Raw genomic sequence first — 56,357 nt, 5'->3', positions numbered from 1 at the left:
TCCGCCACCTCAACCCGCTGCACGGCGGACCCGACGGCACGGGCTGGCCGTTCGGCCGGCCCGTGCAGTACGGCGAGGTGTTCGGCGTCCTGCAACGCGCCGTCGGGGACGTCCTGGTGGAGGAGATCCGGCTGTTCGCCGCCGACCCGATCACCGGTCGGCGCGGCGCCCCGGTCGACCGCATCGACATCGGCGCGGGCACGCTCGTCTTCTCCTACCAGCACCAGGTCGTCGTGACGGAACCCGAGGTGCACGGATGAGCCGCGCCGCCGTGCCCGGCCTGCCCAGCCGGCACCCGATCGGCGAGCAGTTGCCCGCGCTCTACGCCGACGACGACTTCGCCCAGCGGTTCACCGCGGGCCTGGACACGGTCCTGGCCCCGGTGTTCACGACTCTCGACAGCCTGCCCGCATACTTCGACCCCCGGCTCGCCCCGGCCGACTTCCTGTCCTGGCTGGCCTCCTGGGTCGGCGGCGCGGACGACCCCGACTGGCCGACCGCGCTGCGGCGCGAGGCGGTGGCCCGCGCGGTGGAACTGCACCGGTGGCGCGGCACCCGGCGCGGTCTGGTCGAGGCCCTGCGCCTGGTGCTGGGCCTGTCCGCCGAGGTCAGCGGGGACGGCGCGGCCGTCTGGTCCCGCACGGCCGGCACCGAACCGAACCCCGCGGTGGCCGGCGAGGTCCTCGTACGGGTCTGGCCGCGCGGCACGGAGGGCGCGGAAGGCACGGAGGGCGCGGAGAGCACGGAGGGGACGCACGGCGTGGACGCCGACCGGGTCCGCGCCCTCGTCCGCAGCCTGTGCCCCGTGCACACGGTCTGCCGGGTGGAGATCCTGTCCGGCCCGCCCGCGCCCGAAGGGAGCTGACGGCAATGCGCCCGTGTCCCGCGTGCGGGGCGTCCAACGCCCCGACGGAAGACTTCTGCACCAACTGCGGCTCGTACCTGAACTGGTCCTCCCCGGCCCGCACCCCGGCCCGGGAGAACACCCCCGACGACGTCACCCCCAACGACGTCCCCCCAGGCCCCGGCACGCCTCCCGCACCCCGCCGGGAAGGCCCTCCTCCGGGTACGCCGCCCCTGGGCGGAACGCCTCACGAGACCCCGCCCGGGACGGGCCGGGAAGGCGCGGGGCGGCCGGTCACCGACACTCCTCGGGCCGGCGCGCCCCGGCAGGGCGAGCCACAGGAGGACACGGTCCAGGAGGCCCCGGTCCAGGAGGACACGGTCCGGGGCGCCGCGCCCCGAGAAGGCACCCCGCAGGACGGCGGCGCACTCCCGGCCGGCCCCCCGGGCATGGCAGGGGAGGCCGCGGCCCCGGGACGCCCGCCCCAGACCGGCGAGGTCGAGGAGCGCACGGCCCGAAGCGACACCCCCGACGGGAGCGCGCCCCGGGAGGGCTCCCCGCAGGACGAAGCGCCGTCCCGGCAGGACACGACCGAGGTCGGCGGCGCCCGGGATGCCGCCTGCGAAGACCGGACGTCCCAGCGGGGAACGGTCCCGGAACGGGACTCCGCCCGGACGGCCACCGGGGCGGAATCCGGTCTGGAATCCGGCTCTCGCGCGGTGCCCGCGCGCGGTGTCGCGGATCGGTGGTTGTCCTGGCTGCGCAGGAAGCCCGACCGGTCCGCACCCGCCGGGACCGGGTCCCACCGGGCCGGTTCCACCGGTTCCGACCAGGCCGGTTCCGCCGGGGCGGCGGGACCGGCCCGCGACCAGGACGGGGCGGCCGGGCCCGCCCGGGTTGCTCCGGCGCGGCCGACTCCGCCCGCGCCGCGGCCCCCCGCGCCCCCCGCGGCAGCGTCACCGGCTCCGGTGCTGCCCGCCGTGCCGGTCGCGCCGCGCCCCGTCGTACGGCCCCTCGCAGCCGGCGACGACGTCGCCGGCGTGCCATGCCCGGCCTGCGGCACCGCCAACCCGCCCGACCGTCGTTTCTGCCGCCGCTGTGCGTCGCCGCTGGCGCCCTCCCCCACCGCCGCGCCCCTCCCGTGGTGGCGCACGGTCTGGCCGCTGCGCCGCCGGGCCCGCGCCGGCTCCGGACGGTTGACCCGCTTCCTGGTGGTCCTGGCCGTCGTACTGGCCCTGTGCGCGGCCGGTTTCCTGCTGTTGCCCGCCGGACGGCACCTGGTGGAGGACACCCTGGACAAGCTCGGCAAGGCCAAGGCGGTGACGCCCACCCGCGCCGAGGCCAGCGCCGAGCTGCCCGGCCACCCGGTGACCCAGAGCACGGACGGGCTCAGCAACCGCTACTGGGGCGTGCCCGGCCCCGGCGCCTCGGTGACGTACACCTTCGGCACGCCGTTCCGGCTCGTCGACGTCATCGTCACCAACGGTGCCTCGACGGCACCCGAGGAGTACGCCAAGCAGGGACGCGCCCTGCGCATCGACCTGGAGGTGACGGACCGGGACGGTGCCACGGTCCACGAGGAGCTGGCCCTCAGCGACAAACCGGGCCCCCAGACGTTCCCCCTCGGCATCAGCCACGCCACGACGGTCCGGCTGACCCTCCGGGAACCCGCCGGCCCGGACCCACAGGGCCCCCTCGCCCTCGCGGAGGTGGAGTTCTTCCAGCGCGACTGACGCCCGGCCTAAACGCCCGCCCGGAGCGTCTCGGCGGGCAGGATGCGGGCGGCCGCCAGGGCCGGGTACAGCCCTGCGGCCAGCCCCACCAAGAGGCCCACCAGCGGGCCTGCCGTCGTGAGGGCGGGGTCGAGGACCACCAGCCAGTCCTTGGCCAGGCAGGTCAGAGCGGTGATCTGGATGCCCAGTACCGTGCCGACGACCCCGCCGGCGAGCCCGACCAGACCGCTCTCGATGCAGAACTGCCCGGCGACGGCCCGCCGGGAGGCGCCCAGGGCCCGGCGCAGGCCGATCTCGGAGCGCCGCTCCAGTACGGACACGTAGGCGGTGTTGCTGACACCGAGCGCCCCCACGCCGAGGGAGACGGCGGCCAGCCCGAGGAACAGGGCCCGGGTCTGCGACTCGACGCCCTGGCGGAGGGACCGGGGGTCCGGTGGCACCAGAGCGACGAGCTTGTCCGGGGCACCCGGGGCCAGGGCGAAGGGGGCCTCGGCGCCGATCTGGTCGGCGGCGCCGAGATCCGTACGGATGATCATTTCCGCCGGGGCGAAGCCCAGCCCGGCCGGGTCCTGGAGGGCGGCCCAGTAGGGGACGATCACGGAGCCGGTGAGGTCGGTGTCGCCGGGGGGAGCCCGGAAGACGCCGAGCACGCTGAACGCGACGCCGTTGACGTGGATCACGGAGTTACCGGCCCCGTCGCCGACGGTCAGCCGGGACGCGGCGGCCGTGTCGATCAGGGCCACGCGCTCCCGCCGGGCATCGTGCCCGGTGTCGAACAACCGGCCTTGCGTGAGTTCGGCCGACATGGCCGACAGCGCGTCGGGCTGCGCCGCCAGGACCGTGCCCTCGGGCAGGTCGTTCGACGTGTCCGACGGCAGCCGGGAGACCACCGGCCGTTCACCGGCCTTGCTGACGAGGCCCGCGGCGCGGACCCCGTTGAGTCCCCGTACCCGCTGGGTGTCGCCGCCGTCGGGCCGCGGCCGGATACCGGCGACTTCTTCCGACGGGTACTTGACGGTCACCCGGGTCGCCTTGAGGGCGTCGAACTGGTCGGAGACGGCGCCGGCCGCGCTGGCGGTGATGCCCAGGGTGGCGAGTGCCGCGGCCAGCCCCACGGAGATGCCCACCATCGTCAGCAGGGTGCGGAACCGGCGGCCGAAGAGCGCGAGGAACGCCTGGACGAGCAGGTCCGCGGCGGACGTGCGGGGAGCCGCCGTCCCCACCGCGCCCGTCCCACGCCTCTCACGCCTCCCCCTGCTACGCGACATGGCCGTCCACCACCTTGAAGACGCGGTCGGCGCGGGCCGCCACGTCGGGTTCGTGGGTGACGACGACGACGGCCCGGTCCTGCGCCACCAGTCCGGTCAGCAGGTCCATGACGCGGGCCGAGTTGGCGGTGTCCAGGTTGCCGGTGGGCTCGTCGCACAGCACGACGGCGGGCCGGTGGACGATCGCCCGAGCGACCGCGACCCGCTGCCGCTCCCCGCCGGACAGGGTGGTGGGCCTGACGTCCAGTCGGTGCCCGAGGCCGACGGATTCCAGGGCGGCCACGGCCTGGGGCCGCCGTCGGGCACGGGGCACGCCGAGGTGCACGAGGGGGAGGGCGACGTTCTGTACGCAGGTCAGGTGCGGGACCAGGTGGAAGGCCTGGAAGACGAAGCCGAGCGTCGAGGCCCGCAGCGCGGTGCGGGCCCGTTCGGACAGGTCGGTGGTGTCCTGGCCCTCCAGCCGGTAGCTGCCGCGGGTGGGGACGTCGAGCAGGCCGAGCACGCTCAGCAGCGTGGACTTCCCCGAACCGGAGGGGCCGACGATGGCGGCCAGCCGGCCCGGCAGGATGTCGAGCGTGACGTCGGTCAGCGCGTGCACGGGCGGCGGCCCCGGGTACGTCTTCGCGATGCCGGCCATCTCGATGACGGGGGCCGGGTCAGCCATCGGAGCCCCCTTCGGAGCCGTCCGCCGCCCCTCCGCGGCGCACCAGGACGACCGTCTCGCCCGCGCCGAGATTCGCGTCGAGCGCGTTGACCGCGGAGAGGCCCTCGTGGGTGAACAGCACCTCGACGGGGACGTTGCGCTCCTTGCCGTTCTCGGTAACGGTGACCGTGGACGAGCCGCCGAGGTCGGTCCAGACCGCCGATACGGGAACGGTCAGCGCGCCCTGGGGGCTGCGCCGCAGTTCGACGGCGATCCGCTGGGACGCCCCCTCCTCGGCCTCCGCACCGCTGGGGACGAACAGCGCCTCGTGCCGGCCCGTGTCACCGCCGCCGGAGCCCCCGCCCGCGGTACCGGCGCCGGCGCCGGACGTGCTCCCGCCGTCCGGTCCGCCGGTCTTCGTGTTCCCCTGATGATCGCCGTTTCCGGCGTCGGGGGGTCCGGCGAGGGAGCCCAGGCTGCCCTCCCGGCCTTCGTAGGGGCCGGTGCCGAAGCGGATGACCGCGTCGCTCGGCAGATCGCGCAGCCGGGCGCGCTGGTCCGCGGTGAGGGACGCCCGCACCTGGCGGCCGCCGCTGCCGAGGACGACGAGCGGCTTGTCGGCCGCGTCGCCCACCGCCGCGGTGACCTGGACCACCGTGGCGGGCAGGGTGCTGACGTACGCGACCTCCGCGGCCGGCAGCACTTCTCCGGGTGTGCCGGGTCCGGAAGCAGACGGTGCGGCGGCGCGGCGGGTGGGCGCCGAACTCGCGGCTCCGCCCGTGGCGGGGGCCGCGCCCGTGCCGCCGTCGGTCTCCGCGCCGCCGCGGGGGGCGGCGGCGCCGGCGGCCGTGCCCGAAGGGGCACTCCCGCCACCGCTCCCGCCACCACTCGCGCCGGCGACCTGACGCGGCCCCTCCCCGGAAGGCGCCTCGTACCCGGCTGCCGCGTACAGCTTGCGCACCGCCTCGACGGTGGCCTGCCCGTACGTACCGTTCACCGCGGTCCCGTACAACGGTTTCAGGGCGCGCTGCAGTTGCTGCACGTCCGGACCCTTGTCGCCCGCCTTCAGGTCTCGGTACGCGGGGAAGCGCCCCGGGAGGAGCAGGACCGGGCGGCCCGACACCTCGGCGACGACCGCGCCGGCCTTGAGGCTCTTGCCCGAGGCCGCGGGCAGGGCCGTCACGACCGCCCGGCTGGTGCCCTGCGGCTGGACGCCGGTGATGGTGGTCCGGGAGGCCGTCTCGACCTTCCCGGTCAGTTCCATCGTCTCGACGAGCTGCCGGTCGGAGACCTTCCCCGTGATCCGGGAGGGCGGCGGCGCCGCGGCGTTCGAGGCACGCTGCTCGGGCGTTCTGGCCTGGGACGCGATCCACCAGACGGATCCGGAACTTCCGAACAGCACGATGACGACGGCGGCGATGACCAGGCCCCGCCTGGACCTGTGCCGGGCCCGCCCGCCGGACGGCTCGGCCGCCGCCCGGGCCCCTGCGGGGCGTTCGAGGCTCGTCACGGTACTACGGCGTCTCTCGCAGTAGTTCCTGCGCCCTGGCCTTGGCTTTCGTGATGAGTTCCAGCCAGGCGGTGATCTCCGCCTCGTGCTTCACCAGGGAATCTGCGGACGCCTTGCTCTTGGCCTCCCGGGCCTTCGTGTTGAGCCCGACCTTCGTACCGCATTCGGCATCAGTGGTGGCCTGTTTGATCTCGGCACGCTGCGCGATATCGAGTGCGGCGGTATCGCCGTCCGGAACATTCTCGTAATGCGAAAGCGCCGCCTCCCTCGCCTTCTCGGGGGTCGGAATCTCCGCATAGCCGCCGACTTTCATGCAGGAGGCCCATTCCGTCAAAGCCTTCTGATACGCGTCGTCGTCGGCGAGAATATGCGCGCTGTCCTGTTTCACGGTGTTGTACACCGTCCAGTTGAGGCGCAGATATTCCTTCACATCCCCGTACACGGCCTTGAGGGTCTCGCCGCGGCAGCCCTTCGACGGCACCATGACCTTGCCGCCGCCGAAGTCGAACTCGACCCCGCCCTCGGGCTTGTCCACATAGCCGTCCATGGCCATGCTGTGCGCCCGCTTGACGTCCTCGGGCAACGCGTCGAAGTCGTCGCCGACCTCCTGGGACTTCTGGTTGTCCGACCGGCGCGGGTCCGCGCCGTAGCCCACGGTGCGGGCCGTCTCCAGCGTCGGAGTGAGGTCCTCGCCGCGCTTCTTGCCCTTGCTGCTGTTGGCGCCGTCGGACGGGAAGACCTTGAAACCCTGATCGTTCATGCACTTGCGGATCAGCTTGCCCTCGGCCTCACGCTCCTGCTCCAGTGCCTCGTTGGCGCTGTCGAGTGCGGCCTGTGCCCTGCGGGCCGTCTCCATGTCCTGGGGGGACTTCTCCGAGCAGGCCGAGGCGGAGCCCGTCACCACCGCCATCACCGCGATCGCCGTCACAACCCGGGTGCGCTTGTTCAATGTCCGTGTCCTCCGGAAGGTACGGCCGGGCCGCCCCCGCGAGGCGGGAACGGCCCGGCCTTCGAGCGATGGTCAGCAGCGGGAGCCGTCGTTCAGCGTGTTGCTCGCACCATCGTCGTTGGCGTCCCAGTAGTAGTTCACGGAACCGCCGGGAATGAGACAGATCTCGACGCCCAACGACATCCAGCGACCGCCGTAGGTCTTGGAAGACTGGCTGCGCCGGTTCCACCAGGAGCTGTCGGCCTCGTAAACGGCCGGCATGTCGATGTCCCAGCGGGCGGACTCGTACTTCGTCCGGTACATCGAGTTCCTGGTGGAGAAGTCCCGGTCCTTGTAGATGCAGAAGTTGCCGTCGTAGCAGGTACGGTCCACGGCCGATGCGGATGGCGCCGCGGCGATGACGCCGACGACGGCTGCCATCGCGATGAATCCGGCCGAAATCCTCTTACTGAGCACTCGCTAGTCCCCCTCTTCGGGTGATGACTGATGCAGTGAGAGGGCAGGGCAGCCGAAGCCCTTCCCCCCGGTCGGCTGAGAACCAGGCTAGGCCACCCCGATCGCATGTCAAACGCCAATTCCCTTTGCAACAGGGATTACGGTCGGCTGGAATTGATCATTCAGTGTCCGATATCCGGCTTCGCCGCCCTCCATTTCGACCTTCCGCGCACGCCCGGGCCGAGCACCCGGCGCAGGTCAGCGACGCCCGGAGTGAGGCACGACCGCCGGGGCGCACACTGTCCGGATCTCCGGCACCCGGGCAGGGCGCGAACACGCAACAAAAAATCTCGTCGCCCCGCGGGGCTCGTCACACCGCGGAGCCAAATCCTGACGCACAGTCAACTGCACTGTGGGACCGGTCTGCCGCCCGGATGCAGGCGTCGCCGTCTCATCCGATCCGGTCCGTTCGGACCGTTTCGCGCACCCGCCGGGGCTTCGTCGGGGCAGGGCGGTTCGCCATCACCAGGGGACGACGCCGTTGTCCTCGAAGAACGAACCGCTCGGGCCGCCGTCGGCCAGTGTGGCGAGCCGGATCGCGGTGGCCGCGCCCTGTACGGGGGTGCGGGGTCCGTGGAAATCCGTGAAGTCGGTGGCGACCAGGCCCGGGCAGGCGGCGTTGATCAGGATGTTCGTACCGGTGAACTGCCGGGCGTACTGGACGGTGAGGGCGTTCAGGAACGACTTCGACGGCGCGTAGGCCGCCATGATCGGGCCGATCTCGATGTCGGGGTCCGCCTGCCGGGTCAGCGAGCCGACGCTGCTGGAGACGTTGACGATGCGCGGCGAGGCCGAGCGCCGCAGCAGTGGCAGCATCGCGTTGGTCACCCGGACGACCCCCATGACGTTGGTGTCCACGACCGTGCGGAGCACGTCCAGGTCGAGCGCGGTCGGGTCCTGCTCCCACCCCGGGCCCATCTCGCCGGAGATGCCGGCGTTGTTGACCAGGGCGTCCAGACGCCCGGCCCGCCGTTCGACCAGCTCCGCGGCATCGGTGACGCTCCGGTCGTCGGTCACCTCCAGCGGCACCCCGAACGCGTCCACGCCGAGGGCCCGTAGCTTCCCGACGGCGGTTTCGCGTCGGCTCTCGTCACGGGCCCCCACGCCCACGCGGTACCCGAGGCTGCCCAACCCGGCCGCAATCTCGTACCCGATGCCCTTGTTCGCGCCGGTCACCAGCGCGATCTTCGTTTCGCTCATGCCGATGATGGTGGCCCTCGAACGAACAGCGCGGCCAACACCGATGCGGTGCCCTGTGATACCTGCCGGGTATCACCACGTATGCTGCGGCCGTGGACACGCTGGAGACCCGCGAGTTGAGGTACTTCGTCGCCGTCGCCGAGGAACTGCACTTCGGGCGCGCGGCCGAGCGCCTCGGCATGGCCCAGCCGCCGCTGTCGCGGGCGATCCAGCAACTCGAACGACGTCTCGGGGTCCGCCTGCTGGAGCGCAACCGCCGCGGCGTCTGCCTGACCGGCGCCGGAGAGGTGCTGCTGCACGAGGGCCGGGCGGCCCTCGACGCGAGCGCCGCCGCCGCTCGCCGCACCCGGCGCGCCGGTGGTGCCGACAGCCCCGGCGGCTCCCGCAGTCGGCTGGTCCTCGCGGTGAAGGCCGCCGCGTCCCACGAACTGCTGCGGAAACTCCTCGACGCCTACGCGGCCGAGCCCGACGGTGCCGAGATCGAGGTGCTGCCGTGCGGCCTCTGCGAGCAGGAAGAGCTGCTGCGCGACGGACGCGCCGATGTCGCGCTCATGCACACGCCGTGGAACTCCCTCGCCGGATTCGACAGCGAGGCACTGACGACCGAGGGGCAGGTCGCCGTTCTGCCGGCCGGGCACCCCCTCGCCGCCCGCGAGACCCTGTCCCTGGCCGATGTCGAGGACGTTCCCGGTCTACCGCTCGCCCGCTGGCCCAGCCGCGGCATCTACGCGCCAGGCCCGGGCCCCGAGATCCACAACCAGACGCAACTGGCCCAGCTGATCGCCCTCGGACGCACCGTCGCGGTCGTCCCCGACTCCGCCCGTTCCTGGCTCTGGGCCGAGCACGCGGCCGTCCCCTTGGCCGACGCACCTTCCGTGGTGACCCACATCGCCTGGCCCGCACACTCCCGCTCCCTCACCCTGGCCGGCCTGGTCCGCACGGCCGCACGGCTGTGACCAGGTCCTACCCCCACCGGTCAGCCCCCGGGACGGCTCAGGCGCCACCGGAGCCTGCGGGGGCCGGAGAAGCGGACCGATGGGACCGGACCGCCTGAGCCGGGACACCGCTGGCGCCGGGTGGGGCCGGATGGGCCCGACGCCCCCCGTCACGGCGTCACGGCGTCACGGCGTCACGGCGTCACGGCGTCACGGCGTCACGGCGTCACGGCGTCACGGCGTCACGGCGTCACGGCGTCACGGCGTCACGGCGTCAGGACGATCCTGCCGCGCACGCCGGGCGTCGCGAGCAGGTCGTGCGCCTTCGCCGCCTCGGCGAGCGGGAAGACCTCCGCGACCCGCAGGGTGAGCGCGCCCTCCTCGACCAGGGACACCAGGCGGGCCAGCAGTTCCCCGTCCGCCGCGACCTCCTGCTCCTCCACCCGGATGCCGCGCTCCGCAGCCGGGGCGTGGTGCGGGATCAGGCCCACGTAGACCCCGCCGTCGCGGACGAGGGCCAGTGCGGCCCCGCCCAGGACGGCCGCGTCCAGGACCCCGTCCACCGGTCCGGCCGGAGCGCTGCCGCGCGGCACGAAGGCGGCCGCGCCGAGCGACCGTACGAGCTCCTCGTCCCCCGGGCCCGCCAGGGCCGTCACCACCAGTCCGGCCCGCGCGGCGAGCTGCACCGCCAGGCCTCCGACCATCCCCGCGGCGCCGGTGACCAGCACCGAGGAGCCGGGGGCGAGCCCCAGCTGGTCCACCGCGCGGGCGGCGGTCAGGCCGGCCAGCGGCAGCGCGGCCGCGACCGGGTCGTCCGCCGCGGCCGGCGCGGCGGCCACGGCGGAGGCATCGAGCACCGCGTACTCCGCGTGCGTGCCCAGCGGCTTCACCGGGCCGTGGTGCAGGCCCACCACTCGGTCGCCGCGGCTCCAGCCGGCCACCCCCGGGCCGGTCTCGTCGATCTTCCCGACGACGTCCCAGCCGAGGCCGATCCGCTGCCCGGCCCCGCCGAAGATCCCGGTGCGGACCCCTGCGTCCACCGGGTTGAGCCCGGCGGCCGCGACCTTGATCCTGACCTGGCCCGCCTCCGGACGCGGCACCGGCACCTCGGCCAGCTCGACCCGCTCCGGGCCGCCGAACCCGGTCACCACGGCCGCCAGCATCGTCCGCTCGTCCATGGTCGATGCGCTCATCGTCCGCTCGTTCATCGTTCTCCCCGCTTCCGTCGCCTTCGCTTGTTCCGATGGCCACTAACCTAGGGAGAGGTACTCTCTTTCCGTAAGTACGCACTCGAAGGTGCGTACCCGACCCGGAAGTGGGTGCCCATGGCCACCAGTACCGCCGCGGCCCGCCGCGAGGAAGCCCGATTCGCCTACGACGCCTTCCTCAAGGAATGCCCCACCAGCCAGCTCCTGGCCCGGATCAGCGACAAGTGGGTCGGCCTCATCGTCTGCGCCCTCGGCGAGACCGACGACCGCTCCCTGCGCTACAGCGACCTCGGCCGCAAGATCCCCGGGGTCAGCCAGAAGATGCTCACCCAGACCCTGCGCTCCCTCGAACGCGACGGCCTCGTCACCCGCCACGTCACGCCCACCGTCCCCGTCCGCGTCGACTATCGGCTCACCGACCTGGGCAGCAGCCTCGGCTTGCTGCTCTCCTCCGTGAAGCTCTGGGCCGAGACCAACTTCGACGAGGTCAACGCCCACCGCGACGCCTACGACCGGGCCTCCGCAGCCTCCTGAAATCAGCCGCGGCCACGCACCCCGCAATGGCATGCTGACAGGGTGAACGGACCCGGCATTCAGCTCACCCTCGCCCCCGAACTGCGCCTCTTCGCCCCGCCCAGCCGGCGCGCGGACCGCGTACCGACCGCGACCGATGGCGCCTCCAGCCTCGGCCACGTCGTCGAATCCGCCGGGGTCCCGCTCACCGAGGTCGGCCGCCTCCTCGTCGACGGCCGCGAGGTTCCCGTCTCCTACGTGCCCCAGGACGGCCAGATCGTCGAGGTGTGCGGGGTCGTGCGCCCCCAGGAGGTGCCCGGCGCCCCGCTCCGCTTCCTCCTCGACGTCCACCTCGGCACGCTCGCCCGCCGGCTGCGCCTGCTCGGCGTCGACGCCGCGTACGAGAACGAGGACATCGGCGACCCCGCCCTGGCCACCCGCTCCGCCGCCGAACGGCGCGTCCTGCTCTCCCGCGACCGCGGCCTGCTCCGCCGCCGCGAGATCTTCGCCGGAGCGTACGTCTACAGCGACAACCCCGACGAGCAACTGCGCGACGTCCTCGGCCGCTTCGCCCCCGCCCTGGCCCCGTGGACCCGCTGCACCGCCTGCAACGGGCCGCTCCACGAGGCCGACAAGGAGAGCGTCGGCGACCGCCTGGAGCACGGCACGCACCGCTCCTACGACGTCTTCGCGCAGTGCTCCGCGTGCGAGCGCGTGTACTGGCGCGGCGCCCACCACGCCCGCCTGGAGCGGATCGTCGACGAGGCACTCGTCGAGTTCGGCACCGCCTGACGGAGCGCGGGAAGCAGACCAGCCCCTGGGGCATGGCCTGCCCATACCCGGAGCAGACCCGGGGCAGAGCAGGCCCCGGGGCCGCAGCGGCCCTAGAAGGCGTAGGCGTCGCCCGTGTCCAGGGCCAGCACCGCCGGCTCGTTGTTCGCGCGGTTCCGGTCGGTCGCACCGCCGTTCCACCACGTGTCCACCCGCACCACCACCTCCGGCATGCGCTCCCGCAGCTCCAGCACCAGCCCCACGTGCCGGCCGCGCCCGTGCAGCGGCAACGGCCCCGTCTCGCACAACACCTCCCGCAGGCCGGCCCGCACACAACCCTCCGCCAGCCGCTGCCGGTCGGCCAGGTCGGCCGACAGCCGCACCCGCAGCGTCGCGTTCGGCAGCGCCGCAGGCCCGTCGTTCTCCGGAACCAGCCAGACCCGAAGCCGGTCCCCGGACAGGGCCACCCGGCCGTGGTACGAGACATCGGCCTCCGGCCCCGCCCACCCCGCTCCCCAAGCCTGCGACGGCCCGGGCACACCCGCCCCGAGCGCCAACAACCCCGCCACCACCACACTCCGTACGGCGACACGGCGCACCGCCACCACCTCCTCACGTCTCGCGCGGAGGCTAGCCCCCCACCGACCCCGACATGTCGGACCATCACACGAATGAGGGCGCGCCCACCCCCATCCGCACCGCGTACTTTTGAGCCATGCTGATCGCCCGCTCCGCAGCCCTCTTCTCCCTCGCCGCGCTCCTGGAGATCGGCGGCGCCTGGCTCGTCTGGCAGGGCGTGCGCGAGCACCGAGGCTGGACCTGGATCGGAGCCGGGGTGATCGCCCTCGGCCTCTACGGCTTCGTCGCCACCCTCCAGCCCCAGGGCGACTTCGCCCGGGTCCTCGCCGCCTACGGCGGGGTCTTCGTCGCCGGCTCCCTCGCCTGGGGTGCCGTCGCCGACGGCTACCGCCCCGACCGCTGGGACATCGCCGGCGCCCTCGTCTGCCTCTTCGGAATGGCCGTGATCATGTACGCCCCGCGCGGCCGCTGAGCCGCCCGGCCCCGCCTATGCTGGCGGGTAGTCGCCCGTACGAACGACCGAGGAGCCCGCACATGAGCACGGCCGCCACCCGAACCGCCGTAGTGACCGGCGCGAGCAGCGGCATCGGCGCGGCCACGGCCCGGCAACTCGCCGCCGCCGGCTACCACGTCGTCCTCACCGCCCGCCGCAAGGACCGCATCGAGGCCCTCGCCGCCGAGCTCGCCGAGGCCGGACACTCCGCCACCGCGCACGCCCTCGACGTCACCGACCGCGCCGCCGTCGACGCCCTCGCCGCCTCCCTCGAACGCTGCGACGTACTCGTCAACAACGCGGGCGGCGCCATCGGCGCCGAGCCCGTCGCCACCGGCGACCCCGCCGACTGGCGCACCATGTACGAGGTCAACGTCATCGGGACGCTCCACGTCACCCAGGCGCTGCTCCCCGCCCTCACCGCCTCCGGCGACGGCACCGTCGTGGTCCTCTCCTCCACCGCCGGCCACGCCACGTACGAGGGCGGCGCGGGCTACGTCGCCGCCAAGAACGGCGCCCGCGTCCTCGCCGAGACGCTCCGCCTGGAGATCGTCGGCCAGCCCGTGCGCGTCATCGAGATCGCCCCCGGCATGGTCCGGACGGAGGAGTTCGCGAAGACCCGGTTCCGCGGCGACACGGAGAAGGCGGAGAAGGTCTACGCGGGCGTCGCCGAACCGCTGACCGCCGACGACGTCGCCGACACCATCACCTGGGCGGTGACCCGCCCCAGCCACGTCAACATCGACCTCCTGGTGGTCCGCCCCCGGGCCCAGGCCTCGAACACGAAGGTCCACCGCGAGCTCTAGCCGACTCCGGCGCTCCTCGGGCGCGCCATCAGGGCTGCCGGCGTCGGCGCACCGACTGAAGCCCGACACCGTACGGAGGGGCCCCGACCGATCCCGATCGGTCCGGGCCCCTCCGTTCCCCCGACAGCGGCGCCCGGGCCTCAGCCCTTGACGCAGATGACCTGCTTGAGCTTGGCCACGACCTGGACGAGGTCGGTCTGCTGATCGATGACCTGCTCGATCGACTTGTACGCGCCCGGGATCTCGTCCACCACGCCCGAGTCCTTGCGGCACTCGACGCCCTTCGTCTGCTCCACCAGGTCGCGCGCCGAGAACTTCTTCTTCGCCGCGGTACGGCTCATCTTCCGGCCCGCTCCGTGCGAGGCCGAGTTGAAGGCCTTCTCGTTGCCGAGCCCCTTCACGATGTACGAACCCGTGCCCATCGAGCCGGGGATGATCCCGTAGTCACCACTGCCGGCGCGGATCGCGCCCTTGCGGGTGACCAGCAGGTCCATGCCGTCGTACCGCTCTTCCGCCACGTAGTTGTGGTGGCAGCTGATCTCTCGGTCGAAGGAGACCCGGGCCTTGCGGAACTCCTTGCGGACGACCTCCTTGAACAGGCTCATCATCGCCGCGCGGTTCAGCTTCGCGTACTCCTGCGCCCAGAAGAGGTCGTTGCGGTACGCCTCCATCTCCTGCGTGGCCGCGAGGAAGACCGCCAGGTCCCGGTCGACGAGGTTCTGGTTGTGGGAGAGCCCGCGGGCGACGCCGATGTGGTGCGCGGCGAGCTCGTTCCCGATGTTCCGGGAGCCGGAGTGCAGCATCAGCCAGACCGAGCCCTGCTCGTCCAGGCAGAACTCGATGAAGTGGTTTCCGCTTCCGAGCGTCCCGATCTGCTTCGCGGCGCGTTCCCGGCGCGGCTTGACCGCATCGGTGAGCCAGTCGAACCGCTTCCACAGATCCTCGTACCCCTGCACCGAGAAGCCGTACAGCCGCGACGGGTCCACGGCCTCCTTGTGCATTCCCACGCCCACCGGGATCGCCTGCTCGATCTTCGAGCGGAGCTTGGAGAGGTCACCCGGGAGGTCGTTTGCCGTCAGGGAGGTTTTCACCGCCGACATGCCGCAGCCGATGTCCACGCCCACCGCGGCCGGACAGACCGCGTCCTTCATCGCGATCACCGAGCCGACGGTGGCCCCCTTGCCGTAGTGGACGTCCGGCATGACGGCCAGACCCTTGATCCACGGAAGCGTGGCGACGTTGTGGAGCTGCTGCATCGCCCCCGGCTCGACCGACGCCGGGTCGGTCCACATCCGGATCGGGACCTGCGCCCCCGGTACCTCTACGTACGACATAAAGAATCAATCCCCCGAAACCAACAGAAAGGTGAGAATCCGCAAAAGCCTCGCTCTTGATCCCGAATACGACAGGGGACCGGCGCCAGCACCAGCGTGTGCGATAGACATTGTGTCCAGCCGCGCCCAAGCCGCGGCAACGCATTTTCCTGACTGTCGGGGGTCCCGCCGGTCGAAGGGAGCCAGTGGACGTGCAGCGCACAGCGGTACGGCGAGTCCTGCCCGGCCTCGCGATGCTCACCGCGCTCGCGGCCGGTGCGGCCGGTCTGACCGGGTGCAGCGGCGGGAGCGACGGCGGAAGCACCAGCGACTCCAAGGCCGGCGGCAGCTCCGCCGCGCCCGCCCAGCCGGGGAAGTACCGCAGCCTGCCCGCGCCCTGCAAGGCGGGCGCCGACAGCAAGAAGCTCAAGGCCATGCTCCCGGCGCCGGACAGCCTCACCCCCGAACAGCGCGAGCAGGTGTACGCCGGTGTCGCCGACGCCTCCTACGACGGCGACCGGCACGTCGGCTGCCGCTGGACCGCGCAGACCCCCGAAGAGACCAGGCTGCTGTCGGTCGGCTTCGAGCGCGTCGTCTCCTACGACCGCGGCGCCGCCAGTGACGACGACAAGGCGAAGCAGGTCTACGTACGCCTGCTCACCGACGCGCACCTGCCCTTCCCCGGCCCGGTCACGACACCCGGCCCGGGCGCCGCCAACTCCGGCAGCCCGGCCAACCCCGCCAACCCCGGCGACCCGGCCGCCTCCGCACCCCCGCCCGCCGCGCCGCCCGCCGGTGCGGCGCCGTCGGACGGGGCTCCGGCCGCGGGGACGCCGACCCCCGGCGCCAGCCCGTCCACCCAGCCCGAGCTCGGCTCCCGCATCCTGGAGGACCTCGGCACCGAGGCCTTCCTGGACGACAAGCTGAGCGCCGCCGGGGCCACGGCCGCACAGTCGCGCACCGTGCGGATTGTGTTCCGTACCTCGAACGTCATCGTCAAGATCGAGTACAGCGTGCAGCCGGCCCTGCCCGGCATCGTCCCGCCGAGCGGCGAAACCCAGGACAAGGCAAGGCAGTTGGCGGAGGCACTCGCCGAGCGGTTCAACGAGTGAGCGGTGCGCGCCACACGCCCGCGTGACGGCGCGCACAGCAGTGCGGCACCCGATCGGGCTACCGTTGACGGTCCCGCGTCCGAAGAAGTACCCGAAGCACTGAAGGAACCATGCACCGATCAGCCTCGCGCCTCACCCGCGTTCTCGCCTGCGCAGCCGTCCCGGTGATCCTCACCGTGGCCGGGTGTTCGTCCGACTCGGGGAAGGATGCGGCCGACAAGGGCGACAAGAAGTCCGGTTCGTCCGCTTCCGCGAAGCCCGGCGAGAAGAAGCCCACGCCGGAGCTGGAGAAGGCCGCCTTCGCCACGCTCCCGGAGCCCTGCAAGGCGCTCCAGACGGGGACGATCGACTCGCTCGTCCCGGAGGCGAAGGACAAGAACGGCACGGCGACCACGTCGAACGACCTCGCCACCCGGGCCAGCTGCTCCTGGAACGGTCTGGACGAGGACGGCCTCAAGGGCTCCCAGTACCGCTGGCTGTCGCTCTCCTTCTTCCGCACCGACTCGCACGCCTCGCTCGGCAGCGCCAACAAGCGCGCCGAGGAGCAGTACGGCAAGCAGGTCGAGGCGGCGAAGTCCACCGAGGGTGCGCAGGAGGTGAAGGCCGAGGCCGTGGAGGGCCTGGGCGACCAGGGCACGTCGGTCGTCTACTCGGTGAAGAAGGACGTCGACTTCTTCAACACGACGATCGTGGCGCGCACCCAGAACGTCGTCGTCACCCTCGACTACAACGGCGCGGCCTACGAAGGTGCCGGCGCCCCGGACCGGGCGAAGCTCCTCCAGGACGCGATCACCGCGGCGAAGGAGGCAGTGGGCTCCGTCGCGGGCGCCAACAAGCCCGAGGAGCAGCCGCAGTCCCCTCAGCCCCAGTAGGAGCGGTGGCTGGTCAGGGCCTCCTGGAGCGCTGACTTCCAGTCACCCGTACGCTGTGCCTGCCGCAGCTCTGTAAGGGCTCGGTAAGCGCCCGGTTTGTGCTCGACAAGGGGAGGGGATCGCGGGTGGCCGCGATGCAGCTGACTCGTACGCACCGCATACTCATCGGTGTCGTCGTCGCCGGAGCCGTCGTCATCGCGGGCATAGGTTTCGCGGGCTCGTACGCCGCGGTCCGCGAGCTCGCGGAGAAGAAGGGCTTCGGCAGCTTCTCCCTGGTGTTCCCGATAGGGATCGACGCCGGTATCTGCGTCCTCCTGGCGCTGGACCTGCTGCTGACCTGGCTGCGGATCCCCTTCCCCCTGCTGCGCCAGACGGCGTGGCTGCTGACGGCGGCGACGATCGCGTTCAACGGCGCGGCCTCGTGGCCGGATCCGCTCGGTGTCGGCATGCACGCGGTGATCCCGATCCTGTTCGTGGTGACGGTGGAGGCCGCCCGGCACGCGGTGGGGCGGATCGCCGACATCACGGCGGACCGGCACATGGAGGGCGTGCGCATCACGCGGTGGCTGCTGTCGCCGGTGCCGACGTTCAAACTGTGGCGCCGGATGAAGCTGTGGGAGCTGCGTTCCTACGAGCAGGCGATCGGCATGGAGCAGGACCGGCTGATCTACCAGGCCCGGATGCAGGCGCGGTACGGGCGCTTCTGGCGGCAGAAGGCACCGGTGGAGGCGCTGATGCCGCTGAAGCTGGCCCGGATCGGTGTACCGCTCTCGCAGACGGCGCCGGACGCCCTGGCGGCGACCGGGATCGACCCGGCGGTACTGCCTCCGCCGGCGCAGCAGACCGCCGGGGCGGCTCCGGCCCTGGAGGCCCCGTTGACGGGCGCTCCGCAGTCGGACGGGGAGGTCGGCCCGGACCAGGAGGCGCACCGGACCGAGCACGCCCAACTCCAGCAGGCCCAACTCCATCAGGCCCAGATCCAGCACGCCCCGGCAGCGGCAGCGGTCCAGGCCCAGGCCCACGCCCAGGCCCAGGCCCAGGCCCAGGCCCCGGCCCAGGCCCAGGGTCCCCAGGTGGTGCCCGCGGCGGCCGCCCAGATCCCGCCGGCGTTCGCGGTGGACCCGACGGCGATGCCCGCGGCCCACAACAGCGCCTGGTTCGCCGGGCCGAAGGCACCGCAGGCCGCGTACGAGGGCGGCTACAACCCGCAGTACGTCGAGGGCCTGGAGCCGACGCCGGTCCTGCCCCCGATGGGTCCCGACGAGCAGCAGGTGCAGGCGGCCGTGCCGGGTCCCCGCGCGGAGGCGGACCCGGCCGCCGAGGCCGGAGCCGAAGCAGGAGCCGAAGCGGGAGCCGAGCCCGGGGCCGAGGCCGACGGGGACGCGGAGAAGTTCGCGGAGGCGGCGTACGAGGTCTTCCGCACCCACCTGGTGGAGAGCGGCGAGGTGCTGACCGCCGAGCAGCTCGACATACTGCTGGCCGACCGCTACGGGGTGGTCCACCCGCGCAGCGGCTCGCTGATCCGCAAGATCTTCCCCCAGCTGAAGCTGCGCTACCAGCGGGAGCTGGAGAACGAGCACATCGCCTGAGGCTGTCTCGCGGCGCGCACAAGGGCCCGTACCCTCCTCGGTCGGAGGAGGGTACGGGCCCTTGCGCGTATCCGGGCCCAGCCCGTGCGGGATCTCAGACGGCGAGCAGCTTGCGCACCCGGTCCGCGCCCACGGCCAGCAGCAGCGTGGGCAGACGCGGCCCGGTCTCCCGGGTCACCAGGAGCCGGTAGAGGAGGGCGAAGAAGGTGCGCTGCGCGACCTTGAGCTCGGGGGTCGGCTTGGCGTCGGGCTCCAGCCCGGCCATGACCTTCGGGACGCCGTAGACGAGCGTGGTGAGCCCGTCGAGCGACCAGTGCGCGTCGAGGCCTTCCAGGAGCAGGCGCAGGGACTCGCGGCCGTCGTCGTCCAGGGAGGACAGCAGCTCGGTGTCGGCGTCCTCGCGCACGAGGGTCCGCTGGTCGGCCGGGACCTGCGTGGTGATCCAGTTCTCGGCGCGGTCCAGGCGCGGCCGTACCTCGTCGAGCGAGGTGAGCGGCTTGTCCGGCTCCAGGTCGGAGAGGATGCGCAGGGTCTGCTCGTCGTGTCCGGCGGTGATGTCGACGACTGACGCGAGGGTGCGGTACGGCATCGGGCGCGGGGTGCGCGGCAGCTCGTGGGAGGCGACGCGGGCGGCGCGGGCGTGCGCGGCGGCGTCGGCCGGCAGGACGGTGCCGTCGGCGACCTTGGCCTCCAGCTTGTCCCACTCGTCGTAGAGGCGCTGGATCTCCTGGTCGAAGGCGATCTTGAAGGACTGGTTGGGCCGGCGGCGGGCGTAGAGCCAGCGGAGGAGCTGCGGCTCCATGATCTGCAGGGCGTCGCCGGGGGTGAAGACCCCGCCCTTGCTGGAGGACATCTTGGCCATGCCGCTGATGCCGACGAAGGCGTACATCGGGCCGATCGGCTGCTCGCCGCCGAAGATGTGGACGATCTGGCCGCCGACCTGGAACGAGGAGCCGGGCGAGGAGTGGTCGACGCCGGAGGGCTCGAAGACCACGCCCTCGTAGGCCCAGCGCATCGGCCAGTCGACCTTCCAGACGAGCTTGCCGCGGTTGAACTCGCTGAGCTTGACCGTCTCGGTGAACTCGTCCTCGGTGCAGACGTAGGTCATCTCGGTCGTCTCGTCGTCGTACGAGGTGACCTTGGTGAAGTCCTTGCCGCACCGGCCGCAGTACGGCTTGTACGGGAAGTACCCGCCCTCGCCGGCGCTGCCGTCGTCCTCGGCGGCCGCGCCGGAGCCCTCGGCGGCCTCCAGCTCGGCCTCGTCGACCTGCTTCTGCTGGGGCTTCTTGCCGCCCGGCTTGGCCTTGGTGCGGTACTGGGCGAGGACGGCGTCGATGTCGCCGCGGTGCTTCATCGCGTGCAGGATCTGCTCGCGGTAGGCGCCGGTGGTGTACTGCTCGGTCTGGCTGATCGGGTCGTACTCGACGCCGAGCTCGGCCAGCGACTCGGCCATGGCGGCCTTGAAGTGCTCGGCCCAGTTCGGGTACGCGGAGCCCTCCGGGGCGGGGACGGCGGTCAGCGGGCGCCCGATGTGCTGGGCGTGCGACTCCTCGGTGACGCCGGGGATGCCCTTGGGGACCTTGCGGAAGCGGTCGTAGTCGTCCCAGGAGATGAGGTGGCGGACTTCGCGGCCGCGGCGGCGGATCTCGTCGGCGACCAGGTGCGGGGTCATGACCTCGCGGAGGTTGCCCAGGTGGACCGGGCCGGACGGGGAGAGCCCGGACGCGACGACGACGGCTTTGCCGGGGGCTCGGCGCTCCGCCTCGGCGATGACATCGTCCGCGAAACGGGAGACCCAGTCGGTCTCGGTGCTGCTCTGCGCGCTCTGAGCCACGACACGTCCTTCTATCTCGAATGCTGGCTTCGGCCATTCTCCCAGACGGAAGGGGCCGCTCCGGGGTTGCTTCCGCCTGCTGATACGCGGCCCTTATACCGAGAAGGGGACGGGCTCCGCGTGGGATACTCGGCACTTGTCGGAACGCCCAAGACCCACTCGGGCACAACCTCACAGGAACGGCAGCTCATGGCCTCGGTCCCTTCCCTCGCTTCCTCCGTCGAACAGCGCGTCTCGGACGCCCTCGCCTCCGCCCTGCCGGAGGCCGGTGCGGCCGACCCCATGCTGCGACGAAGCGACCGGGCCGACTTCCAGGCCAACGGCATCCTGGCGCTCGCGAAGAAGGCCAAGGCCAACCCGCGCGAGCTGGCGACGACCGTGGTCGAGGCCATCCCCACGGGTGACCTGATCAACGAGATCGAGGTCTCGGGCCCCGGCTTCCTCAACATCACCGTCTCGGACGAGGCGATCGTCAAGACCCTCGCCGCACGTGCCGCGGACGACCGGCTCGGCGTGCCGCTGAACGCCTCCGCCGGCACCACGGTGATCGACTACGCGCAGCCGAACGTCGCCAAGGAGATGCACGTCGGGCACCTGCGGTCCGCCGTGATCGGCGCGGCGATGGTGGAGATCCTGGAGTTCACGGGCGAGAAGGTGGTCCGCCGCCACCACATCGGCGACTGGGGCACCCAGTTCGGCATGCTGATCCAGTACCTGCTGGAGCACCCGCACGAGCTCGACCACAAGGGCGGGGAGGGCGAGGCCTCCGGCGAGGAGGCCATGTCGAACCTCAACCGCCTGTACAAGGCCTCGCGCGCGCTCTTCGACTCCGACGAGGAGTTCAAGACGCGGGCCCGGGCACGGGTGGTCGACCTCCAGGCCGGCGAGCCGGAGACCCTCGCCCTGTGGCAGCGGTTCGTGGACGAGTCGAAGATCTACTTCTACTCGGTCTTCAACAAGCTGGACATGGACATCCAGGACCCGGACGTGGTCGGCGAGTCCGGCTACAACGACATGCTGACGGAGACTTGCAAGCTGCTGGAGGAGTCGGGCGTCGCGGTCCGCTCCAACGGTGCGCTGTGCGTGTTCTTCGACGACGTCAAGGGCCCGGACGGCAACCCGACGCCGCTGATCGTGCAGAAGTCGGACGGCGGCTTCGGCTACGCGGCCACCGACCTGTCGGCGATCCGCGACCGCGTGGCCAACCTCGGCGCGACCGAGCTGATCTACGTGGTCGACGCGCGGCAGTCGCTGCACTTCAAGATGGTCTTCGAGACGGCGCGCCGGGCGGGCTGGCTGAACGACGACGTCAAGGCCGTGCAGCTGGCCTTCGGCACCGTCCTCGGCAAGGACGGCAAGCCGTTCAAGACCCGTGAGGGCGAGACGGTCCGGCTGGTGGACCTGCTGGACGAGGCGATCGACCGCGCCTCCGCCGTGGTCCGCGAGAAGGCCCAGGACCTCACCGAGGCCGAGATCGCCGAGCGCGGCGCCCAGGTGGGCATCGGGGCGGTGAAGTACGCCGACCTGTCGACGTCCGCCTCCCGGGACTACAAGTTCGACCTGGACCAGATGGTCTCGCTGAACGGCGACACGTCCGTGTACCTGCAGTACGCGTACGCCCGTATCCGGTCGATCCTGCGCAAGGCGGGCGACACCCGGCCGGTCGCCCACCCCGAGGTGGCGCTGGCCCCGACCGAGCGCGCGCTGGGCCTGCACCTGGACGGCTTCGGCGAGCTGATCGCGGAGGCGGCGGCGGAGCACGCCCCGCACAAGCTGGCGGCGTACCTGTACCAGCTGGCGTCGCTGTTCACGTCGTTCTACTCAGAGTGCCCGGTCCTCAAGGCGGACACGGCGCAGCAGGTCGAGAACCGTCTGTTCCTGTGCGAGCTGACGGCCCGCACCCTGAACAAGGGCATGTCCCTGCTGGGCATCCGCACCCCCGAGAAGCTCTGACACGGCTCCCGGTCTCCACGACGGCCCCCGGCGCATCCCCGCGCCGGGGGCCGTCGCGTTGCCGCCGGCCGAGCCGTCCCGGGGCTCGGCCGTCACCCGAACGGGCCGATTCGGGCGGCAGGGGCCGGGTAGGGGACGGCGCGTCCTGCCCCAACCACCAGCGGAGGCATCCGTGCCCGATGTGAACGGCCCCTACAAACCCGGCACCCCGTGCTGGATCGACCTGATGGTCCCCGACCAGCAGGCGGCCCTCGACTTCTACTGCAACCTCTTCGGCTGGCAGGGCGAGGTCGGGCCGGCCGAGCAGGGCGGATACTCCGTCTGCCTCCTCAAGGGCAAGCCCGTCGCCGGCATCATGAAGGCGTCCAACCCGGACGGGACCGTGCCCGACCCGATGCCGCCGACCGCGTGGACCACGTACCTGGCCACCGACTCCCTCGACTCCACCCTCACGTCGGTCACCGACGCGGGCGGTTCGGTCATGATGGGCGCGACGGACGTCATGGACCTCGGGCGGATGGCCCTGATCTCCGACCCGACGGGCGCCGCAGTCGGCCTGTGGCAGGCCGGCACCTTCGACGGCGCGGGCATCGTCAACGAGCACGGCGCCCTGATCTGGAGCGAGCTGAGCACCGGCGACATCCCCGCCGCGGCGGCCTTCTACACCGCGGTCCTCCCCGTCACCACGGCCAAGTCCCAGATGCCCGGCGCCGAGGAGTACACCGAGTTCAAGGTCGGCGACCGCGCGGTCGGCGGGATGATGGACCTGAGCCAGCTGCCGCCCGGCGTGCCGCCGCACTGGCAGCCGTACTTCCACGTCGACGACGTCGACGAGATCCAGGCCGCGGTGGTGCGCGCCGGAGGGAGCGTCATGGCCCCGGCCTTCGACATGGCGGCGGGCCGCATGGCCGTCCTCTCCGACCCCCAGGGCGGCACCTTCTCGGTGATCAGGGCGACGGCCCCGGGGCAGCCCTCCTGACCCGGTCGGCCTGACCGGTTCCCGGTCACCCCGAGCGCGAGCCCCCCGGCTGATCGCGAGGGTCGGGGGGCGATCCGGCACCCGCCCTCCGAGGACTTTCGCGGCCGTCCGGCCGCGGGGCGGGGGCACGAGATCTCCGTCGGGGCGTGTGACCAACACCATCGGGGCTTGCGCGGCGGGCAAACGGCAGGGAAAGTTCGAGTGAATCCGGCAGTAGGCCGGAACGACGCGGTCTTCGAGAGGTGACGACAGGATGGGCGGCCTTTCCCGCATCCCGCTTCCGGCCGGCGTTCGCCGCGTCGCCCGCGCCGCCCTGCGCCGCCCTGCGCTGGTGGGCCGGCAGCCCGCCGCGTCGCAACGGGAACGCATCGCCGCGGCAGGTCCCCGGGAGCCGTCCAGGTCCCGCGAGGACGAACTGCTGGAGGCCCTGCCCGGAGTGATCCGGTATCGCGGGCGACTGGCCCACGTCCGTGACGACCTGCTGCCGCCCGACGTACGGGAGGCCAATCTGCGCATCGCCGCGGAGGCGCTGGAGGCGGGCGGCGTCGCGTACGGGCTCGTTCCCGACGGCGGCCCGGCCCACCGGGTCGCGATCGCCCCGGGTGACCGCGATGCCGCGCTCAAGGCCTGGGCCCACGCGTGCGCGGGCCTGCCGGTGTACGCGCAGTTGCTGGGCGACGGCGGGGAACTCGGCGAGGTCCTGGCCGAGTCGCTGCCGGACGCGGTCGCGGCCAAGGAGGCCGCACACCCGCAGACCGGCGGTCCGGCCGACGGGAACCAGCACCCGCCGGTCAGGGGAGTCCGGCTGTTCATGCCTGCCGTGACCTCCGGCCGCACCCTCTACTACGGCCCCGACCACGGCTGCGACCTGGAGTTCTGGGATCCCTCCGATTCCGGTTCCGGGGGTGTCGCGGCCCTGCGCGAATGCCCCTACGGATGGTGGCTCCCGTCTCTGACGGCGACCGCCACACGCAAGGTGGGCAGCCGCGACTATCCGGTGATCGACGATCTGGACCGCCGGTTCCCGCACGACATCGACTTCCCCGTCGACGCGGTGATCACCTGGGTGGACGCCTCGGACCCCGCCTGGAGAAGCCGCCGGGACGCGGCGGCGGCCGGCACGGACGACGGCGCACGATCCGGTGTCGACCACGCCGAGCACCGCTACCGCGACCGCGGCGAACTCCGCTACTGCCTGCGCTCCATCGCCGCCTACGCGCCCTGGATCCGCCGCGTCTTCCTGATCACCGACCACCAGGTCCCGTCGTGGCTGGCCGTCGACCACCCCGGGATCACCGTCGTCGACCATGCTGCCCTCTTCGCCGAGGGCGACCACCGGTCGGTGTTCAATTCGCATGCCATCGAGAGCCGGTTGCACCGCGTACCCGGCCTCTCCGAGCATTTCCTCTACTTCAACGACGACATCTTCCTGGGCCGCCCGCAGCAGCCCCAGAACTACTTCCTGCCTTCCGGGCTGCCCAAGGTGTTCCACGACTCGCGGGCCGTGCCGCCGGGTCCGCCGGACGGCACGGACGACGTGTTCACCGCCTCGCAGAAGACCACCCGGCAGGCGGTCGAGGAGGCCGTCGGCCGCACGTACCCGCACATCCTGGCCCACACGCCCTACCCGCTCAGCCGGTCCCTCTTCGGCCACGTCGAGGACACGCTGCCCGGTCTGCTCTCGGCCACCAGCCGCTCGGTCTTCCGCAGCGCCACCGACGTCGCCCCGGTCACCCTCGCGTCCCACCTGGGTCTGGCGGACGGCCGGGCCGTCACGGGCGAACTCTCCCACGCGTACGTCTCCACCGGCCGCGCTGACGAGATCGAGCGACTGCCCGATCTGGTGCGGGACCGATGGCCGGATGCGTTCTGCCTGGCCGACGACGAGAGCACCACCGTCACGGCTCTCGAACAGCAGCGGGTCGTCACGGCCTTCCTGGAGGCGTACTTCCCGGTTCCCTCGCCGTACGAGAGGGCCTGACCCGGTCGGCGCAGGCTTGTCCGATGCGGACCGGGTCGGCGCGGACCTTGCCGACGCGGGCCCAGCCGTCCGAGCCCGGCCGACGCGGGCCCCGTACGGCCGCTGCCGTACACCCCGTTGACCGGAGCGACCCGCCGGCCGCCCCGCTGACCCGCCGCGCGGCGATCCGGGACGCCGCCCCGCCTCTCAGGCCCCGCTCGCCCGCTCCGCCACCAGCGCCGCCAGTCCGTCCAGGATCCGGTCCAGGCCGAAGCGGAACTGGAAGTCCGGCTCGTCCGAGCCCGTGAATGCGTCCGATTCCAGCAGGCGCGTCACGGCCGGGTGGCTGTCCGAGCCCGTCATCAGCCGCAGCGTGCGCAGGTACTGGCCCATGACCTGGTCCGGCGCGACGCCGGACTTCACGATGGCGTCCCTCATGTCCGCGGCCATCGTCGCCTCGTTGCGGACCAGACCGCCGATCAGGATGATCGTCGAGATCTTCTCGCTCTCGGTCAGGTCCGCGTCGGCCATCGCCGCCAGTCCGCGCTCCATCCAGGCCAGTTGGTTCGGGCTGACCGGCGCCCCGGTGATCGGGATGCGCAGGATCCAGGAGTTGGCCATCAGGACGGCCCGCTGCGCGTACGCCCACTCGGTCAGCAGTCGGCGCCACCCCCACCCCTCCGCCTCCGGCGGCAGTGCCGGCGGGGTGCCGACGCCCGCGTCCGACATCAGGATGTGCAGCTCCTCCTTCGCCGTGACGTACCGGTAGAGGGACATCGTCGAGACGCCCAACTCCTTGGCCACCCGGCCCATGGAGACGGCGTCCATCCCCTCACCCGCGGCCAGCGCCACGGCCTTCTCCACGATGCGCGGCAGCGTGAGCGTGGGGCGCGGGCCTTTCCCGGGCCGTTCGCGCAGGCCCCAGGCCATTTCCAGACTCGCCGGAAGCCCGGTACCGGTGCCTTCGTCGTCCTCGTCCGCCATGACCGCCCACTCCTCGATTGACCCCCATCCTAGTTCTGTGTATTACTTACGCAGAAAAGCGTAAGGCATACGCAGAAGCGTTCGCGAAGGGAGCAGCATCCCGCATGACCCCACACGCCTCCGGCACCCTCGGGATCCACGCCACCGGCCTGACCAAGTCCTACGGCGGCGTCCGCGTCCTCGACGGCATCGACCTCGCCGTCCCCCGCGGCAGCGTCCTCGCCCTCCTCGGCCGCAACGGCGCCGGGAAGACCACCACCGTCCGAATCCTCGCCACCCTCACCGCGCCCGACGCCGGAACCGCCCGCGTCGCCGGGCACGACACCGCCTCCCAGCAGGCCCGCGTCCGCGAACGCATCAGCCTCACCGGACAGTTCGCGGCCGTCGACGAGCTCCAGACCGGCGCCGAGACGCTGCGCATGATGGGCCGCCTGAGCGGACTCACCCCGCGCGCCGCCCGCGCCCGCGCCGACGAACTCCTCGCCCGGTTCGGTCTCGCCGACTCCGCCGCACGCACGGCCAGGACGTACTCGGGCGGCATGCGACGCCGCCTCGACCTCGCCGCCAGCCTCGTCTCCCGCCCCGAGGTGCTCTTCCTCGACGAGCCGACCACCGGCCTCGATCCGCGCAGCCGCCAGGACCTGTGGGAACTCGTACGGGAACTGCGCGCCGACGGCACGACCGTGCTGCTCACCACCCAGTACCTGGAGGAGGCGGACCGGCTCGCCGACCGCGTCGCCGTCCTCGCCGACGGCCGGATAGCCGCCGAGGGAGCCCCCGCCGAGCTCAAGGCACGCGTCGCGGGCCACCGGCTGGAGCTCACCCTCACCACACAGGACGCCTACGAGGCCCTGGCCCCGCGCGCCGTCCACCTCGCACCCGAGGACCTCACCCTCGGCGTCGCCACCGACGGGAGCGCCGCCCACGTCCGCGCCCTGCTCGACGAACTCGACCCGGACCGCACCGCCGTGGACCGCTTCGCCGTCCGCACCGCCACCCTCGACGACGTGTTCCTCACCCTGACGGGAGCCGACCGATGACCGCCGCACCCGTGAGCGCCCTCGCCCTGTCCGGCCGCAGCCTGCGCATCAGCCGCCGCAGCCCGGACGCGCTGATCGCCGCCCTGATGCTGCCCGTGATGCTGATGCTGATCTTCGTCTACTTCTTCGGCGGAGCCATCGACACCGGCACGGAGTACGTGACGTACGTGGTCCCCGGCGCCATGCTGCTCTGCGCGGGCTTCGGCGCGGCCTCCACCGCCGTCAGCGTCGCCGACGACCTGCGCACCGGCGTCATCGACCGCTTCCGCACCCTCGACATCGGCGGCATCCCCATCCTCGCCGGACACGTCGCCGCCTCCGTCCTGCGCAACCTGCTTTCCACCGCCCTCGTCCTCGCCGTCGCCCTCGCCATCGGCTTCCGCCCCCAGGCCGGCCCGGCCGCCTTCCTCGCCGCGGCGGGCCTGCTGCTGGCGTACATCACGGCGATCTCGTGGCTGGCCGCCACCCTCGGGCTGCTCGCCAGGACGCCGGAGGCGGCGGGCGGCTTCACCTTCCTGATGATGTTCCTGCCCTACCCGTCCAGCGCCTTCGTGCCGATCGAGACCATGCCCGGTTGGCTGCACGGTTTCGCCGGGCACCAACCGCTCACCCCGGTGATCGAATCCCTGCGCGCACTGCTCCTCGCGCAGCCCGCCGGAAGCGCCCCCTGGACGGCCCTGACCTGGTGCGCGGGCATCACGGCCGTGGCCATGGCCCTGGCGGCCGCCCTCTTCCGCAGCAGGACCCGCTGAGCGGCTCCGGCAGGAGCCCCTCAGCGGGCCGGCGGTCCGCCCGCCGCTCAGCGGTTGAGCGGGTAGGAATGACGGCCCGTCGCCTCGTCGATCTCCGAGTGGGCCTTCTGCAACAGCTGCTGCGAGAGATCCATGAGCGCACGAGCGCCCGCGATCTCTTCCCCGACCCTCATCTGCTCCGGGTCGGAGGGGTGGCGCAAGGCATAGCCCCGCGCCCTGATCTCGGAGCCGTCCCCGAGCCGTACCAGGGCCGCCGCACTGGTGCGGTGGCCCTCCTCGGTGAATTCGAGCTCCACATGCCACCCGACGAGCGTGGCCATGGTGCATCACCTCCAGGGGTCACCCTTGCCTCCAGGGTGCGCCTGCGCCCCGACGGACGCGACCGGAACCACACCGGGCCGACGGGGCGGGGGGCGCGAGGCGAGGCAGGGCGTGGGGAAGCGCGTATGGGGCGGGTCAGCCGCTGGCCAGGCTTGTCGCGACCGACTGGAACCACGCCCCGTACGAGAACGGCTCGGGCGGGTTGACCTCCATGCCGAGTTCCGCAGCGGCCAGGGCGTAGTCCCCCTCGTCCATCGGGAGGGCGATCAGCTCGTGGAGCTCGCCGACAAGACGGGCGACGAGCTGCGGGTCGGTGGTGGCGGCGTAGTCCGCGACCGCAGCCTCGTGATCGGGGAATTCGTCGACGATGTCCTGCGAGAACCAGCCGCCCAGGAGCTGGGCGGTCTCCGGGAACCTCGCATGCCACTCCCAGTGCGTCTGCGGGGCCATCGGCGGTGGCACCTCGCCGTCCTCGACGCTCTGCTTGAGGTGGTCGGCGAGCACGAGCAGCCAGTCCCCGATCGCGGCCTGCGGAATCCCGACGTCGGGGACTGCGTAGAACTCACCGAGGTCGATCCGCAGGCGCCCCGGAGGATTCCGGCTGTACTCACGCAGCTGGCGTTCCGCCTCCGCGATGGCCCAGGGGCGGGTGTGCCAGGTGTGGCGCAGATAGGCGTCCAACGCAGGGCTGCGACGCTCGGCCGTGTCCTCCCCCTGCCGGCCGAGGTAGGCACGCATGACCTGATCGAGCTCGCCGTAGCGCCGGTCGTGTTCGAGGGGCTTCATGGGCACGGTCGGTTGCCTCTACAGGTAGAACGGGACGGTGGTCTGGACGACGAATCCGTACGGGCTGTCCGGCTCGCGACGCAGGACGACGCGGGCGGCACGGACGTCGACAGGCCCCTGCCCGGCGAGGAGCATCGCCTCCAACTGCACCCGCCCGACGGGCTCCTCACGGGACGGCCAGGCGGCCTCGATGGTGAGCCGGGCCCGCGTTCCCTGGGCGAGCCAGCGGTGGATGACCTGCTCATTGGCGATCACCACCTGCTGGGTGGCCCACTGTGCGGTCTCCCGGTCGGGGTAGGTGGCGGATCGGGTCAGCATCGGATCATTGCCTCAATTCGCGTTGAACGACCAGAAGACGCCGACCTCGTCGGCGGACACCGCGATCAGGCCGAGATCCATCATGAGGTCGGTGAAGGGGTGGCCGCCTTCCAGGTCCCGCGCCAAGAAGTCGGGCGCGTCGCAGGTACGGGCGAGATCGGAGGAGGTCCAGAACGTAGCGTCGGGGCCGAACCGGTCCAGCGCGTTCCGTGCGTCCAGGAGCACCGTGTCGCGGTCTTCCCGAAACCGGATCGGGGAACCTTCGAACCACCACTCCTGCGCGAACGACGCGAGCAATCCGACGGCCGCGTCGGCCCTGATCGGTCGGACCCCGTTGCGGATGTCCTCGGCACTCATGGCACGGAACGGGTACGACGGACGGTAGGTCCGACGTCCTTCCTCATCCATCTCCCATTCCAAGGTGGACCAACCCCGCGGGTCGGGAACGGCACGCTCCATGACCGCGAGCGCATCCTCGGCCCAGTCCTCGTGCAACCGGGGCCCGCACCTCGCGAAGGTGTAGACCTCCTCCAGGAGCCTCAGCAGGGCTGCTGCCCAGGTGGCGGCATCGGTGGATCGGGTCGGCATGGATTCCTCCTGTCGGGGTCAGCCGTTGAAGGTCCAGAACAACCCGACCTCTGTGTCGGAGACGATGACCAAGCCGGCGTCCTCCCCATAAGAGGTCATCGGGGTGTAGCCCCAGTGGGACGCCCCGAAGTCCAGCGTGCGGCCCCTGCCTGCACCGACAGTGACGTTGGTGTGGCACGTGAACGCGTCCCCGTAGCGGGCGAGGACGGTGCGGGCCATGTTCTGCAGCTCGTCGAAGCTCTCGGTGAACCGTTCGAGGTTCCGCAGGGTGCAGCCGCCGTCGGTGAGCGCGAGGAGGAGGTTCTCGGCACTCGCACGGTCGATCTCGTGCAACCGTTCCCCGATGTCGGTAGGGGTGAGCGGGCGGGACGGATCGTCCCCGACGAACGGACGGCAGAACGGGGAGTCCGGGTGCTCCTGAGAGCGGTCGTTCGCGGTGTCGTCGAGCCCCGCCCAGCCACGCGGGTCGGGAACGGCGCGCGCCATGACGGCGAGCACGTCCGCGCGCCAGTCCTCGTGCGCGCGCGGACCGGTGGCAATGAACGAGTACGCGTCCTCGTACAGGTGCCGGATCGCCCCTTCCCAAGACGCCTGGTCGGCAACGGACAGGTGTTCAGCCTGCATGCAGAACCTCTCGGTATCGACGTGCCAAGTGCGCACGTATGCCTATGAGGTTCACAGACCGCGCAGCCGCGCACCTGAGTACGCGCACTCATGTTCAGTGTCCCGTCGCGGAGTTCACTGGAGCCATGACCCCGACCCTGCCCCTGACCCCGGACACCGACCGCCACCCGCGCGCGTTCGTCGCGCCGCTCGTCTCCACCCTGCTGACGCTGCCGATGGCGGCCTTGGCGTTCTTCTTCGCGGGGTTGGCGCCCATGGCCTGCGACTCGTGCGGGGGCGAGGTGAGCGCCCGGTTCGACGCCTCCTACCGCATCGCCTTCCCGGTGTTCGGGTTCGGCCTGGTGGTGGTCCTGGCCGTGCTGCTCTCCGCGTGGGCACTGCCCTGGCGGCGGCGCAACGCCGCCACCAGGGTGTGGCTGGCCGTGGCCGCACCGGCGGCCGTCGTCCTCGACTTCGTCGTCTTCAACGGCCTCGTCGACTGGCCGTAGGGGACGCCTTCAGCGGGCCTCGCGGAGCCAGCCCGCGACCTCGGTGGCCCAGTAGGTGAGGATCGTGTCCGCGCCCGCGCGCTTGATGCCCAGCAGGGTCTCCAGGATGGCCCGGTCCCGCTCGATCCAGCCCTTCTCCGCGGCCGCCTCGATCATCGCGAACTCGCCGCTGATCTGGTACGCCGCGACCGGAACGTCCACGGCCTCCGCGACCCGGTACAGGATGTCGAGGTAGGGACCGGCCGGCTTGACCATCACCATGTCCGCGCCCTCCTCCAGGTCGAGCGCGAGCTCCCGCAGGGACTCGCGGGCGTTGGCCGGGTCCTGCTGGTACGTCTTGCGGTCGCCCTGGAGGGAGGAGGCGACGGCCTCGCGGAACGGGCCGTAGAAGGCGGAGGAGTACTTCGCCGTGTAGGCGAGGATCGAGACGTCCTCGTGCCCGGTCTCGTCGAGGGCGTCGCGGATGACACCGACCTGCCCGTCCATCATGCCGCTGGGACCCACGACGTGGACGCCCGCGTCCGCCTGGACCTGCGCCATCTCGGCGTAGCGTTCCAGCGTCGCGTCGTTGTCGACGCGGCCGTGCTCGTCCAGGACGCCGCAGTGCCCGTGGTCGGTGTACTCGTCGAGGCACAGGTCCGACATGATCACCAGGTCGTCGCCGACCTCGGCCTTCACATCCCGGATGGCTACCTGCAGGATTCCGTCCGGCTCGGTGCCGGCCGTGCCCAGGGCGTCCTTGTTCTCGTCGGCCGGGACGCCGAAGAGCATGATGCCCGCGACGCCCGCCTCGACCGCCTCGACGGCGGCCTTGCGCAGGGTGTCCCGGGTGTGCTGGACCACGCCCGGCATGGCGGAGATGGCGAGCGGCTCGCTGATGCCCTCGCGCACGAACGCCGGGAGGATCAGGTCAGAGGGGTGCAGCCGGTTCTCCGCGACCATCCGCCGCATCGCCGGGGTGGTGCGCAGCCGGCGGGGCCGCGAACCGGGGAAGGATCCGTACGCGCTCATGTTCCAGTCGCCTCTTCGAGCATCGACAGCAGTCGCAACCAGCCTAGAGCCCGTGCGGCGGCCCGCCCGCGCCGACCGCCCCGACGGTGAACTCGCACCACACCGTCTTACCCGGTACCGGTACCGGTGCCACGGCCCCCCACCGGTCCGCGACCGCCGCCACCAGCAGCAGCCCGCGCCCGCCCTCGGCGCCCGGGTCCCGGCCCGCGATCCGCGGCCGGCCGCCCCCGCTGTCGTGCACCTCGACCCGTACGGTGCCGTCGTAGCGCAGCATCCGCAGCCAGTAGCCGCGGCCGGGCGGGACGCCGTGCAGCAGGGCGTTGGTCGCCAGCTCGCTCACGCAGAGCAACACGTCGTCGTGGCGGCATGTGACACCCCACGCGTGAAGTGTCTCTGCCGCGAACTGCCTGGCAGGGCGCACGGTCTGGCGGCTGCGCGGGTAGAACCGCTCGCGCAGCAGGGCCGGTTGGATATCCACGTTCACCCCGCCATCGTCGCCCTGCGTCACTAGCGTGGAGGAGACGAGCAACCCGTACTCCTTGAGGAGTACGGGTTGGTACGGGTATCTCGCGCGCCGAGGCGGGGAGTTCAACGGACATGCCAGTACGCAAGAGGCCGCGGCCCAACGAGACCGCCATGAAGATGGTCGGCGCCCTGGTCGCCGCCGCCCGCATCGCCGGAGGACTGACCCAGCGCGCTTTCGCGGAGACCCTGCACCTGGACGTCGAGACCATCGCCTCGATCGAGCAGGGCCGACGGGTCCTGATGCCGAACGTCGCCGAGAGGATGGACCGCGCCCTGGGCCTGCCCGGCCTCCTGTCCGTCGTGGCGAACCGCCTCCCGGAGGTGGACATGGTCCCGGCCTGGGCGGAGGAGTACATGGAGCGGGAGGCGGAGGCCCTGGCGCTGTCGTGGTTCGACACGCTGACCGTTCCGGGGCTGCTCCAGACCGAGGCCTACGCCCGCGCCGTCCTCGGCTGCCGCGTCCCCTTCGTCGGCGAGGCGAAGATAGAGCTGCAGACCGCGCACCGGATGAGGCGCCAGGAGATCCTGCGCCGCGCCGTCCCGCCCACCCTCAGCTTCGTGATCTGGGAGGCGGCCCTGCGGGACCGGATCGGCGGGGACGAGGTCCACCGGGAGCAGCTCCGGCACCTGCGCGCCTGCGCCGACCGCCCGGCCATCTCCCTCCAGGTGCTGCCCCTCGGGCTCACCGCCCACGCGGGCCTCGATGGCGCCTTCATCCTGCTGGAGACACCCGAGTTCCAGCACCTGGCCTACTCGGAAACCCAGCGCGGCAGCTTCCTCGTCAGGGACCCGAACGAGGTCAGCATCCTCTCCCAGAAGTATGCGATGCTGCGGTCACAGGCCCTCAACTTGGCAGATACCAAGGACCTGTTGGACCGGCTGGCAGGAGAGACATGAGCACCCCACTGAAGTGGTTCAAGTCCAGCTACAGCGGCAGCGAGGGCGGCGCGTGTCTGGAGGCCGCCTTCGCCTGGCGGAAGTCCTCCTACAGCGGTGACGAAGGCGGGGCCTGCGTCGAGGTCGCCGCCTGCGGCTGTGCCGACACCGTCCACGTCCGGGACTCCAAGGTCGCCGACGGGCCCGTGCTCGCGCTCGCCCCCGCCGCCTGGGCCGGTCTGACCCGCTGGGTTCGTTCCTGAGCCTCCGGTCGCGCACCTCGGCGATCCGCGGTTTCGTGGTGGCAGAGGCGTGTGTACCGATGCCGCGGCATCGGCCGCCGGATCGTGCCCTGGCCGCGTCGCAGGAGGGCGGATGTCCGCACCAGGTCCCACAGCCCGCCGCCGGCGCCGTGCGGCTGTCCTCGCCGCGGCGCTGGCCTGCTCCGCGCTGCTCACCGGGCCCGGGCCCGGGCCCGCCGCCGCACGCGGCGCGCCCCCATCTCCGTCACCTCCGGTGAGCGGCGGCGTTCCGCGGCTGGACTGGAGTCCGTGCAAGCCCGGCAGCCCGTGGGACTGCGCCACCGCGAAGGTGCCGCTCGATCACGCCGCGCCCGCGGGCCGCACCATCGACCTGGCGGTCGTCCGGCGGCAGGCCGCCGATCCCGGCCGGCGCGTGGGCACGCTCTTCGTGAACCCCGGTGGGCCCGGGGGCCCCGGGACCGTGCAGGTGCCGCAGAACTACGACTCCTTCCCGAAGGAGGTGCGGGAGCGGTTCGACATCGTCAGCTGGGACCCGCGCGGGATCGGCAACAGCACGGCCGTGAACTGCTTCGACACCGCCGAGGAGGCCAAGGCCTGGGCGGCCCGCCCACCCGGCGGCTTCCCCGTCGGCGCGCAGGAACGCAAGGCCTGGACCGACGCCTACGCGGACCTCGGCCGGCTCTGCGAGAAGCGCGACCCGGACCTGCTGCGCCACGTGTCGACCGCCGACACCGCCCGGGACCTCGACCTGCTCCGCCGGTCGGTGGGCGAACCGCGGCTGAACTACCTCGGCGTCTCCTACGGGACCATCCTGGGCGCCACCTACGCCAACCTCTTCCCCGGCAACGTCCGCGCCATGGTCCTCGACAGCAACATCGACCCGCAGGCCTGGACGAACGGCACCTCGCGGGGCGAGCCGCGCACCACCACCTTCCTGCGCATGGGCTCGGACCGCACCGCCGCCGCCACCCTGGACCGGTTCCTCACCCTCTGCGGATCGGCGCCCGCGACCCGCTGCGCCTTCTCCGCGGGCAGTCCCCAGGCCACCCGCGAGAAGTTCGACCGGCTGATGCAGCAGCTCCGGGAGCAGCCGGTGGGCCCCTGGACGTACGCCAGGACGGTCGCCGACACGGTGCAGGGCCTCTACCTCGTCGGCGGCTGGCCCGCCCTCGCCGGCCGGCTCCAGGAGCTGTCGCAGGGCCGCGCCCCGAAGCCCGCCGTGTATCCGCCGCCGCCCCCGGTGGCGGAGCCGAATCCGTACCTCGGCGACGAGCAGGCGGCGGCGGTGTGGTGCTCCGACAGCCCCAATCCGCGCGACCCCGCCGTCTACCAGGGCCTGGAGGAGGACAGCGCCCGGCGGGCCGGCGACGCGGGACGCTTCTGGACGTGGGCGGCTGAGACCTGCGCCACCTGGCCGGCCAGGTCCGCCGCGGGGTACGGCGGCCCGTGGGACAGGCCGACCGCCCGTCCCGTCCTGGTGATCGGGACCCGGTACGACCCCTCCACGCCCTACGCGGGCGCCGAGGCCATGGCCCGTGAGCTGGCGGACGCCCGCCTGCTCACGAACGACGGGTACGGGCACACCGCGCTGTTCAACAACGCCAGCAGCTGCATCAGCGCGTACGAGAGCCGCTACCTCGTCGACGGGACGCTTCCGCCCCCGGCACGGTCTGCCGCCCGGACCGGGTTCCCTTCGCCTAGACCGGCGGCTCGTTGCGCCGGCGCCAGTCTCCGAGCGCGTTCGCCCGGTGGTCGGGCCGGTGGATGGGGCCGAGTTCCTCGACCCGCGCGTACGCCTGCGGCGTGTACGGGTCGTCCCGCAGGGCCAGGCCGTAGGCGCCGATCCCCCGAGCAGGATCCGGGCGGCGTCGAAGCGGACCTCGTCGTCCGGGTCCTGCGTCAGGGCGCGCAGTACGGCGGTGGCCCCGGCCGTCAGGGGCCGGACGTGCCGGGGATCAGGGTGCCGGACGGCGCGGGCCACCAGTTCCGTCAGCGGTGCCGCGGATGCGAACACCGACTCCAGGGTGGTCAGGACGGCGCCGTGTCCGGCGCGGACGGTCCGCCCGCCGAGCATGATCTGCTCGGCCTCGCACCACTCGTCGTCGACCGTGGACGTCGTGGCCGGGCCGCCGTCCCCGGTCCGGCGGCGCAGTTCCGCTTCCGCTCCCGTCCCGTACCAGTGGCGGGCGGCGGAGAGCAGCCGCTCGCGCTCCGGCTGCGCCAGCCGCAGTTCCGGCTCCTGGAGGTCCCTGGACCACAGCAGCGCCGTGACGGTGGCCGGGGCGCCGCCCTCGATCGCCCGCAGGAGCGGGGTCGTACCGTCCGGCAGCACCCGGTCCGGGTCGGCGCCCGCTTCCACGAGGGCCTCGGCGATCCGGTGGGCGAAGGCGGCCACCGCCGTGCACAGCACCGGCAGTCCCTGCGCGCCGGCGGTGTCCGGGCGGGACCCGGCCCCCAGCAGGGGGCGGGGCCCGCCGCACAAGGGGATGAGCACGGGCGGACCGACCGAGGGGCCCGGGTGCGTGCACCCGGGCCCCTCGGTCGGTCCGTCAGGCCGTCTCCGGCCGGCTAAGCCGCTCACGTCGTACGACGCCTGCGCGCGCCCGGGCGTCGTTCGCTCGGCCGGAAGACCGCTTCGCCGGCCTCCTTGGCCGCCTCGCGGCGTGCCGCGCCGTACTCGGCGAGGGCCTCCGCGAGCTTCGACACCGACGGCTCCGGGGAGAGCACGTCGACCCGCAGGCCGTGCTCCTCCGCGGTCTTGGCCGTCGCCGGGCCGATACAGGCGATGACCGTCACGTTGTGCGGCTTGCCCGCGATCCCGACCAGGTTGCGGACGGTCGAGGAGGACGTGAAGAGAACGGCGTCGAAGCCGCCGCCCTTGATCGCCTCGCGGGTGTCGGCCGGCGGCGGCGACGCGCGCACGGTCCGGTAGGCGGTGACGTCGTCGACCTCCCAGCCGAGCTCGATCAGCCCGGCGACCAGCGTCTCGGTGGCAATGTCGGCCCGCGGCAGGAAGACGCGGTCGATCGGGTCGAAGACCGGGTCGTACGGCGGCCAGTCCTCCAGCAGTCCGGCCGCGGACTGCTCCCCGCTCGGGACCAGGTCCGGCTTCACGCCGAACTCCACCAGCGCGGCGGCGGTCTGCTCGCCGACCGCGGCGACCTTGATGCCGGCGAAGGCCCGCGCGTCGAGCCCGTACTCCTCGAACTTCTCGCGGACCGCCTTGACGGCGTTGACCGAGGTGAAGGCGATCCACTCGTAGCGGCCCGTCACCAGGCCCTTGACCGCGCGCTCCATCTGCTGCGGGGTGCGGGGCGGCTCCACGGCGATCGTCGGCACCTCGTGCGGCACCGCGCCGTAGGAGCGCAGCTGGTCGGAGAGCGAAGCAGCCTGTTCCTTCGTCCGCGGTACGAGGACCCGCCAGCCGAACAGCGGCTTCGACTCGAACCAGGAGAGGTCCTCGCGGCGCGCGGCGGCTCCGTGTTCGCCGACCACGCATATGACGGGGCGGGCACCCTCGGGCGAGGGCAGCACCTTGCCCTGCTTGAACACCTGGGCGATCGTGCCCAGCGTCGCCGACCAGGTCCGCTGGCGCGTCGTCGTGCCGGAGACCGTCACGGTCAGCGGGGTGTCGGGCTTGCGTCCGGCGCTCACCAGCTCGGCGGCGGCGGCCGAGGCCGTCTCCAGCGTCGCGGAGACGACGAGGACCCCGTCGCTCGTCCCGGCCTCGCTCCAGCAGCGTGCCGACGCGGTCCTGGCGTCGACGAACCGCACGTCCGCGCCCTGCTTGTCGCGCAGCGGGACACCGGCGTACGCGGGCACGCCGACGGCGGTCGCGACGCCGGGCACCACCTCGAAGGGGATCCCCTCGGACGCGCACGCGAGCATCTCGTCGGCGGCGTTGCCGTCGAGTCCGGGGTCGCCCGTGACGGCACGGACCACCCGCCTGCCGGAGCGTGCGGCCTCCATGACAAGATTGGCCGCGTCCCGGATCACCGGGACCCCGGCGGCTGCTGACACTTCGTCAGCTACCGTCAGCTGCGGCGTGTCGACACCCGCGCGCGCATGCGTCCGTACGACTTCGAGCACCTCGGGCTCCGCGATCAGTACGTCCGCGGCGGCGAGCGCCTCGACGGCCCGCAGCGTGAGCAGACCCGGGTCGCCCGGGCCGGCACCGAGGAAGGTGACGTGTCCGTGGGCGGCGACGGCCGGAAAGGCGGAGGTGGTCGGAATTGAGGGGTTCAAAGCGATCGCTCCCCCATCAGACCGGCCGCGCCCTTGGCCAGCATCTCGTCCGCGAGTTCGCGGCCGAGCGCCATGGCGTCGTCGTACGACTGGGGCACGGGACCGGTGGTGGACAGCTGCACCAGCGTCGTGCCGTCGAGGGTTCCGACGACGCCGCGCAGGCGCATTTCATTGACAATCCGTCCGTCGGCCAGCAGGTCGGCGAACGCGCCCACGGGTGCGCTGCAGCCGGCCTCCAGGGCGGCGAGCAGAGAACGCTCCGCGGTCACGGCGGCCCGGGTGTGCGGGTCGTCGAGCCGGCCGAGCGCGGCGATGAGGTCCGTGGAGGACGCAGGGCACTCCACGGCCAGGGCTCCCTGGCCGGGGGCGGGGAGGATGCTGTCGACGGACAGCAGGTCGGTGGCCTCGTCGCCGCGGCCGATCCGGTTCAGGCCGGCGGCTGCCAGGACGACGGCGTCGAGTTCGCCGTCGCGGACGAAGCCGATGCGGGTGTCGACGTTGCCGCGGATGGGCACGGTCTCGATCCGCTTGCCGAGTGACCGCGCCAGGTGGTTGAGCTGGGCGGTGCGGCGGGGCGAGCCGGTGCCGACCCGGGCGCCGTCGGGCAGCTGCTCGAAGGTCAGGCCGTCGCGGGCGACGAGCGCGTCGCGGGCGTCCTCACGCCGCGGCATGGCCGCGATGACGAGGTCGTCGGGCTGCGTGGTCGGCAGGTCCTTCAGCGAGTGCACGGCGAAGTCGACCTCGCCGCGCAGCAGCGCATCGCGCAGGGCGGTGACGAACACGCCGGTCCCGCCGATCTGGGCGAGGTGCTCGCGCGAGACGTCACCGTACGTCGTGATCTCCACGAGTTCGACGGGCCGGCCGGTGAGCTCCCGGACCGCCTCGGCGACGTGCCCCGACTGGGACATGGCCAGCTTGCTCCGCCGCGTACCGAGCCGCAGCGGCTGGTCGGGACGTGTGTTCATGATGCCCGTCCTGGGTCGTCGTCGTTCTTCGGATCGGCCGCGTCCGCCCGGCTGACGGAAGCAACCGTCTGAGGGTCGAGGTCGAAGAGTTCACGCAGCGCCTCCGCGTACCCGGCGCCGCCGGGCTCGCTCGCGAGCTGCTTGACGCGCACGGTCGGCGCGTGGAGGAGCTTGTCCACGACGCGGCGCACGGTCTGGGTGACTTCGGCGCGCTGTCGCTCGTCGAGGTCCGGGAGCCGCCCGTCGAGGCGGGCCACTTCCATGGCCACGACCTCGGCCGCCATGGCCCGCAGGGCGACGACGGTGGGCGTGATGTGGGCGGCCCGCTGTGCCGCGCCGAAGGCGGCGACCTCCTGGGCGACGATGCCGCGTACGGCGTCGACGTCGGCCGCCATCGGGGCGTCTGCGGACGCCTCGGCGAGGGACTCGATGTCCACGAGCCGGACGCCCGGGATCCGGTGCACGGCCGCGTCGATGTCCCTGGGCATGGCCAGGTCGAGGAGCGCGAGCCGGACGTCGGTGGCGTGGGCCTGCGCACGGGCGGTCCTGCGGGGCTGCCGCTGCGCGGCGGCCTCGCCCTGGTCGGCCCAGGTCCCGTGCAGTTCGAGGGAGTTGGCGTCGACGCCGGTCAGCGCGGAGCGCCCGTCGGGCCCGACGGGGCACCCGTCCGCCGCGGCGTCCGCGGGGGCGCTGATGGTCCGCGCGGCTCCGGCGTCGGCGATCCGGCCGCCCGCCTCGGCGGCGGCGACCAGCCGGGCCAGTACGTCGCCGTCGGGCATGGCCGCTTCAGGCCCGGCCGGCGGCCCGGCCGGGTGGGCCTGGGGTGCAGCCCCGGGCGCAGCCTGCTCGGCGGGCGCGGGCTCACCGGCGGCCCCCCAGGACACGGCGGCCAGGACGTCGTCGGCGGTCAACACGAGCCCGGTGGCACCCGTGCAGGACACGACCACGTCGACTCGGGTCAGCTCGTCCGGCACCGCTGCCATCGCGAGGGCCGAAGCCCGCACACCCGTGCCTGAGGCAACCAGAATCTCCGCCAGCCGCTCCGCCCGCTCGGCGGTCCGGTTGGCCACGACGATCTCGGCGACGCCGACTCGGGCGAGGGTGGCGGCGGCCAGCGAGGACATCGATCCGGCGCCGATCACCAGGGCACGCCGGCCCCGGGCCCACTCGGCCACGGGCGTGCCCGCCGCGAGCTGTTCCAGCCCGAAGGTCACCAGCGACTGGCCGGCGCGGTCGATGCCGGTCTCCGAGTGCGCCCGCTTGCCGACCCGCAGCGCCTGCTGGAACAGGTCGTTGATCAGCCGGCCGGCGGAGTGCAGCTCCTGCCCCAGCGCGAGGGCGTCCTTGATCTGGCCGAGGATCTGTCCCTCGCCCACGACCATGGAGTCCAGTCCGCACGCCACCGAGAACAGGTGGTGCACCGCCCGGTCCTCGTAGTGCACGTACAGGTAGGGAGTGAGCTCCTCCAGCGCGACCCCGCTGTGCTGGGCGAGCAGGGTGGACAGCTCGGCGACGCCGGCGTGGAACTTGTCCACGTCCGCATACAGCTCGATGCGGTTGCACGTGGCGAGCACCGTCGCCTCCGTCGCGGGCTCGGCGGCGAGGGTGTCGTGCAGCAGCTTGGTCTTGGTGTCGGCCGACAGCGAGGCGCGCTCCAGCACGCTCACGGGTGCGCTGCGGTGGCTCAGCCCGACGACGAGCAGGCTCATGCCGGCATCACCGCCGGGACATCGCCCTCGGGTCCGGGCTTGCGTGCCTCGGCGGTGGTGCGCCCGGCCGGCGGCACGACGGCGGCGGCGGGCGCGGCGCCGCCCGCCCCGGAGCCGGGCTCGGCGGCCGAGGCGGCCTCCTCGCCGGCCTTGCGCTGCTCGTGGAAGGCCAGGATCTGGAGCTCGATGGAGAGGTCGACCTTGCGGACGTCCACACCGTCGGGCACGGACAGCACGGTCGGCGCGAAGTTCAGGATGGAGGTGACCCCGGCCGCGATCAGCCGCTCGCTGACCTGCTGGGCGGCACCGGCGGGCGTCGCGATGACGCCGATCGAGACGCCGTTCTCCTCGATGATCTTTTCGAGGTCGTCGGTGTGCTGCACGGACATGCCGGCGACCGGCTTGCCGGCCATGGCCGGGTCGGCGTCGATGAGGGCCGCGACGCGGAAGCCGCGCGCGGAGAAGCCGCCGTAGTTGGCGAGGGCTGCGCCGAGGTTGCCGATGCCGACGATGACGACCGGCCAGTCCTGGGTCAGGCCGAGCTCACGGGAGATCTGGTAGACGAGGTACTCGACGTCGTAGCCGACGCCGCGGGTGCCGTAGGAACCCAGGTACGAGAAGTCCTTGCGCAGCTTGGCGGAGTTGACTCCGGCGGCCGCCGCGAGCTCCTCGGAGGACACCGTGGGGACCGATCGCTCGGAGAGCGCGGTCAGGGCGCGCAAGTACAGCGGAAGCCGGGCGACAGTGGCCTCGGGAATACCTCGGCTGCGGGTCGCCGGTCGGTGAGTTCGGCCAGTTGCCACGATGCTCCTGCGGGATGAGCGGGGCTGCAGGCGGCCTCTTGTCCCAGGACCGCCCCGTCGACAGCAGGCTATGCCTTTGTGAACGCGTGCACAAAGATTGTGTCCGCTTTGTCCGACCAAAGTGACCGGGGTCACGCGACGTCGGCACGCAAATCCGGAACCGACGGCACGCCGAACCCGTTCAAATACCAAAGGGGGCAAAACCGTGCACACTCCTCACAGATACGCCCCCAGACCCCACAAATCGCCCATGATGGTAACCGGGGAGTGAGTCACCCTCCCAATGCCCGCCGAAGCCGGTCCGGGTTCACCCTCCAGAAGGTGTGCTGCTCGCCGTCAACCAGGACCACCGGAATCTGCTCCCAGTGGAGCCGGTAGAGCTCCTCGTCCTGCGAGATGTCCTTCTTCTCCCATGGCGCACCGGTCTCGGCGCAGACCTTGGCGACGACCTCCTCGGCCTCGTCGCACAGGTGGCACCCGGGCTTGCCGATGAGCGTCACCATCCGCTCACCGGGGCTCTTCTTCTCTTTACGGCGCAACAAAGGGCTCATGCCCCCCATTCTCCCGCGCCCGCACGGCCCGCCGGGGCCCGGCGGCGTCGCGAAGAGTTAACGCCTCCGTTTCCCATCGGTTCGGGAAGTCCCGAACACAGTGGCTATGCTCGCGTCATGGCCGCTCCCGGATGGCTCTCCCCCCGCAGGCGCTCCGCCACCGCACGCAGCGTGCTGGCAGGCGAGGCCTCGGCCGAGGCCGCCCGCAAGACCGCGCAGGGCGGGACCGACCAGCTCACCGGAGCCGAGGCGGACGAGACCGACCTCGACCTCCTCGAAGCCGGGGAACCGGCCGAGGATCTCGCGGAGCCCGCTTTCCCCGTCGCCGGCGACGACCTCGCCGCGGCCTTCTTCGACCTCGACAACACCGTCATGCAGGGCGCCGCGATCTTCCACTTCGGCCGCGGCCTTTACAAGCGCGAGTTCTTCCGACGCCGCGAACTGGCCCGCTTCGCCTGGCAGCAGGCCTGGTTCCGCCTCGCCGGGGTCGAGGACCCCGAGCACATGCAGGACGCCCGCGACAGCGCCCTGTCCATCGTCAAGGGCCACAAGGTCTCCGAGCTGATGGCGATCGGCGAGGAGATCTACGACGAGTACATGGCCGAGCGGATCTGGCCGGGCACCCGCGCCCTGGCCCAGGCCCACCTCGACGCCGGCCAGAAGGTGTGGCTCGTCACCGCCGCGCCCGTGGAAACCGCCACGATCATCGCCCGCAGGCTGGGCCTGACCGGCGCCCTGGGCACCGTCGCGGAGTCGGTCGACGGCGTCTACACCGGCCGCCTGGTCGGCGAGCCGCTGCACGGCCCGGCCAAGGCCGAGGCGGTCCGCGCCCTGGCCGCCGCCGAGGGCCTCGACCTCGAACGCTGCGCCGCGTACAGCGATTCGCACAACGACATCCCGATGCTGTCGCTGGTCGGACATCCGTACGCGATCAATCCCGACACAAAACTGCGCAAGCATGCCCGGACCAACGACTGGCGACTGCGCGACTATCGGACCGGCCGCAAGGCCGTGAAGGTCGGCGTCCCGGCGGCGGCCGGAGTCGGCGCGATCGCCGGCGGCGCGGCCGCCGCGATCGCCCTGCACCGGCGCCGCAAGTAGCAGACCAGGGCCCCGCCCCAGGCCACACGGCGGCCACGCCCGCCCGCACCGCCGGCCTGCCCTGCCACGGGCATTCGCTCACCTCTACCCGCGCCCCGGACGCGGCACTCGGCCGCGCCCGACTCGGTCGCAGGCCTCCTTGGAAGCTTCCATTCCGCGCACTCAAACGATCAAGAATCGATCACCAACTGCGACCGAATATGCCCTCGACACGCAACAGAAGTGTCGGAACCGGTGATTTGAGCAACTGGGTGTAGCGCCGCCTGTACGAAGCGTTATTCTCCTCAAACGCATGCCACCGGCCACCTGTCGCCACGACGGATGAACGGTCCCGCACTGCACGTGATGGAAGCTCTGCCTCTGGGAGTCCCGTGTACCCACCTGTCGGGGTTGACGCCTCGGGCCTGGCTCAGCTGCGCACAACGGTCCTCGACCACCTGCGCGGCTTCGTCCCCACCGCGTACACCGCCCCCGCCTTCGCCGCCGCGGTTCCTGCCGGCCTCGGCCCGGCCGGTCCCTGCTACGCCCTGACCGACGGCGGGGCCACGGTGGGCAGACGAGGTCGCTCGGCCTCCGGAGGCTCGAACGGCGCGGCCGGCACGAGCACCCAGGCCGCCCCCCGCCGCCCCCTGGCGGACAGCGACCAGGCCCGCATGATGGATCTGGTCGAGCGCGCCCAGGCCGGAGAGGCCGAGGCCTTCGGCCGCCTCTACGACCAGTACAGCGACACGGTCTACCGCTACATCTACTACCGCGTCGGCGGCAAAGCGACCGCGGAGGACCTCACCAGTGAGACCTTCCTGCGCGCCCTGCGCCGCATCTCCACCTTCACCTGGCAGGGCCGCGACTTCGGCGCCTGGCTCGTGACGATCGCCCGCAACCTGGTGGCGGACCACTTCAAGTCCAGCCGCTTCCGGCTGGAGGTCACCACCGGGGAGATGCTCGACGCCAACGAGGTGGAGCGCAGTCCCGAGGACTCCGTTCTGGAGTCCCTCTCCAACGCGGCACTCCTGGAAGCCGTACGGAAGCTGAATCCGCAGCAGCAGGAATGCGTGACCCTGCGCTTCCTGCAGGGCCTCTCGGTCGCCGAGACGGCCCGCGTCATGGGAAAGAACGAGGGCGCCATCAAGACGCTCCAGTACCGGGCGGTGCGCACCCTGGCCCGCCTCCTCCCCGAAGACGCCCGCTGACGGACCGTGCAGACAACATCAACCCGACCTCACATCCGGTGACCCCTCGATGACGCTGTGGTCCGATCATCCTTCGTCCGTAACCCAAGTGCCGCGACGCTCGTTGTGCGGAATGCAGGCTCCCTGTGGACACGCCCTACCCGAAGCCGCTCACTCGAAAGTGTGGATGCGCTCAAGGAAGGCAACCTTCCGGACACCTTGGGGAGTCGATCGTCATGACGAGAGGAGGTGCCGCCAGTGATCGCGAACGTGACCCCGCACCGGCGGGCGAACGCCTTCGCCCAGGCCCTGGAGGGTCGGAACCCATCCGACCTTTCGGAACCGGACCCGGCGGCCGAGCAGTCCGAGGCACCTGCCGAACCTGCTGACCACGACCGGTTGTTGGCCCTGGCGAGCGTGCTCGGCGAACGGATGCCGCGCCCAGTGCTGGACCCCGAGACCAAAGTGGTGCAGCGAGCGCAGCTCGTTGCGGCCATGGAAGCCATGGTGCTGGAGGAGAGGGCCGGGGGCGGTGCCGCCTCGGACCCTCAGGTGCCCGAGCAGCGGACCGGCCGCGGCGCCCACCGGGCGACCTCGCTCCGGAAATTGCGGCCCCGCTCCCGCTGGTCCAAGGGCATCGCAGCGGGCGGCCTCACCGTGGGTGTGGCCGCAGGGGCCTTCAGCGGAGTGGCCGCTGCCAGTTCCGACGCCCTGCCCGGTGACCACCTCTACCCGGTGAAGCGGGGCATGGAGGACCTGAAGCTGGGGATGGCCGACGACGACGCGGAGCGCGGCGAGGTCTACCTCGACCGGGCCTCCAACCGTCTCTCCGAGGCCCGCCGGCTCATGGAGCGAGGCCGGACCGGCACCCTGGACCACGAGTCCCTGGGTGCGATCCGCCGCGCGCTGTCGGGCGTCAAGCACGACGCGGAAGAGGGGCACCGCCTCCTCCAGGCGGCGTTCGACCGGGACGGCTCCCTGGGCCCGATCCAGACCCTGTCGTCGTTCTCCCGCTCCCACCGCGACACGTGGGGCAAGCTGCGCGAGAAGCTCCCCGTGCAGCTCACCGACGTCGGCGGTGAAGTGGACTCGGTCTTCCAGGCCATAGACGAAGACGTGGCGCCGCTCCAGAGCCTGCTCCCCAAGCCGCCGGAGCAGTCCCGCGGCACCGGCTCGTCGGGCTCCCCCGCCCAGCCGGACGCGTCCAGCGGTGCCAAGCAGCCCGCCCCCGCCCCGGACACGCCGTCCGGCAGCGGCCCCGCGCCGTCGCCGTCGGGCAGCAGCACCCGGCCGCCGGCCGACGGCGGTCTCCTCGGTGGTACGGGCGACCTGCTCAAGCCGTCCACGGGACAGTCGGGGCAGCCCGCCTCGGGCACCCAGGAGAGTCCGAAGCCCGACATCACCCTGCCGCCCCTGCTCCCGGGCCTCCTCCCGGGCCTGGGCCTCGGCGCGGAGGACGCGAAGTAGCGCGGTAGCGGCAGGCGATGCGGTGGTGGGCCGGGGCGATGTCCCGGCCCACCACCGCACGGCCGGACGGCGTCAGAAGAACACGGATCTCCGCTGCACCAGCAGCTTGTAGAGCGTGTGCTGGATCTGCTCCCGCACCTGGTCCGTCAGGTTGAACATCAGCATCGGGTCCTCCGCCGCTTCCGCGGCGTACCCGTCGGTCGGGATCGGCTCACCGAACTGGATCGTCCATTTCGTCGGCAACGGCACCGCCCCCAGCGGTCCCAGCCACGGGAACGTGGGCGTGATCGGGAAGTACGGGATGCCCAGCAGGCGCGCCAGCGTCTTCGCGTTGCCGACCATGGGGTAGATCTCCTCCGCACCCACGATCGAGCAGGGCACGATCGGCGTGCCCGCCCGCAGCGCCGTCGACACGAACCCGCCCCGCCCGAAGCGCTGGAGCTTGTACCGGTCCCCGAACGGCTTCCCTATCCCCTTGAAGCCCTCCGGCATGACACCGACCAGTTCACCGGCCTCCAGCAGCCGCTGCGCGTCCTCCGCGCACGCCAGGGTGTGTCCCGCCTTGCGGGCCAGCTCGTTCACCACCGGCAGCACGAACACCAGGTCGGCCGCCAGGAGCCTCAGGTGACGCTCCGCCGGGTGGTGGTCGTGCACGGCCACCTGCAGCATCAGTCCGTCGAGTGGCAGCGTCCCGGAGTGGTTCGCCACGATGAGGGCGCCGCCCTCCGCCGGAATGTTCTCGATGCCCCTGACCTCGACCCGGAAGTACTTGTCGTACAGCGGCCGCATCAGCGACATCAGGACCTGGTCCGTCAGCTCCTTGTCGTAGCCGAAGTCGTCGACCTCGTACTCCCCGGTGATCCGCCGCCGCAGGAACGCCAGCCCGCCGGCGATCCGCCGGTCCCAGCCGTCACCGCGCTCCGCGGGGGCCGCATCGGGATCCGGCGCGACAGCGGCCGGCTCCTGCTGCGCCGGTCCGGGGGCCGGCACCGCCCGCACCCGGCGGGGCACCCGCCGGCGCGGCCGGTCCTCGTCGAACGGAATGACCTTGGCGTCCGCCACTATCGCTTCGCTCCCTCAACCGTGTCGACGTCGTCCCGCAGGCCGTCCGCATCCAGCATGGCCGCCACCCGGTCCACAGCCCGCCCGACCCGCTCGGGCGGCAGCAGGCCGCTGCCCCGGCTCCGCGCGAAGTCCGCGAAGGTCTCGGTGGTCGTGTAGAGCGGCTGGAAGCCGAGCACCTCGCGCATCTGGGTGGTCTCCACGACCCTGCCGTGCGTGAGCAGCCTCATCTGGTCGGCCGAGAAGTCGGTGACTCCGACCGCCCGCAGCGCCGACCCCACCCAGGTGAGCGCGGGCAGCAGCAGCGGCAGCGTGGGCCGGCCCAGCCGCCTCGAACACTGCGACAGCAGCAGCACGCCGTCACCCGCGATGTTGAAGGTCCCGCTGTTCAGCGTTCCGCGCCGGGGTTCCTGCGCGGCCAGCCGCAGTACTTCCAGCACATCGTCCTCGTGCACGAACTGCAGCCGCGGGTCATAGCCCAGCACGGTCGGCGTCACCGGCATCGAGAAGTACTCGGCGAGTGCCGAATCGGCGAAGGGTCCCAGGATGTTCGCGAACCGCAGCACGCACACCGCGACGTCCGGGCGGCGGCGCGCGAAGCCCCGTACGTATCCCTCGACCTCGGCCGCGTCCTTGGCGAAGCCGCCCGCCGGCAGTGACTTCGGCGGCGTGGTCTCGGTGAAGACGGCCGGATCCCGCGGGGTGCCTCCGTACACGCTCGTAGTGGACTTCACCACGAGCCGCCGTACCGTCGGCGACTTCTGGCAGGCCCCCAGGAGCTGCATCGTCCCGATGACGTTGGTCTCCTTGACGGCGCTGTACGCGCCGCCCGCGACCGGCCGACTGCCCGTGACCGCCAGGTGCACCACCGTGTCCACGGCGTGCTCGGCCAGGACCCGGGCGATCGAGGACTGCCTGATATCCGTACGGACGAACAGCGCCGACCCCAGCCGGTGCGGCGGCGTCACCGCGTCCACCGCGATCACTCGCTCGACCTCCGGATCGCGCTGGATCCGGCGCACGAAGCGGCCCCCCAGCTGCCGGGCAGCCCCGGTGACGAGTACGACCTTCCCCACGAGCTCAGCGCCTCTCTCGAAGAAGTACCCGGCTGCACCGCAGCCCCTCCACCAAGGATGGTGGAGGGGCTGCGGAGAACACGTACAGCTGCCGTTTACTTCTTGTTACGGCGCTGGACGCGGGTGCGCTTGAGCAGCTTGCGGTGCTTCTTCTTGGCCATCCGCTTACGCCGCTTCTTGATAACAGAGCCCACGACTACCCTCGCTCACTTCTCTTCACTGGTGCGGGGCGTCTGGGCCCACACGACCTACGTCGGCCTAGCCTACCCGCCCGAGCTCCGAGCCCGTAATCCGAGTGCTTCCCAGGGGTTACGAAGGCGTCAGGGTCCGTCCGTCTCAGGCCGACTCCACCCCCACATAGGACTCTCGGAGGTACTCGTGGACCGCGTTCTCGGGGACCCGGAAGGACCGGCCCACCCGGATCGCGGGCAGATGACCGTTGTGCACCAGCCGGTACACGGTCATCTTCGACACTCGCATCACCGAGGCGACCTCCGCCACGGTCAGGAACTGAACCTCACTGAGAGGCCTCTCGCCAGCAGCCATGACACACCTTGACCTTCCGCGCAGGACGGGCACCGGCTTCCCCTCCGGTTACTCCTCGTCGTCGCACGCTCACTCCCCAGAGTAGGGGCGCGTGATACGAGTGGGGAAGAGGAGCTACGGCCACTCCTGCCGCCCCGTCAGACTCGCCCGGCCCAACACGAACCGGGCAAGCGGATGGTAGTGGTCCGATCGCACCGCGTCATCAAGCGGAACGGCCACCGAGACCCGCCCCTCGGCCTCGCCCACGAACAGCGCGGGATCATCCGTGTCCGCCAGACCGATCGCCTCCACACCGAGCTGACCTGCGCCGCACACCCATCCGTGGTCCCCCACCACCAGGTCCGGCAGGGGCTCGCCGGCCTCCGCGAGGGCCCCCAGAGCCACCCGAACCGGCAGCGGCGAATGACTGTGCACGCCGGTCGCACTCCCCGGCGCCTGCACGCCGGGTTCCCGCACCAGTGCGACCCCTCGTACGTAAGCGATGCGGTGCGTGCGTACGCCGAACCGGGTCGCCACGTCGACGCTCACCCCCTGCGCCGGACGCAGGACAACACATCCCGCCGCCGACATGGCCTCGGCCAGACCGGCGTAGAAACCCAGGAGCCGATGCGGGTGCCCGGTCCCGAACAACACGTGCGACCGCGCCCCGGCCGCCTCGGCGAGCCGTCCCGCGAACGCCTCCAGCGCGGCCACCGTCCGCTCCGGATCGATCGTGTCCGGGCCGCTGACGTGCGAAGGATCCGCCGACACACCGCACTTGTCCGCCATCAGCCTCAGCAGTTCACCCTCGCCCCAGCCCTGCTCCGGATCCAGCCCCAGCAGCACCCTCGGATCCCGCGCCGCGAACAGGCGGTAGCTGCGCAGGCTCTCCTCACGGGAGGTCGCGACGGGCCCGGCCAACCGGGCGGCCAGCAGATGCGCACGCAGCGCGCCGGTGCTCAACACCCTCCGATGCTCCCCCACCGCATCTGTCGGGTCATCAATTCTGCCGAACAGCCCCACAGTTGGCGTAACGATGCAGCAGGCTCCCACCGGCACCGACGCTGCCCGCGGCGCCAGCCGTCAGGTCAGCATGCCGCGCAGCGGGAACACCGCCCGCCGGGTGGCGAGAACGGCCTGATCCGTCCGGTCCGCCGGGTCGTAGCCGGCGTCCCAGTCCCGCCACGAAGGGCTTCGCCCGTCAGTCATCCGCCCCGGCGCCACCTGACGCGTCCGTGCGTACACCTCGTCGCGCCAGGACGCCGGGACCGCGCTCTCCGGGTCCAGCGGCCGGTGCGCGGCGATCGCCACCAGGTGCGTCCACGACCGCGGTACGACGTCCACCACCGCGTACCCGCCGCCGCCCAGCGCCAGCCACCGCCCGTCCGCGTACGCGTGCGCCAGCGCGTGACAGGCCTCCTGCACGGCCCGCTGTGCGTCCAGGGACACCGCCAGGTGCGCCAACGGGTCCTCGAAGTGGGTGTCGGCGCCGTGCTGGGTCACCAGCACCTGTGGCCGGAAGTCCGCCAGCAGCTCCGGCACCGTCGCATGGAAGGCCCGCAGCCAGCCCTCGTCCCCGGTGCCGGCCTCCAGCGCCACGTTCACCGCCGAGCCCTCGGCCGCCGGGCCACCGGTCTCCTCCGGCCAGCCGGTCTGCGGGAAGAGCGTCCGCGGATGCTCGTGCAGCGAGACCGTCAACACCCGCGGGTCGTCCCAGAAGGCGGCCTGCACACCGTCACCGTGATGGACGTCCACGTCCACGTACGCGACCCGCTCCGCCCCTAGTTCCAGCAGCCGGGCGATCGCCAGCGACGCGTCGTTGTAGACGCAGAACCCGGCCGCTCCTCCCGGCATCGCGTGGTGCAGCCCGCCGGCGAAGTTCACGGCGTGCTCGGCCTCGCCGCGCCAGATCGCCTCCGCGCCGGCCACGGACTGCCCGGCGATCAGCGCCGAGGCCTCGTGCATCCCGCGGAACGCCGGATCGTCCACGGTACCGAGCCCGTACGACCCGTCGGCGGCGTCCGGATCGACCGACACCTCGCGCACCGCGGCGACGTAGTCCTCCCGGTGGACGAGCCGCAGCGTCGAGTCCCCGGCCACGGGAGCCGCGCGCACTTCCATGGCCCGGTCCAGCCCGAAGGCGCGCACCAGGCCCATGGTCAGTGCCAGGCGCACCGGGTCCATCGGATGGCTCGGTCCGAAGTCATACCCCGTTACCGCCTCGTCCCACATCAACAGCCCGGTCACCGGCTCGCCGCTCATGGTCGACACCGTATCGGGCCTCCCGCGGCCCGAACGAGCGGGCATGGAACAGCGTGATCAGGACGAGCAGCATCGGCACCAGCATCGCCCCCCGGTAGCTCCAAACGTCGCCGATCGCCCCGACGAGCGGCGACCCGATCAGGAAGCCCACATAGTTGAAGATGTTCAGCCGCGCGACCGCCGTGTCCGAAGCCCCGGGGAACAGCCTCCCGGCCGCCGCGAAGGTCTGCGGCACGATCACGCACAGCCCGACGCCCAGCAGCGTGAAGCCGATCATCCCCACCCACACCCCGGGGGCGGCCGCCACGACCGCGAACCCGGAGGCCGCCAGCAGCGTCCCGCAACGCACCACCGCCACCGCCCCGAAGCGCCGCACCCCGAGGTCGCCCACGGCCCGCCCCACGAGGGTCGTCACCATGTACACGTTGTACGGGACGGTCGCCGTCTGCTCCGAACTCCCGAGCACGTCCTGGAGGTACTTGGCACTCCAGTTCGCGACCGTCGAGTCCCCGATGTACGCGCACGCCATCACCAGGCAGAGCGGCAGCAGCAGCCCGAACCCGCCGCTGCCCAGGCCCTGCTGCGACTCGCCGTCCGCCCCGGCGCGCTCCTCCCGGTCGACGTAGTACCGGCTCCCCGACAGCACGAGCGGCAGCAGGACGGCCACGGCCGGCAGGTAGCTGACGAACAACCCCAGGTGCGCGTGCGCCCCGAACCAGGCCGCGGACGCCCCGAGGATCCCGCCCAGGCTGTACGCGGCGTGGAAGCCCAGCATGATGCTGCGCCCGTAGGCCCGCTGCAGGCTGACCCCGAGCATGTTCATCGACGCGTCCAGGGCACCCACCGACAGCCCGAACGCCCCCAGGGCCACCGCCACGTGCCACAGGCGCTCACCGGCCCCCACGCCGAGCAGCGACAGCAGCACCAGCGGCTGGGCCCACCGCAGGACGGCACTGGGCGCGACCCGCTTGACCAGGTGCTCGGTACCGACGCTGGCCACCCCTGCGAGGACGGGTACGGCGGCCAGGAAGACGGGCAACAGCCCGTCGGATATCCCGTACCGGTCCTGGATGGCCGGGATCCGGGTGACGAGCAGGGCGAAGGTGACGCCCTGCACGAAGAAGCTGAACCCCAGGGCGCCGCGGCCGCGGCGCAGCCGCACATCATCCGTCATGGCGGGTCAGCGTAGGCCCCGGGGCTACCCGTGGGTAGAGAGATCACACGGGCAGTTGCAGGATCAGCGGTAGCTGCATCATGTCGCCGAAGTACCCGGTGGCACCGGGCATCCGGTCCGCGGGCAGCAGCGCGGTGTACCCGTACACGTCCATCCCGGCGGCCGCGGCGGCCTGGATGCCGCGCGGGCTGTCCTCGATGACGACGCACTGCGCGGGCTCGACGCCCATCCGGCGTGCGGCGTGCAGATAGAGCTCGGGGTCGGGCTTGCCCCGGGACACGTCCTCCGCGCTGAAGATCCACTCCTCCTCGAACCACCCGTCGAGGCCGGCCAGGCGGTGCCCGACCCGGATCCGCTCGTGGCTTCCGGAGGACGCCAGGCAGTACGCGATGCCGTGGGCGGTCAGCGCCCCGAGGACCTCCTCCACGCCGGGGACGGGCTTGAGTTCCGTCTCGAAGGCGGCGACGGTCCGGGCGTGGAGCGTCTCGTCGAAGTCCGCCGGCAGCTGCCGGCCGGTCCGTTCCCCGACGAGGTCGTGCACCTGACGCACGGCGGCCCCCATGTAGTCGCGGACCGATTCCTCGTACGTGGTGGGGTGCCCCAGCTCGGTGAGGTACCCGGCCAGGACGTTGTTGGCGATCGGCTCGCTGTCCACCAGCACGCCGTCGTTGTCGAAGATGACGAGGTCGTAGCCCATACCTCCACATTACGGAGGAAACGGATGCGGCACGGTGCCGCCGTGCCCACCCCGGCGCCGGGTCACCCGACCGGCCCGTAAACGCGGAAAAGCCCCGTACCAGAAGGTACGGGGCTTCCCCACAAAAATTGTTCGGCGGCGTCCTACTCTCCCACAGGGTCCCCCCTGCAGTACCATCGGCGCTGAAAGGCTTAGCTTCCGGGTTCGGAATGTAACCGGGCGTTTCCCTAACGCTATGACCACCGAAACACTATGAAATTTAGAACGCTGGTGTGTAATCACAGCCGTTCGTTATTTCAGAACTAACACAGTGGACGCGAGCAACTGAGGACAAGCCCTCGGCCTATTAGTACCAGTCAGCTCCACCCGTTACCGGGCTTCCACATCTGGCCTATCAACCCAGTCGTCTACTGGGAGCCTTACCCTCTCAAGGAGGTGGGAATACTCATCTTGAAGCAGGCTTCCCGCTTAGATGCTTTCAGCGGTTATCCCTCCCGAACGTAGCCAACCAGCCATGCCCTTGGCAGGACAACTGGCACACCAGAGGTTCGTCCGTCCCGGTCCTCTCGTACTAGGGACAGCCCTTCTCAATATTCCTACGCGCACAGCGGATAGGGACCGAACTGTCTCACGACGTTCTAAACCCAGCTCGCGTACCGCTTTAATGGGCGAACAGCCCAACCCTTGGGACCGACTCCAGCCCCAGGATGCGACGAGCCGACATCGAGGTGCCAAACCATCCCGTCGATATGGACTCTTGGGGAAGATCAGCCTGTTATCCCCGGGGTACCTTTTATCCGTTGAGCGACGGCGCTTCCACAAGCCACCGCCGGATCACTAGTCCCGACTTTCGTCCCTGCTCGACCCGTCGGTCTCACAGTCAAGCTCCCTTGTGCACTTACACTCAACACCTGATTGCCAACCAGGCTGAGGGAACCTTTGGGCGCCTCCGTTACCCTTTGGGAGGCAACCGCCCCAGTTAAACTACCCATCAGACACTGTCCCTGATCCGGATCACGGACCGAGGTTAGACATCCAGCACGACCAGAGTGGTATTTCAACGGCGACTCCACACCAACTGGCGTTGATGCTTCAAAGTCTCCCACCTATCCTACACAAGCCGAACCGAACACCAATATCAAACTGTAGTAAAGGTCCCGGGGTCTTTCCGTCCTGCTGCGCGAAACGAGCATCTTTACTCGTAGTGCAATTTCACCGGGCCTATGGTTGAGACAGTCGAGAAGTCGTTACGCCATTCGTGCAGGTCGGAACTTACCCGACAAGGAATTTCGCTACCTTAGGATGGTTATAGTTACCACCGCCGTTTACTGGCGCTTAAGTTCTCAGCTTCGCAACCCCGAAAGGTCACTAACCGGTCCCCTTAACGTTCCAGCACCGGGCAGGCGTCAGTCCGTATACATCGCCTTACGGCTTCGCACGGACCTGTGTTTTTAGTAAACAGTCGCTTCTCGCTGGTCTCTGCGGCCACCCCCAGCTCAGAGTGCAAGACTCATCACCAGGAATGGCCCCCCTTCTCCCGAAGTTACGGGGGCATTTTGCCGAGTTCCTTAACCATAGTTCACCCGAACGCCTCGGTATTCTCTACCTGACCACCTGAGTCGGTTTAGGGTACGGGCCGCCATGAAACTCGCTAGAGGCTTTTCTCGACAGCATAGGATCATCCACTTCGCCACAATCGGCTCGGCATCAGGTCTCAACCTTCATGAGGGACGGATTTACCTACCCCTCGGCCTACACCCTTACCCCGGGACAACCACCGCCCGGGCTGGACTACCTTCCTGCGTCACCCCATCGCTTACCTACTACAAGTCTGGTTCGTCGGCTCCACCACTTTCCATTCCCCGAAGGGTCCGGAACGGCTTCACGGACTTAGCATCGCCTGATTCGATATTGGGCGTTTCAAAGCGGGTACCGGAATATCAACCGGTTGTCCATCGACTACGCCTGTCGGCCTCGCCTTAGGTCCCGACTTACCCTGGGCAGATCAGCTTGACCCAGGAACCCTTAGTCAATCGGCGCACACGTTTCTCACGTGTGTATCGCTACTCATGCCTGCATTCTCACTCGTGAACCGTCCACAACTAGCTTCCGCTGCTGCTTCACCCGGCACACGACGCTCCCCTACCCATCACAGCCTCCGTTGGGAGTATTGCTGCAATGACACGACTTCGGCGGTACGCTTGAGCCCCGCTACATTGTCGGCGCGGAATCACTTGACCAGTGAGCTATTACGCACTCTTTCAAGGGTGGCTGCTTCTAAGCCAACCTCCTGGTTGTCTCTGCGACTCCACATCCTTTCCCACTTAGCGTACGCTTAGGGGCCTTAGTCGATGCTCTGGGCTGTTTCCCTCTCGACCATGGAGCTTATCCCCCACAGTCTCACTGCCGTGCTCTCACTTACCGGCATTCGGAGTTTGGCTAAGGTCAGTAACCCGGTAGGGCCCATCGCCTATCCAGTGCTCTACCTCCGGCAAGAAACACACGACGCTGCACCTAAATGCATTTCGGGGAGAACCAGCTATCACGGAGTTTGATTGGCCTTTCACCCCTAACCACAGGTCATCCCCCAGGTTTTCAACCCTGGTGGGTTCGGTCCTCCACGAAGTCTTACCTCCGCTTCAACCTGCCCATGGCTAGATCACTCCGCTTCGGGTCTAGAGCGTGCAACTCAAACGCCCTATTCGGACTCGCTTTCGCTACGGCTTCCCCACACGGGTTAACCTCGCTACACACCGCTAACTCGCAGGCTCATTCTTCAAAAGGCACGCAGTCACGAGATACAGCAAGCTGCATCCGACGCTCCCACGGCTTGTAGGCACACGGTTTCAGGTACTATTTCACTCCGCTCCCGCGGTACTTTTCACCATTCCCTCACGGTACTATCCGCTATCGGTCACCAGGGAATATTTAGGCTTAGCGGGTGGTCCCGCCAGATTCACACGGGATTTCTCGGGCCCCGTGCTACTTGGGAGATGAGCAAGCAAGCCGTACAGATTTCAGCTACGGGGGTCTTACCCTCTACGCCGGACCTTTCGCATGTCCTTCGCCTATCCATACGGTTTCTGACTCGCCCAGCCGCCGGCAGACGACTGAAGCTCATTCCCACAACCCCACATGCGCAACCCCTGCCGGGTATCACACGCATACGGTTTGGCCTCATCCGGTTTCGCTCGCCACTACTCCCGGAATCACGGTTGTTTTCTCTTCCTGAGGGTACTGAGATGTTTCACTTCCCCTCGTTCCCTCCACACTGCCTATGTGTTCAGCAGTGGGTGACAGCCCATGACGACTGCCGGGTTTCCCCATTCGGACACCCCCGGATCAAAGCTCAGTTGGCAGCTCCCCGGGGCCTATCGCGGCCTCTCACGTCCTTCATCGGTTCCTGGTGCCAAGGC

Annotated in this window: 54 protein-coding genes and 2 rRNA genes (2 of these 56 only partly in view); 23 read left to right on the top strand and 33 right to left on the bottom strand. The window is 71.2% G+C overall.

The window, feature by feature from the left end; genetic code table 11:
• The 3 genes in view from R4Z63_RS18420 to R4Z63_RS18410 are tightly spaced (at most 5 nt apart) and all read left to right on the top strand, a layout consistent with a single transcriptional unit that may run on beyond the window.
• Window positions 1-260: the end of a putative baseplate assembly protein gene (locus R4Z63_RS18420; protein WP_384446290.1), read on the top strand. 1,714 nt of this gene lie to the left of the window's left edge; 260 of the gene's 1,974 nt are visible here — the last part of the coding sequence; its start codon lies off the left edge, out of view; its stop codon occupies window positions 258-260.
• Window positions 257-865, top strand: a complete 609-nt coding sequence (locus R4Z63_RS18415; RefSeq protein WP_384446288.1) for a phage tail protein — start codon at window positions 257-259, stop codon at window positions 863-865. The genes R4Z63_RS18420 and R4Z63_RS18415 overlap by 4 nt, the downstream gene beginning before the upstream one ends.
• Window positions 866-870: 5 nt before the next feature.
• Window positions 871-2,577, top strand: a complete 1,707-nt coding sequence (locus R4Z63_RS18410) for an NADase-type glycan-binding domain-containing protein (RefSeq protein WP_384446286.1) — start codon at window positions 871-873, stop codon at window positions 2,575-2,577.
• A gap of 8 nt (window positions 2,578-2,585) precedes the next feature.
• On the opposite strand, the gene R4Z63_RS18405 is transcribed toward R4Z63_RS18410, so the two are convergent.
• The 6 genes from R4Z63_RS18405 to R4Z63_RS18380 all read right to left on the bottom strand — a co-directional run bounded on the left by R4Z63_RS18405 (window position 2,586) and on the right by R4Z63_RS18380 (window position 8,642).
• Window positions 2,586-3,845: an ABC transporter permease gene (locus R4Z63_RS18405; protein ID WP_384446284.1), complete on the bottom strand. Its 1,260-nt coding sequence runs from the start codon at window positions 3,843-3,845 to the stop codon at window positions 2,586-2,588.
• Window positions 3,835-4,509: an ABC transporter ATP-binding protein gene (locus R4Z63_RS18400; protein ID WP_384446282.1), complete on the bottom strand. Its 675-nt coding sequence runs from the start codon at window positions 4,507-4,509 to the stop codon at window positions 3,835-3,837. The genes R4Z63_RS18405 and R4Z63_RS18400 overlap by 11 nt, the downstream gene beginning before the upstream one ends.
• Window positions 4,502-5,998 carry a peptidoglycan-binding domain-containing protein gene (locus tag R4Z63_RS18395; protein WP_384446280.1) on the bottom strand — a complete coding sequence of 499 codons (1,497 nt, stop codon included), beginning with the start codon at window positions 5,996-5,998 and terminating at the stop codon, window positions 4,502-4,504. Before R4Z63_RS18395 ends, R4Z63_RS18400 begins: the two co-directional genes overlap by 8 nt.
• A gap of 4 nt (window positions 5,999-6,002) precedes the next feature.
• On the bottom strand, window positions 6,003-6,947 hold the full coding sequence (locus R4Z63_RS18390) for a hypothetical protein (RefSeq protein ID WP_157840190.1): 945 nt from the start codon (window positions 6,945-6,947) through the stop codon (window positions 6,003-6,005).
• Window positions 6,948-7,019: 72 nt separating this feature from the next.
• A complete protein-coding gene (locus R4Z63_RS18385; RefSeq protein WP_037918730.1) occupies window positions 7,020-7,367 on the bottom strand; it encodes a peptidase inhibitor family I36 protein in 348 nt (115 codons plus the stop codon).
• 537 nt (window positions 7,368-7,904) lie between these two features.
• Window positions 7,905-8,642: an SDR family oxidoreductase gene (locus R4Z63_RS18380; protein WP_037918726.1), complete on the bottom strand. Its 738-nt coding sequence runs from the start codon at window positions 8,640-8,642 to the stop codon at window positions 7,905-7,907.
• Window positions 8,643-8,734: 92 nt separating this feature from the next.
• Here R4Z63_RS18380 and R4Z63_RS18375 point away from each other — a divergent pair, with 92 nt between their 5' ends.
• A complete protein-coding gene (locus R4Z63_RS18375) occupies window positions 8,735-9,598 on the top strand; it encodes a LysR family transcriptional regulator (protein ID WP_384446277.1) in 864 nt (287 codons plus the stop codon).
• A gap of 245 nt (window positions 9,599-9,843) precedes the next feature.
• Here the strand turns inward: R4Z63_RS18375 and R4Z63_RS18370 are convergent, their stop codons facing one another.
• A complete protein-coding gene (locus R4Z63_RS18370; RefSeq protein WP_384446400.1) occupies window positions 9,844-10,740 on the bottom strand; it encodes an NADP-dependent oxidoreductase in 897 nt (298 codons plus the stop codon).
• Window positions 10,741-10,902: 162 nt separating this feature from the next.
• Between R4Z63_RS18370 and R4Z63_RS18365 the strand changes: the two genes are divergently transcribed.
• On the top strand, window positions 10,903-11,319 hold the full coding sequence (locus R4Z63_RS18365) for a winged helix-turn-helix transcriptional regulator (RefSeq protein ID WP_384446275.1): 417 nt from the start codon (window positions 10,903-10,905) through the stop codon (window positions 11,317-11,319).
• Between the two features lie 42 nt (window positions 11,320-11,361).
• The gene (locus R4Z63_RS18360) at window positions 11,362-12,090 is read left to right on the top strand and encodes a Mut7-C RNAse domain-containing protein (protein ID WP_037918716.1); all 729 of its coding nucleotides are present in this window, start codon (window positions 11,362-11,364) and stop codon (window positions 12,088-12,090) included.
• A 92-nt stretch (window positions 12,091-12,182) separates the two neighbouring features.
• Here the strand turns inward: R4Z63_RS18360 and R4Z63_RS18355 are convergent, their stop codons facing one another.
• On the bottom strand, window positions 12,183-12,668 hold the full coding sequence (locus R4Z63_RS18355; RefSeq protein ID WP_236647532.1) for a hypothetical protein: 486 nt from the start codon (window positions 12,666-12,668) through the stop codon (window positions 12,183-12,185).
• A 116-nt stretch (window positions 12,669-12,784) separates the two neighbouring features.
• Between R4Z63_RS18355 and R4Z63_RS18350 the strand changes: the two genes are divergently transcribed.
• The gene (locus R4Z63_RS18350; protein ID WP_384446272.1) at window positions 12,785-13,120 is read left to right on the top strand and encodes a YnfA family protein; all 336 of its coding nucleotides are present in this window, start codon (window positions 12,785-12,787) and stop codon (window positions 13,118-13,120) included.
• Window positions 13,121-13,182: 62 nt separating this feature from the next.
• Window positions 13,183-13,947: an SDR family NAD(P)-dependent oxidoreductase gene (locus R4Z63_RS18345; RefSeq protein ID WP_037918709.1), complete on the top strand. Its 765-nt coding sequence runs from the start codon at window positions 13,183-13,185 to the stop codon at window positions 13,945-13,947.
• Window positions 13,948-14,087: 140 nt separating this feature from the next.
• Here the strand turns inward: R4Z63_RS18345 and R4Z63_RS18340 are convergent, their stop codons facing one another.
• Entirely contained in the window at window positions 14,088-15,281 is a 1,194-nt protein-coding gene (locus R4Z63_RS18340; RefSeq protein WP_384446270.1) for an RtcB family protein, read from the bottom strand.
• A gap of 191 nt (window positions 15,282-15,472) precedes the next feature.
• Between R4Z63_RS18340 and R4Z63_RS18335 the strand changes: the two genes are divergently transcribed.
• From R4Z63_RS18335 to R4Z63_RS18325, 3 genes are all read left to right on the top strand, one after another.
• Window positions 15,473-16,372, top strand: coding sequence for a DUF3558 domain-containing protein (locus R4Z63_RS18335; protein ID WP_384446268.1), 900 nt, complete (start codon window positions 15,473-15,475; stop codon window positions 16,370-16,372).
• Between the two features lie 110 nt (window positions 16,373-16,482).
• Window positions 16,483-17,244, top strand: coding sequence for a DUF3558 domain-containing protein (locus R4Z63_RS18330; RefSeq protein ID WP_384446266.1), 762 nt, complete (start codon window positions 16,483-16,485; stop codon window positions 17,242-17,244).
• Between the two features lie 125 nt (window positions 17,245-17,369).
• Window positions 17,370-18,833 carry a DUF2637 domain-containing protein gene (locus R4Z63_RS18325; RefSeq protein WP_384446264.1) on the top strand — a complete coding sequence of 488 codons (1,464 nt, stop codon included), beginning with the start codon at window positions 17,370-17,372 and terminating at the stop codon, window positions 18,831-18,833.
• A gap of 94 nt (window positions 18,834-18,927) precedes the next feature.
• On the opposite strand, the gene lysS is transcribed toward R4Z63_RS18325, so the two are convergent.
• On the bottom strand, window positions 18,928-20,667 hold the full coding sequence (gene lysS / locus R4Z63_RS18320; protein WP_037918699.1) for a lysine--tRNA ligase: 1,740 nt from the start codon (window positions 20,665-20,667) through the stop codon (window positions 18,928-18,930).
• Between the two features lie 189 nt (window positions 20,668-20,856).
• Here lysS and argS point away from each other — a divergent pair, with 189 nt between their 5' ends.
• The 3 genes from argS (at window position 20,857) to R4Z63_RS18305 (ending at window position 25,580) form a co-directional block, all read left to right on the top strand.
• A complete protein-coding gene (argS, locus tag R4Z63_RS18315) occupies window positions 20,857-22,620 on the top strand; it encodes an arginine--tRNA ligase (protein WP_384446261.1) in 1,764 nt (587 codons plus the stop codon).
• Window positions 22,621-22,801: 181 nt separating this feature from the next.
• A complete protein-coding gene (locus tag R4Z63_RS18310) occupies window positions 22,802-23,599 on the top strand; it encodes a VOC family protein (protein ID WP_384446398.1) in 798 nt (265 codons plus the stop codon).
• A 253-nt stretch (window positions 23,600-23,852) separates the two neighbouring features.
• Entirely contained in the window at window positions 23,853-25,580 is a 1,728-nt protein-coding gene (locus R4Z63_RS18305) for a stealth family protein (protein ID WP_384446259.1), read from the top strand.
• A gap of 186 nt (window positions 25,581-25,766) precedes the next feature.
• Here R4Z63_RS18305 and R4Z63_RS18300 read toward each other — a convergent pair whose 3' ends face one another.
• The gene (locus tag R4Z63_RS18300; RefSeq protein WP_384446257.1) at window positions 25,767-26,543 is read right to left on the bottom strand and encodes a TetR/AcrR family transcriptional regulator; all 777 of its coding nucleotides are present in this window, start codon (window positions 26,541-26,543) and stop codon (window positions 25,767-25,769) included.
• Between the two features lie 104 nt (window positions 26,544-26,647).
• Here R4Z63_RS18300 and R4Z63_RS18295 point away from each other — a divergent pair, with 104 nt between their 5' ends.
• Entirely contained in the window at window positions 26,648-27,583 is a 936-nt protein-coding gene (locus R4Z63_RS18295) for an ABC transporter ATP-binding protein (RefSeq protein WP_384446255.1), read from the top strand.
• A complete protein-coding gene (locus tag R4Z63_RS18290) occupies window positions 27,580-28,335 on the top strand; it encodes an ABC transporter permease (RefSeq protein ID WP_384446253.1) in 756 nt (251 codons plus the stop codon). Before R4Z63_RS18295 ends, R4Z63_RS18290 begins: the two co-directional genes overlap by 4 nt.
• Before the next feature lie 47 nt (window positions 28,336-28,382).
• On the opposite strand, the gene R4Z63_RS18285 is transcribed toward R4Z63_RS18290, so the two are convergent.
• The 5 genes from R4Z63_RS18285 to R4Z63_RS18265 all read right to left on the bottom strand — a co-directional run bounded on the left by R4Z63_RS18285 (window position 28,383) and on the right by R4Z63_RS18265 (window position 30,972).
• Window positions 28,383-28,655, bottom strand: a complete 273-nt coding sequence (locus R4Z63_RS18285; protein WP_030851867.1) for a DUF1876 domain-containing protein — start codon at window positions 28,653-28,655, stop codon at window positions 28,383-28,385.
• Window positions 28,656-28,791: 136 nt separating this feature from the next.
• Window positions 28,792-29,442 carry a contact-dependent growth inhibition system immunity protein gene (locus R4Z63_RS18280; protein ID WP_384446396.1) on the bottom strand — a complete coding sequence of 217 codons (651 nt, stop codon included), beginning with the start codon at window positions 29,440-29,442 and terminating at the stop codon, window positions 28,792-28,794.
• A gap of 18 nt (window positions 29,443-29,460) precedes the next feature.
• On the bottom strand, window positions 29,461-29,760 hold the full coding sequence (locus R4Z63_RS18275; protein ID WP_384446250.1) for an RNase A-like domain-containing protein: 300 nt from the start codon (window positions 29,758-29,760) through the stop codon (window positions 29,461-29,463).
• 12 nt (window positions 29,761-29,772) lie between these two features.
• Window positions 29,773-30,348, bottom strand: a complete 576-nt coding sequence (locus R4Z63_RS18270) for a hypothetical protein (RefSeq protein ID WP_384446248.1) — start codon at window positions 30,346-30,348, stop codon at window positions 29,773-29,775.
• Window positions 30,349-30,366: 18 nt separating this feature from the next.
• Entirely contained in the window at window positions 30,367-30,972 is a 606-nt protein-coding gene (locus tag R4Z63_RS18265; RefSeq protein ID WP_384446246.1) for a hypothetical protein, read from the bottom strand.
• A 125-nt stretch (window positions 30,973-31,097) separates the two neighbouring features.
• Between R4Z63_RS18265 and R4Z63_RS18260 the strand changes: the two genes are divergently transcribed.
• A complete protein-coding gene (locus R4Z63_RS18260; protein WP_037918677.1) occupies window positions 31,098-31,460 on the top strand; it encodes a hypothetical protein in 363 nt (120 codons plus the stop codon).
• Window positions 31,461-31,469: 9 nt separating this feature from the next.
• Here R4Z63_RS18260 and hemB read toward each other — a convergent pair whose 3' ends face one another.
• Together hemB and R4Z63_RS18250 are read right to left on the bottom strand one after the other, a co-directional pair.
• Window positions 31,470-32,471, bottom strand: coding sequence for a porphobilinogen synthase (gene hemB, locus R4Z63_RS18255; protein WP_037918676.1), 1,002 nt, complete (start codon window positions 32,469-32,471; stop codon window positions 31,470-31,472).
• 43 nt (window positions 32,472-32,514) lie between these two features.
• Window positions 32,515-32,955: an ATP-binding protein gene (locus tag R4Z63_RS18250; protein WP_384446243.1), complete on the bottom strand. Its 441-nt coding sequence runs from the start codon at window positions 32,953-32,955 to the stop codon at window positions 32,515-32,517.
• 113 nt (window positions 32,956-33,068) lie between these two features.
• Here R4Z63_RS18250 and R4Z63_RS18245 point away from each other — a divergent pair, with 113 nt between their 5' ends.
• The 3 genes from R4Z63_RS18245 to R4Z63_RS18235 all read left to right on the top strand — a co-directional run bounded on the left by R4Z63_RS18245 (window position 33,069) and on the right by R4Z63_RS18235 (window position 36,707).
• The gene (locus tag R4Z63_RS18245; protein ID WP_384446242.1) at window positions 33,069-33,893 is read left to right on the top strand and encodes a helix-turn-helix domain-containing protein; all 825 of its coding nucleotides are present in this window, start codon (window positions 33,069-33,071) and stop codon (window positions 33,891-33,893) included.
• Complete coding sequence (locus tag R4Z63_RS18240) at window positions 33,890-34,135, top strand: DUF397 domain-containing protein (RefSeq protein ID WP_037918674.1); 246 nt, start codon at window positions 33,890-33,892, stop codon at window positions 34,133-34,135. The genes R4Z63_RS18245 and R4Z63_RS18240 overlap by 4 nt, the downstream gene beginning before the upstream one ends.
• 112 nt (window positions 34,136-34,247) lie before the next feature.
• Entirely contained in the window at window positions 34,248-36,707 is a 2,460-nt protein-coding gene (locus R4Z63_RS18235; protein WP_491522560.1) for an alpha/beta fold hydrolase, read from the top strand.
• 5 nt (window positions 36,708-36,712) lie between these two features.
• Here R4Z63_RS18235 and R4Z63_RS18230 read toward each other — a convergent pair whose 3' ends face one another.
• From R4Z63_RS18230 to R4Z63_RS18210, 5 genes are all read right to left on the bottom strand, one after another.
• On the bottom strand, window positions 36,713-38,380 hold the full coding sequence (locus tag R4Z63_RS18230) for a bifunctional uroporphyrinogen-III C-methyltransferase/uroporphyrinogen-III synthase (protein WP_384456427.1): 1,668 nt from the start codon (window positions 38,378-38,380) through the stop codon (window positions 36,713-36,715).
• A complete protein-coding gene (hemC, locus tag R4Z63_RS18225) occupies window positions 38,377-39,345 on the bottom strand; it encodes a hydroxymethylbilane synthase (protein ID WP_037918670.1) in 969 nt (322 codons plus the stop codon). The genes R4Z63_RS18230 and hemC overlap by 4 nt, the downstream gene beginning before the upstream one ends.
• A complete protein-coding gene (locus tag R4Z63_RS18220; RefSeq protein WP_384456423.1) occupies window positions 39,342-41,054 on the bottom strand; it encodes a glutamyl-tRNA reductase in 1,713 nt (570 codons plus the stop codon). Before R4Z63_RS18220 ends, hemC begins: the two co-directional genes overlap by 4 nt.
• A complete protein-coding gene (locus R4Z63_RS18215; RefSeq protein WP_037918666.1) occupies window positions 41,051-41,857 on the bottom strand; it encodes a redox-sensing transcriptional repressor Rex in 807 nt (268 codons plus the stop codon). The genes R4Z63_RS18220 and R4Z63_RS18215 overlap by 4 nt, the downstream gene beginning before the upstream one ends.
• Window positions 41,858-42,129: 272 nt before the next feature.
• On the bottom strand, window positions 42,130-42,417 hold the full coding sequence (locus tag R4Z63_RS18210) for a glutaredoxin family protein (protein WP_037918664.1): 288 nt from the start codon (window positions 42,415-42,417) through the stop codon (window positions 42,130-42,132).
• Between the two features lie 108 nt (window positions 42,418-42,525).
• Here R4Z63_RS18210 and R4Z63_RS18205 point away from each other — a divergent pair, with 108 nt between their 5' ends.
• The 3 genes from R4Z63_RS18205 (at window position 42,526) to R4Z63_RS18195 (ending at window position 46,145) form a co-directional block, all read left to right on the top strand.
• Window positions 42,526-43,509: an HAD family hydrolase gene (locus tag R4Z63_RS18205; protein ID WP_384456419.1), complete on the top strand. Its 984-nt coding sequence runs from the start codon at window positions 42,526-42,528 to the stop codon at window positions 43,507-43,509.
• Between the two features lie 371 nt (window positions 43,510-43,880).
• Window positions 43,881-44,699, top strand: a complete 819-nt coding sequence (locus R4Z63_RS18200) for an ECF subfamily RNA polymerase sigma factor, BldN family (protein ID WP_384456416.1) — start codon at window positions 43,881-43,883, stop codon at window positions 44,697-44,699.
• Window positions 44,700-44,936: 237 nt separating this feature from the next.
• Window positions 44,937-46,145 carry a DUF5667 domain-containing protein gene (locus R4Z63_RS18195; RefSeq protein ID WP_384456413.1) on the top strand — a complete coding sequence of 403 codons (1,209 nt, stop codon included), beginning with the start codon at window positions 44,937-44,939 and terminating at the stop codon, window positions 46,143-46,145.
• 72 nt (window positions 46,146-46,217) lie between these two features.
• On the opposite strand, the gene R4Z63_RS18190 is transcribed toward R4Z63_RS18195, so the two are convergent.
• The 10 genes from R4Z63_RS18190 to R4Z63_RS18145 form a co-directional block, all read right to left on the bottom strand.
• On the bottom strand, window positions 46,218-47,207 hold the full coding sequence (locus tag R4Z63_RS18190; protein WP_384456506.1) for a lysophospholipid acyltransferase family protein: 990 nt from the start codon (window positions 47,205-47,207) through the stop codon (window positions 46,218-46,220).
• Complete coding sequence (locus R4Z63_RS18185; protein WP_037918656.1) at window positions 47,207-48,283, bottom strand: NAD-dependent epimerase/dehydratase family protein; 1,077 nt, start codon at window positions 48,281-48,283, stop codon at window positions 47,207-47,209. Before R4Z63_RS18185 ends, R4Z63_RS18190 begins: the two co-directional genes overlap by 1 nt.
• Before the next feature lie 95 nt (window positions 48,284-48,378).
• Window positions 48,379-48,477 carry a 30S ribosomal protein bS22 gene (locus tag R4Z63_RS18180; RefSeq protein WP_003948845.1) on the bottom strand — a complete coding sequence of 33 codons (99 nt, stop codon included), beginning with the start codon at window positions 48,475-48,477 and terminating at the stop codon, window positions 48,379-48,381.
• A gap of 142 nt (window positions 48,478-48,619) precedes the next feature.
• Window positions 48,620-48,829 (bottom strand): helix-turn-helix domain-containing protein, encoded by a 210-nt coding sequence (locus tag R4Z63_RS18175; protein ID WP_008738568.1) that lies wholly within the window; start codon window positions 48,827-48,829, stop codon window positions 48,620-48,622.
• A 114-nt stretch (window positions 48,830-48,943) separates the two neighbouring features.
• Complete coding sequence (locus R4Z63_RS18170; protein WP_384456511.1) at window positions 48,944-49,774, bottom strand: phosphatase; 831 nt, start codon at window positions 49,772-49,774, stop codon at window positions 48,944-48,946.
• Between the two features lie 117 nt (window positions 49,775-49,891).
• Window positions 49,892-51,040, bottom strand: coding sequence for an acetoin utilization protein AcuC (locus R4Z63_RS18165; protein ID WP_037919802.1), 1,149 nt, complete (start codon window positions 51,038-51,040; stop codon window positions 49,892-49,894).
• A complete protein-coding gene (locus tag R4Z63_RS18160; protein WP_384456514.1) occupies window positions 51,012-52,244 on the bottom strand; it encodes an MFS transporter in 1,233 nt (410 codons plus the stop codon). The genes R4Z63_RS18165 and R4Z63_RS18160 overlap by 29 nt, the downstream gene beginning before the upstream one ends.
• A gap of 43 nt (window positions 52,245-52,287) precedes the next feature.
• Window positions 52,288-52,941: an HAD family hydrolase gene (locus R4Z63_RS18155; RefSeq protein ID WP_037918652.1), complete on the bottom strand. Its 654-nt coding sequence runs from the start codon at window positions 52,939-52,941 to the stop codon at window positions 52,288-52,290.
• A 130-nt stretch (window positions 52,942-53,071) separates the two neighbouring features.
• Window positions 53,072-53,188 (bottom strand): 5S ribosomal RNA (gene rrf / locus R4Z63_RS18150).
• 79 nt (window positions 53,189-53,267) lie between these two features.
• Window positions 53,268-56,357: ribosomal RNA gene (locus R4Z63_RS18145) — 23S ribosomal RNA — on the bottom strand (it continues 29 nt past the right edge of the window).

Source organism: Streptomyces sp. PL-29 (assembly GCF_058344425.1).
The sequence above is the reverse complement of the archived record's forward strand: the minus strand, read 5'-3'. Positions and strand labels throughout refer to the sequence as shown.

Coding starts and splice junctions, on each gene's coding strand:
- R4Z63_RS18415 (WP_384446288.1), top strand. CDS start 257: ATGAGCCGCGCCGCCGTGCCCGGCCTGCCCAGCCGGCACCCGATCGGC.
- R4Z63_RS18410 (WP_384446286.1), top strand. CDS start 871: ATGCGCCCGTGTCCCGCGTGCGGGGCGTCCAACGCCCCGACGGAAGAC.
- R4Z63_RS18405 (WP_384446284.1), bottom strand. CDS start 3,845: ATGTCGCGTAGCAGGGGGAGGCGTGAGAGGCGTGGGACGGGCGCGGTG.
- R4Z63_RS18400 (WP_384446282.1), bottom strand. CDS start 4,509: ATGGCTGACCCGGCCCCCGTCATCGAGATGGCCGGCATCGCGAAGACG.
- R4Z63_RS18385 (WP_037918730.1), bottom strand. CDS start 7,367: ATGGCAGCCGTCGTCGGCGTCATCGCCGCGGCGCCATCCGCATCGGCC.
- R4Z63_RS18380 (WP_037918726.1), bottom strand. CDS start 8,642: ATGAGCGAAACGAAGATCGCGCTGGTGACCGGCGCGAACAAGGGCATC.
- R4Z63_RS18370 (WP_384446400.1), bottom strand. CDS start 10,740: ATGCTGGCGGCCGTGGTGACCGGGTTCGGCGGCCCGGAGCGGGTCGAG.
- R4Z63_RS18365 (WP_384446275.1), top strand. CDS start 10,903: ATGGCCACCAGTACCGCCGCGGCCCGCCGCGAGGAAGCCCGATTCGCC.
- R4Z63_RS18350 (WP_384446272.1), top strand. CDS start 12,785: ATGCTGATCGCCCGCTCCGCAGCCCTCTTCTCCCTCGCCGCGCTCCTG.
- R4Z63_RS18345 (WP_037918709.1), top strand. CDS start 13,183: ATGAGCACGGCCGCCACCCGAACCGCCGTAGTGACCGGCGCGAGCAGC.
- R4Z63_RS18340 (WP_384446270.1), bottom strand. CDS start 15,281: ATGTCGTACGTAGAGGTACCGGGGGCGCAGGTCCCGATCCGGATGTGG.
- R4Z63_RS18330 (WP_384446266.1), top strand. CDS start 16,483: ATGCACCGATCAGCCTCGCGCCTCACCCGCGTTCTCGCCTGCGCAGCC.
- argS (WP_384446261.1), top strand. CDS start 20,857: ATGGCCTCGGTCCCTTCCCTCGCTTCCTCCGTCGAACAGCGCGTCTCG.
- R4Z63_RS18305 (WP_384446259.1), top strand. CDS start 23,853: ATGGGCGGCCTTTCCCGCATCCCGCTTCCGGCCGGCGTTCGCCGCGTC.
- R4Z63_RS18300 (WP_384446257.1), bottom strand. CDS start 26,543: ATGGCGGACGAGGACGACGAAGGCACCGGTACCGGGCTTCCGGCGAGT.
- R4Z63_RS18295 (WP_384446255.1), top strand. CDS start 26,648: ATGACCCCACACGCCTCCGGCACCCTCGGGATCCACGCCACCGGCCTG.
- R4Z63_RS18290 (WP_384446253.1), top strand. CDS start 27,580: ATGACCGCCGCACCCGTGAGCGCCCTCGCCCTGTCCGGCCGCAGCCTG.
- R4Z63_RS18285 (WP_030851867.1), bottom strand. CDS start 28,655: ATGGCCACGCTCGTCGGGTGGCATGTGGAGCTCGAATTCACCGAGGAG.
- R4Z63_RS18280 (WP_384446396.1), bottom strand. CDS start 29,442: ATGAAGCCCCTCGAACACGACCGGCGCTACGGCGAGCTCGATCAGGTC.
- R4Z63_RS18275 (WP_384446250.1), bottom strand. CDS start 29,760: ATGCTGACCCGATCCGCCACCTACCCCGACCGGGAGACCGCACAGTGG.
- R4Z63_RS18270 (WP_384446248.1), bottom strand. CDS start 30,348: ATGCCGACCCGATCCACCGATGCCGCCACCTGGGCAGCAGCCCTGCTG.
- R4Z63_RS18265 (WP_384446246.1), bottom strand. CDS start 30,972: ATGCAGGCTGAACACCTGTCCGTTGCCGACCAGGCGTCTTGGGAAGGG.
- R4Z63_RS18260 (WP_037918677.1), top strand. CDS start 31,098: ATGACCCCGACCCTGCCCCTGACCCCGGACACCGACCGCCACCCGCGC.
- hemB (WP_037918676.1), bottom strand. CDS start 32,471: ATGAGCGCGTACGGATCCTTCCCCGGTTCGCGGCCCCGCCGGCTGCGC.
- R4Z63_RS18245 (WP_384446242.1), top strand. CDS start 33,069: ATGCCAGTACGCAAGAGGCCGCGGCCCAACGAGACCGCCATGAAGATG.
- R4Z63_RS18240 (WP_037918674.1), top strand. CDS start 33,890: ATGAGCACCCCACTGAAGTGGTTCAAGTCCAGCTACAGCGGCAGCGAG.
- R4Z63_RS18235 (WP_491522560.1), top strand. CDS start 34,248: ATGTCCGCACCAGGTCCCACAGCCCGCCGCCGGCGCCGTGCGGCTGTC.
- hemC (WP_037918670.1), bottom strand. CDS start 39,345: ATGAACACACGTCCCGACCAGCCGCTGCGGCTCGGTACGCGGCGGAGC.
- R4Z63_RS18220 (WP_384456423.1), bottom strand. CDS start 41,054: ATGAGCCTGCTCGTCGTCGGGCTGAGCCACCGCAGCGCACCCGTGAGC.
- R4Z63_RS18210 (WP_037918664.1), bottom strand. CDS start 42,417: ATGGGGGGCATGAGCCCTTTGTTGCGCCGTAAAGAGAAGAAGAGCCCC.
- R4Z63_RS18205 (WP_384456419.1), top strand. CDS start 42,526: ATGGCCGCTCCCGGATGGCTCTCCCCCCGCAGGCGCTCCGCCACCGCA.
- R4Z63_RS18175 (WP_008738568.1), bottom strand. CDS start 48,829: ATGGCTGCTGGCGAGAGGCCTCTCAGTGAGGTTCAGTTCCTGACCGTG.
- R4Z63_RS18165 (WP_037919802.1), bottom strand. CDS start 51,040: ATGTGGGACGAGGCGGTAACGGGGTATGACTTCGGACCGAGCCATCCG.
- R4Z63_RS18160 (WP_384456514.1), bottom strand. CDS start 52,244: ATGACGGATGATGTGCGGCTGCGCCGCGGCCGCGGCGCCCTGGGGTTC.
- R4Z63_RS18155 (WP_037918652.1), bottom strand. CDS start 52,941: ATGGGCTACGACCTCGTCATCTTCGACAACGACGGCGTGCTGGTGGAC.